This window comes from Picrophilus oshimae DSM 9789, from assembly GCF_900176435.1.
GTDB classification, from domain to species: Archaea; Thermoplasmatota; Thermoplasmata; order Thermoplasmatales; family Thermoplasmataceae; genus Picrophilus; species Picrophilus oshimae.
This window is the reverse complement of the sequence record NZ_FWYE01000001.1, coordinates 573495-630458: the sequence shown is the minus strand read 5'-3', so window position 1 is coordinate 630458 and position 56964 is coordinate 573495. Positions and strand designations below refer to the sequence as shown.

Here is a 56964-nt window from a genome sequence, read left to right as displayed (position 1 = left end):
TATGCAGTGATTATTACTGATATAAATAAATCTTCCATAGAACACTATAAAAAATTGAAATAAAAATATTTTTTATCTCTATGTGTCCCATTATTGATAGTTTTTATACAACTAACCGTCATAATTATCTAATATCCCATAATAGTATATTTTTCAGGTTTTAGAATCAATAATGTTAGGTTAACTAAATTTGTTTTCAATTTTTGATATTTTCTAATTTTGTATGCGTAAAAGACTATAATTGTAAATTATTGCTTCATATGAATAAAATAATAGCTTTAAATTTTTATGAGTTCTTTAAAATAATTATATTAGTTACAAACTCTTTATAACTTTTACTAGTATGGCAATGTAAAATGTCTCCTTGAGATCAGGCTGTGTAATGGATTTTTCACTAGTAATCATGACTTCTTTTTCAAGGTACTGGCGTTCAAGCTCACATGCATTCTGGACAAACTGCTTGAATGTCATTGAGTTCTTCCTTGCAATATACGAATACCTTATACGCAGTTCCTTAAGGAAATTTTCTTCCTCAAGGGCTTCCATGTAGTCTGTATATATTCTTTCTGTAATAGGCGGCTTTGCCATTTCTACAACCTCTAGTTTGTACTCATCATTCGCTTTATTACCATTGAAAATACTCTGCACAGGAACATTCTTCTGCACTGGAACTTTTTTGACTTCATGTATAGAGTTGTTTCTAACTATTGCTCCAGTTTTATATTCTGAAATAACTCTTTGAACTGTTGTTTTAGAAATATCAATGTCTTTTTCCTCTTTTAAATATTTCGCTATGTCTCTTACACTATAACCCTTACTGTAGACATTAATAATGTAGCTTTTGATGTCTTTACTAATTGATGGCTTCCTACCGGCCTTCGCCATGCTAATAATAATATTTTGGTGGTATAAAAATGTATGCATCAAATTTTATTGTGGTACAATTTCAGTACAATTTTGGGACATTTTATGAGAACCTTGGAAATACTGAGTTTTTGAATTTTGGTACGAATTATGGTACGGTATTTTGCACCGCAATTCAAAAAATTGAAAAATTCATTGGAAATAACGGCTTTTCGTTAGGAGATATCTCATAACATAGAGCTGATTTTTGATTTTTGAAACAATTTTGGTACATCTGTCCTATAATTGTCCCATAATTTGTGGGCATGTTGCTTTTCATATTCCCTAAATTTTGGTACAATTTTGGTACGGTCCATAATTACATAATAATAGAGGTTCAATTATCTGGAATATAAATTGGTTTAATATTTAATTCCAACTTTTATGTTTAATAATATATATTCAGACTACTCTTTAAACCACTAACTATTCCTTATTTTCATTATTCTTCAGCATATAATTATAGATTATGAATATATAGTTATTTTTATTTAAATTTAAACGATAATCACCTATAAATTTTTTTATAAACTAAGCGTAATATGTGATATCCTGAAATGAGTTCCTTTATAAATTTATTGTTTTTCATATAATTTACCTCCCTTTTCCACATATGCCATTGATGGTGTTACAACAGGTCTATCATCTATTGATAATGACATATGCCTTCTCTCATAATTATAATAATACACAACCTCATCCCATGTACTAAAATAAGGCCTTAATCTCTTTATTGTATAATTTAATCTCTCTAATTTACCATTTGTCTGTGGATGGTCTATTCTTGCCAGTATATGCTTTATTCCATTATCATCCAGATATTGCTGGAATTTATTCTTATCCCCAGGAATGCCATTCTTTCCATTTGAGAAGAATTGTGTCCCATGGTCTGTTATTATTTCATTAGGTTTACCATATAGTTCTATTGCTTTTACCAATGTTTCCATTGTATTGTCAATGTTTTCCTCCTCATATACTCCTAAACCTACTATGAACCTTGAAGCATCATCCTCTATGATTATTAATTTCTCCTTTTTATTATAATCAGTCCAGTCAATATGCCATAGTGAATTAGAATATTCTCTCTCATATTTTACATACTTTCTCTGATCCTTCTTATTTAAATCCTCATTTACCATATTGTATTTCAATAATATTTTGTATATAATGTTATGTGATACTTTAATTCCCATTTTAATTAGGTATTTCTCTATTGCTACAGGACCTGATAAAGGATGATTGTTCCTTATATTTATTATTAAATTCTCTGTATTTTTATCTATAATTTTGGGTTTCCTTCCTGTTTTATATAATGTAGTTTTTCCGTATTTTAAATAATTATAGTATATTTTATTGATATGCCTTACTGATACTTTGTAAATAAATGCCAGTTTAGTTGATGATTCACCTTTTTCCTTCTGTTTTATTATATATTTTAATTGATTATTGTTTAATTTCACCTTTTCTTTAACTCTCTTTTCTATATTATAATGTTTATATAGGAATTCAATTCGGGATATGATAAAACTAAGCGTAATAACATAATATTATATATTGAATGACTCACATTTTATTATTTTTAAGCTATAGATAAATTATTAAGGTTTAAAAATATCACAGATTAAATGAAAGCTGTAATTTTGCATGGTGGTTCAGGCACGAGGTTGAGGCCGTTGACATATACCGGATCAAAACAGTTAATAAAAATAGCCGGAAAACCGATATCGCAATATGGTATAGAGGATTTAAGGGATAATGGCATTAAGGATATGGCAATAATACTTGGCGATAACTCTCCAAGGGATGTTATAAATTACTATGGTGATGGTTCTGATCTTGGTATTAAAATAACTTATATATATCAGGGCAATCCAAGGGGCATAGCCGATGCAGTATTAAAGGCCAGGGATTTTATAGGTAACGATGATTTTATAGTATATTTGGGCGATAACATAGTTTTAAACGGAATTAAAGGCATGATTAATTTCAATGGAGATGCATCAATACTTCTCGCAAAGGTCGATAATCCAAACAGGTTCGGAGTTGCATTAATAGAGGATGATAATATAGTAAAATTAATTGAAAAGCCGAAGGAATTTGTTTCTGATCTTGCATTAGTTGGTGTTTATGCATTTACACCTGAAATATTTAAATATATAGAGGAATTAAAACCATCCCAGAGAGGAGAACTGGAAATTACAGAGGCAATTCAGGCCTTAATAGATGATAATAAAACCGTAAATTTTTCAATTATAAACGACTGGTGGAAGGACAGCGGAACTCCTAGAGATTTGCTTGAGGCAAATATAAAGCTTCTTGATAAGTTTACTCCGGAATCGGATAATTCAAATGATATGTATGGCAGGATTAATATGCCTAAAACATCAAATATTGTTAATTCAAAAATATATGGTCCAAGCTATATAGGAAACAATGTTACAATAAAAAATTCATATATAGGGCCATACACATCCATAGGCGATAACTGTATCATAGAAAATTCTGAATTATCCAACAGCATTATATTCGATAACTCCGTTATAAAGGAGGCAAAATTAATAGAATCTATTATAGGAGAGGATGCAAGCATAGGAAAAACTTATAATAGACCGATAAGCTCAAAATTTGTTGTTGGTAAGGGATCAATGATATCTTTGGAGTGATGAAATGAAGAAAATATTGATATTTGGATCATCCGGTCAGCTGGGATCGCAATTAATAAATTTATTAAAAGATGATTATGAATTAATTAAAATATCACACAAGGAGCTTGACTTCAATAAATTCTATTTAATAGAGGATATAATATTAAAAAGCAATCCTGATATTATAATAAACTGCGCAGCATTAACAGACGTTGATAGATGCGAAATATATAAGAATGAGGCATATAATGTAAATGCCGGGGCAGTAAGGCATATAATAAGACCGTTAAAAGTAACAGAGTCGTATTTTATAAATATTTCAACAGATTATGTTTTTAATGGCATAACAGGAAATTACAGGGAAGATGATCTACCTGATCCGGTTAATTATTATGGCCTTACAAAGCTCCTTGGTGATATATACGCAAATTCTTATGATAATACTTTAATAATAAGGACTTCCGGGGTATTTCTTAACAAGGGATTTCCGGTATTTGTTTACAAAAATTTAATGGAAAATAAAAGGGTAACCGCAATTCCTGGATATTATTCGCCAATATCGGCATTTAATCTGGCAATGGCAATAAAAGATATTATACCATTGAACAGAATAGGAATATTGAACATAGCAGGAAATAAAATATCAAGATATGATCTTGCTTTAAGAATATCAGAGATGTACAATTTAAATAAAAATATAGATGAGAATAATATTGAATTGAAAGCAAAAAGACCATTTGATTCATCTTTGAATATAGAAAGGGCAAAAAAATTGATTAATTTCAATTTTTATGATATAGATATAAATTTAAAACACATGGTAATAAAATGATTTTTGTAGGGCTTTAAAGCCTTTATATGATTGGCCTTTTTTAGAAGGATAGATATCATATAATATATAAATTGACATACTCAAAGAAAATATCAATTATGTTAAACAAATTTTTATAAATACTGGTTTTCATCTCTGGAATTCAATAAAAACAGGTCTGAAATAAACAGCAAAATTATAATGCAAAAACAAAAATTGGATATAAAAATTCTATAATTTGCTTTTGAATGATTTGAATTCATGCATATTACTTTATTTTAAATTCCATTATACCAATTCTCTTTAATTTTATTGAAATCCAGGTATTCAGATATTATAATATTTACCTTTTCCGTTATTGCAGTTGCTGCATGAATAGAATCTCTTGGGTCTATTTTATATCGTTTCATAATATCTATTGAAAGCGCCAGCAAACCCTGATTTACATCAATTAAATACAGTCCGGGCATATTCAAAAAAGCTCAGTAGCAGATATTGCATCCTCAAAATTTCTATTCTTTTTTATTATCCAGATGATCTCATCAAAGGTTAATGCACTGGTTATTGCATTAACATTTCTATTTTGTACCGCTTCAAGAATAAGCCTTGCATTATTACCTAATTCTTCATTGTTAAGCGATGCAAATATAAATACATTGGAATCTATATATCATAATTTATTCCTTTTAAAAATTTCGCCTGTATATTCATCATATTTTATTTCATTTACATTTCTTCCATTTTTGGCAATTTCTCTAAAGATATTTACGGAATCAGTTTTCGGTTTTTTCATTATTATTCTATCGCCATCAAGTTTAAAAATCACCTTTGAACCAGGTGTGATTTTTAATGCTTTTCTTAATGTAACTGGTATCACGACCTGCCCCTTTGGGCCCACACTCATTTCCTCTTCAAACATGTATAACTCACTATTATACTAGTGTATAACTTATATTTATACTTTCTTCCATAATGCAATAGCTTTGTTACCAGGATAAAGAATTATGGTTATTAAATAATCATAAAAATGGGCATCATGGAATATTGATTATAAAAAATCAATATTATGATTTATTTCAAAATTGATTAAATACTGGTTATTAAACAGCTTTGATACCAGAATAAAATAGAATTTTAAACAGGTATTTTAATTTCTATATCTTAATAATGCTAATAATGATGAATCTTATATATAATAGACCTTGATTTTAGAATAAAAATATAAAAAGTATGGATAAAAATATATTGTATTAAATTATAATGTTTCATGGATACGTTTCTTGTAACAGGTGGTGCCGGGTTTATAGGTTCAAATTTTATAAATTATTTAAATGATAATTACAATTGCAATATAATAAATATAGATAAATTATCATATGGCTCAAATCTGGAAAATTTAAAGAATTTAAAGGATAATTATAAATTCATTAAAAGGGATATAAACGATGATTTAAGCGATGTAATAAACGATGCTGATTATATAATAAACTTTGCGGCAGAATCACATGTTGACAGAAGCATAGCGAATCCAGACTCATTTATAAAAATCAAATATAAATGGCGTTGTAAACATACTTGAAAATATAAGGAAATCAAAAAAGGACCCTGTTATGATACAGATAGGAACAGATGAGGAGTATGGTGATATAATAAACGGTTCATTTGATGAAAAAAGCGTTTTAAAGCCATCATCACCATATTCAGCATCAAAGGCATCATCGTCTTTAATTGCATTGTCATATTACAGGACATATGGCATAAAGGTCATTGTAACAAGGACCTCAAACAATTTCGGCAGATACCAGTTCCCGGAGAAATTAATACCAAAAACAATTATCAGAAACATTTTGGACATGGATATACCATTGTATGGTAGCGGTGAAAATAAAAGGGACTGGATTTACGTCGAGGACAACATAAAGGCAATATTAAAGGTTTTATTTAACGGCAGGTACGGTGAAATTTATAATATATCATCAAACAATGAGCATTCAAACATTGAGATAGTCAATAAAATATTTGATATAATGAATAAAAAGGGAAGAATAAAATACGTTTCTGAAAGGCCTGGTCATGATTTAAGGTACTCAATAAACGCTGATAAAATAAAAAAGCTTGGCTGGAAACCTGAGCATAGCTTTGATGATGCACTGAAAATGACCGTTGAATGGTATTTAAATAACAGATCATGGTGGTCAGGACTAATAAACAATGATTTAATATCCGAGGAGCCATGGAAGATTAAATGGCATTAAAAATCTATATCCAATTCATTTAATTTTTTCAAAGATCTATCCTTTTCAGATATTGTTATATTATCAGGCAGTTTTATATTTAACTCATCATCATTGTATATTACACCTGAATCAAGTTTTATGTCAAATTCATTTGTTGCAAGGTATAAAACATATGAATCCTCAAGTGCAAGAAAACCATGGGCAAAGCCCTCCGGAATGAAAAGCATTCTGCCGTTTTCCAGTTCATAACAAACATGCTTTTTATAGTAAACAGATCTTCTTCTTAGATCTATTGCATAATCAATGATTCTACCGGATATAACCGTGACGAGCTTTCCCTGTGGCTTCGGATTTCTCTGGAAGTGAAATCCACGGAAAACGTTCTTTTTAGAGTATGAAAGATTTACCTGGTTAAAATTATTTTTTATGCCAAGCTCATGAAAAACATTGTTTCTGTATAATTCCTCAAAAAAACCGCGCTCATCGTCAAATTTTTTTATCTTTATTAATTTCACATCTTCTATTTCCGTATTTTGTATTTCAAATGGCATTGCCTTCAATTATTTTATTATTAAATAATCTTATTATTTATCATTTATAATGCAGTCCATAACCCTTTTTATACCGGTATCAAGTGATGTTGGGTCTTTAATTACTGTATTTTCTGCTATCAATGATTCAGCCTCATCGACAATATAATCTTTGTACTGAACTTTTATTTTTTTGCTTGTTATTGCCTCGATTTTCTTTATTAAATCATTTACAGATGTTCCAATACCAGAGCCTACTTCATATTCACCTGGTATTATATTATTATTTAAAATATCCTCTATTAATTTTACAACATCACCAACATAGAGATAGCCCCTGACATGAGAACCGTCTCCGTAAACTGTTGCTGTTTCATTTTTTAATGCAGCTTTAGTAAATAGATAAACAGCGCCCTTTTTGGCATGCTCACCATATATATATTGTAGAATTTTAATATATAATGATCAATATTATATAGATCTTTATATAATTTAATCCATTCAACACTGTTTTTCTTTGCAAGAGAGTATGGATTTGTTGGATTTTTGATGGAACCAGATGACGGAAATATAAACTTTGAGTTGTTTTTTCTGGCAATTTCAAGAAATTTCATTGTTAAATTTAAACCATCAGAAAAGTATTCATATGGATAATCCTTTGATAATCTTATTAAACCACGTGCGGCCATGTGTATAATATAATCATATTTAATATCCTTTAAGGAATCTCCAATATCATAGCCGTAAACATCATAGTTTTTTGATTTTAAATAATTGTATATATGTCCGCCAATAAAGCCTTTATGCCCTGTTACGAGAATTTTCATTGTTGTCTATTAAGAATTTTTATTAAAATTTTTTGCATTATTAATTATATATGTTGTTATAAATATTTATTAGCCTTGATAGGTGCCTCTCCGCGCTTAATAGTTCCATAACCTTTTTCCTGCCGTTTTTCCCGAATTCCTTTAAATCGTATTTATTTGATAGCATGTATTCGATCTTCTCCGCAAGATCGTTATAATCATAAGGTCTGGCAAGCAAACCATTTATTTCGTCATCTATAAGCTCAGGTATTCCGCCTATACTATTTGCAACTGCAGGCACTTCACGTACCATTGATTCAGCCACAGATAATGGAAGATCGTCAAACATTAATGATGCAAGCACAGAGAAATTAATCCTTGAAAAAAACCTTTCCTTTTCATTTCCTGATACACTGCCAAGAAAGTGAACATTATTAAATAAATCATATTTTTTGTTATTTCCATTAAATCGTTTTTATAATTGCCGTCGCCTGCTATATAAAAATTGAATTTAATGTTTTTATCCTTTAATATTTTACAAGCCCTTAGTACATCCTGTATTCCCTTTTCCTTAACAATCCTGCCTATATATCCAAAGGAATTTAGCTGTTTATTATTTAGACTTGGACCGGGTTAGACCAAGTTAATTGTTCTGGGATAAACGTTTAATAAAATTTGTGCGAACCGATATAATTCGATGCAAGTATTTTCATTCGAAGAATTTTATAAAAATAGGAAGAGTTTCCCACCAAAACGTGCCCAAAAACAACACAAATATTTTTTCCTTAAATATTTTCCTTTTGAAAGCAATATTTCAAATAACCTGTTGCCATGCATAATTGACATAATCATAATTAAAATGGATTTAAACTGATGGGCATTGTTTTATATTCATGCCGGAGAACTGTTCCACCCACAGAAAACAGGATTTTATTTTCATAATCCTTAATCAATGTGTGGCATCTTAAAGAGTAGGCACTTACATACTCAGGTATGATCCTGCCATGGCATATCTGAAGTATCCTTGGGTCTTTCATTTTGTATTATATATTTAGGTATTATAAATATCTGTTTTAAATCTTTAATAGATAGTTTTCAATCCTTTTATTGTATTTTACAGGCATGCCATACTGAATTATCTTAATAAACTTAAATGGATAATGCAATTTATTTGCCTTATAGCTTGGAACCGCAAGCCAGAATAATATATCATCATAATTCAATTCATATCTTTTTCCAGAATTTAATAAATCATGGAGCATATTTAGCTCTATTTTTAAGGAAATTATATAATCCCTGGCAAGAACCCTGGATTTTTTACTTTTTAAAAAACTGTACATTGATTCAAGCGAGTTAAGGTATTTCATATATATGGCCATCTTATTCTTCCATCGTTCGATTCCTTCTGATAAAGTATTGCTTGTACTTTCATGGAATCTATAGTACGTTAAAAATTTTCTTGTTAATTTAATTTCACCGGCTGAATCAAGTGATATATAATAAAAAAAGGTATCATACAATGCTGTAACCCTTGATAAATAATCAATATTTATTATATCCTTTTTAATCGATATTGATGAAAGATTAAAATCGGGGCTGTTGTATCCCTCATTCACAGGTTTATCATTATCATCTATAAATGTGCACCTATTATGCAGGTATACAAGATTTTTATTATTTTTAAATTCATTATAAATGTATTCAAGCTTTTCCGGATAAAAAAGGTCATCATAATCAAGGAAGCAAATTACATTGCCCATGGATATTTTAATAGCCTCAATGTATTTTGGAGATAATGATATTTGATCCACGTATAATACCTTTATTTTATTTTCCCTGGCCATGCTTGAAATTTTTTCATCAGTATAATTTAAAACAACAATTACCTCATAAAATTCTGCGCTTAAAGTTTGATTTAGGGCGCTTTTTATTGCCCTGTAGACAAAATCATTTGGCCTGTATGAAGGTATTATAACCGTAATAAAAATTGAAGGCATTAAAACCCCATATAAAATGTGTATAAATTATTTTTTATGGATTAGATCATCCATAATCTGCAGGTACTTTTCAAATGATTTATATGAGGAATATTCTAGGGCATTTTGTATTGCGTTTTCAGACATTTTTGATAATATTTCCGGATTGTTTTCAATTTTATTTATAATATTTATATATTCATCATCGCTGGATGCTATAAATGAATTAATATTATTTTTTAATCCCGGAGTGTACACATTTTTGCCGGTTACCGGGACAAGACCACATGCCATAGCCTCAATAACTGTAAGGCTGAACGCCTCAGAAACAGATGGAAGGAGTAAAAAATCGCAGGCCTGATAATATTTTAAAAGGACAGAATCATCAACATGCCCCATAATATGTATCCGATCATCATTCTCATATGTACCGGTATTGCCGATGCATATTAAATGCATATTCCTTGAATTTTTTATTAATTTTATTGAAAAATCAAGCCTTTTTCTTTGCGGAGACATGCCAACCCAGAGTGCATAAATAGCATCATTTTTTAGGTTTAATTGATTCCTTAATTCCATTTTGTTTCCTGGTTTATAATAATTTATATCTATACCAATGTTTATTGTAATTATATCATCTCTGTGGAAAATTTTTTTTAAAATTTCTGTGAGCCTAGATGAAACAGATATGACCACATCGCTTTTTGCTGCAGCATATTTCTCAAGATAATAAGATACCGTCAAATTTGGATGTTTTAAATACCATATTAATGACCCATGCATTATTTTATTTAAATCGAAACCAGCGGAAAATCTTGATGTGCCATGAAGTGTCATGATCTTTTTTATGCCCTTGATCTTTGATGCAAGACATCCATTATCCCCGTTGATGTGTATAATATCAAATTTGGTTTTATTCCTTTTTGCATAAAAATAAACCTTTATATTAAATAATAATTTCCTAAAAAATGGAGATTTTACCTTTAGTTGAACATAATTAACATTATTTTCATTAAAAATATTATTACATTTTCCGGAAATTATTACAGTAACATTATTACCTTTTTCCGCAGCATACAGTGAAAGGCCGTTGGAAAACCTCTCTACCCCGCCACCGGATTCTGGAGGTGCATATGCAATTTCAAGAATTCTCATTGATTATCATTATGCATATTATGTTTATTTAATTATTTAATGAATGGTCTGATCTCTCTGTCACTGCTTGTCGCTACTTTGTTAGCATTCAGATGTTTTATTGATGTGTGATGCACTTCTTTATAATGCCTGTACAGACTGCTCTTCCTTGTAAATGATCTGCCACAGATCAGATAATTGAATTAAATGCTTTTATACTTTAATATTTTACAAGCCCTTAGTACATCCTGTATTCCCTTTTCCTTAACAATCCTGCCTATATATCCAAAGGAATTTTCCTCATTGTTTTTATCTAAACGTTCTGGAAAATTTATAAATGAATAGAGGGTTTCCACGCTACTATCTATAAATGATTTTATATAATTTGTCAGTGCATTGCTTGGTGTAAGGTACATTTTTATAATTGAGTGGTTTTTTAGAAATGAGTGGTATCTTAATATTTCATACGGAACATTTAAACCTGTTTTGCATCCTGTGAACATGCATCTTGTTTTTATGCCACCATCGCATACTGTTCCGCCAGGCCTTACCAGGGTAGATATTGGACATATCAAATCTGCATCATGTGCCGTGAAAACAACAGGAATGTTCTTTTCCCTTATGAATTTAATTATCGTTTAATAATCGACCTTAAACCTGTGCAAATGTATAATATCGGGCTTAAAATTATTGTATATTTCATTCAGTTTTTTGTAAACATAATCATCATAATATGCATCATTTATTACCCTTTTAAATGGAGAATTATCCTTTTTTACGACATAATAGTTACCTCCATAATCAAAATCGTAATCTGTAACGTTTATCTCAAAGGTAAATGTTTGTATATTCTTTTTTAAAAGCATTGAATTGACATTTTTAATATATGATTCAACGCCGCCTGGAAAAGTAGTTCTTGCATTGATTCTAAGTATTTTCAACTGATCCATGATTTTTCAATGTAAATAACATTATTAAATGTTTATGCTTTAATAATTTTAAGGATTATTCAATTAATTGAATAAAGATATATATAACAATTGTATATAAATAATAAATGCTTGATGATATTATAATATCGGTATTCTCCGCAGGTCTGATTGTTTCAATAGCACCCATACTATACATGGCTATAAAGGTAAAAAGCATATATACAGTAAAGCTTCTTATATTAATATACATGTTTTTTAGTTTGGCCTTTTTATCAGGCATCTTTTCATTTGTATCAAGCGTTTCAATAGATTTCATAGCATTATTTGAGGCCCTGGCATTCTTTTTAATATACTATAACGACATGAAATCAGTATTTTTATCTGCATTTGCCTTTGGAGTTATCAGTGATGTTTTTCTTGTTCTAAGCCTTTATTTTGTTGCATATGACCTTTTTATATTCTATAGAAAAAGAAAGAATAGGTATTCAAAAGGCATATTTTTATCATTCCTGCTGTTCTTTCTATCTATACTTATAATGATTATCAACACTGTACTGCTCATAAAGATCATTTACGGAATATCCGCCATACTTCTCGTTTTAGGTGTTTTCACATTTTCCCTGCCTGTTTACCGTGTTTTAAAAAGTGATAAAAATGAGGAAGTATCGAACACAAACTGAGATCAAGATAGAAATACTATCCTACGTTGCAAAAGATGATGCAACGGTAAGTGATATCGTTCGTGATATCGAAGTACCTTACACCAGGGCGAAGGTTTACATGGACCAGCTTGAATCATCAGGGCTTTTAAAAAAGTTATCTGAAAAGGATTATAAGATCACAGAGGAAGGTTATAAATTTTTAAACGAGTATAAAAAGGTTCAAAGACTTCTCGATCTATACGGTTTATCAAGCAAAAAGAAGGACGATTAAATGTATTTTTTGTATATTGAATGCATCTTTCTCGCAACGTCTGCTGCCGTTGGCCTTAACCTTGGGTTCTTTGACGTCATTCTTGATAATACTGCCTGAAACTCCCTTGGTACTCCTGATACAGGAGGCTGTACAAGAAATGCCTTTCTTAATTCAACAAGCTTTGTGTTTAGTACATGCCTGTTAACCGTTGGATCCTTTCTTAGATATGCAAGGTAAACATCAACGACCTCATCGCTCTTCTTTAAAAATAATGGATTATTATAGGGCTTTCTTGTTAACATAGAATATGTTGCGGCACCAAGAGAATATATATCCATGGCAGGTGTTGTGGGGCTTTTATTTATTATTGCCGCTATCTGCTCGAATGATACATATGACCTTGTGTACTGTGTCGGCGGTCTGCCTATTTTTACGGCTGATCCAAGGTCTGATAGCTTTGGTGTCAATGATCCTGATTTTATGTTTGATATTAGATCGGATATTGTGTTTCCGGGTATTCTATCGAAGAGAAAATTCTCGGGCTTTAGGTCTAAATGAACATAGCCGTTTTCATGCATGACCGCAACAGCATAGGCCATCTTTTCTATTATATATGCAACGACGTATGGCCACTTGCTTGATAAATATATATTATCATTGTATATCAATTTTGAAGCGTCTCCGCCCCACATGGCCTCCATGATCATAACCGGCGGATTTGAAAAGTACATCTCTGAATTGCCTGAAACAATGCTCTTCATTATTAATTTATCCGCATGTATTGCATATAATTTTACCATGTACCTTGATTTTGACGATATTTCCCTTAATGTGTTGCTCTCATCCATGAGATCCTGGTATGTTGATACTGTCATGCTTGACGTGCTTCTTGTAAATATTGGGATCTTCATTGCATAGCTGCTGTTGAATAATTTTCCTAAAATTATATAGCTAGTGCCACCCTTGCCAAGAACCTTTGTTATGTTATATCCATATAAGTTCTCGCCTAGCCATACATTTGGGTCCCAGTTGTCTATTGGCGGCAAGTTTGTCTTATCAATAACCCTTGTCTGGGCAGTTGTATCGTATTTTAATGTTTTTGAAACGGTCTTTGTCTTCACATTTTTTGTATCGAATTCCAGCGGTACCGTTAATTCGCTTGCAAGGACCAGTGTGCCTGTAAGCTCAGTTGCCATTAACGGTGATGATAAAACAGATCCAAAGATTACAAGGAATGGTATCGATTTAAAATCAAACATTCTTGAAAGATGAATAAAAGGTATTAAATCAAAGATTGTTCCCAGAAAGAATATCAATGTTATTATAAACATGGCATATGATATGAATAATCTTGCCTTGTTTTTTCTGTTTAACTCAACGAATTTTAATATCTTTCCGCCCATCCTTATTGAGAAGAAGCCTATTAACATAATTGATATTGAAACGGCAATCGGTGCTATTAATTTTCCGTAAACTGGTATTATCAATGATAATTGCGAAGTGTAAAGGGATGCCTGTTTTAAAAATATTGATAGGGCCACAGAGAATGCTATAAATACCATTGACTTTCCTATGGTTATAACTCTATTAAAAACATTGTTTGTTATAAACAATATAAAGAATATATCTATAAACGTTATTATATAGAAGAATAGTGAATCTATCTTTATTTTTCCCATTATTATATCATATAACATGTAGAAAAGCATTAATATTACAATGATGCTGAGTGCAGATATTGAGCTTTTTAAAGCCTTTCTGGCCTTATTTAACGTTAAAGCACTATCCTTCTGATTTTTTGAAACATTCATCTCCCATACACCTTTGTGCAATACTAAACCATAATTCAAATATAAATTTTGTCATACAATATATGACATAATTTTTAATGCATTATTATAAAAATTTAATATTGTTTTTATAATTTTATTATTTGCAGAATTAATATAATTAAAAAATATACCGTATTATGAAATTCACTAAAGAATTCAGTGAAATACTCGGAATAAATGTAAGTTATTCCCATGCAGGCATAGGTGTTTATTCTGAAAAACTACAAAAGGCCATGGGCATAAACCTAATTTCAATCCCTTTGGACAAAAACAAATCAAAATTACAATATCCGGGAAGAATTATTTATCCAGAATATCCAAAAATTACATCTGGTTGGCTATTAAACAGGTTTAAAACTCGAAAATACATAAAAAATGAAAAATTTTCACTTTTGCATTATACTGCCCCAATACTTAAACCCATAAGGGATGATGACATAGTTACATTTCATGATTTATACATGTTTGAAAAAAAAGGATAATGAAACCATTGCAAGAAAACTTGATATATTATATCTAAAAAGAATAATAAATAAATATAAAAATTTGAATATATTATCAATCTCAAATGAAACAACAATGAATTTAATAGATGCAGGTTTCAATGAGGATAAAATAACAACGGTATACAATTACATAGATCCAATATTTTCAAAGAGAAATATCAAAAAGATTGAAAACTCAATTCTTACAGTAGGCGATGACTGGTGGAAGAATTCAGAGAAAATAGATAAAATTGTTCATGGGAAATACTATCATATACATGTTGGAAGAAATAGGGCTGATTTAAATTATGTCGATGTCACCCCGGAGGAAATGGTAAATATTTACAATCAGGCTGAGGTTCTTGTAAGAATGAATAAATTTGAGGGTTTTGGCTATCCACCCCTGGAGTCTTTATTCTGCGGTACACCGGTTGTGGCATCTGATCTAGGTATTTACCATGAGACATTAAATGATTCTGCCATTTTCTCAGGTTTTGATGATTTAATAAAAAATATAGAGATTGCAATGGATCAAAGAGATAAACTATTATCAAACTTTGAAAAGATAAAGGATAGATACACAATTGAAACATATAAAAAGAAGATGTCAGAATTCTATAGTAATTTATTATGAACCATCCAATTAAAAAGATTTATTAATCATATATAAATTATGAGCTATGTCGGTCAAAGTAGAGAAGAAGACGGACTCGTATCTAAAGGATACGATTCAAAAGCTTCTTGAAAGATCGAGAGAATCTGGCTCTGTGTTCTGGAGGGATATAGCCATAAGGCTCTCATCTTCAAGAAAGAATTATGCAACCGTTAATCTTGGAAAATTGCAGAGGATTACATCAGATGATGATATTATAGTAATACCTGGATATTTGTTATCATCCGGTGTCTTCAATAAAAAGATAAAGGTTTCAGCGTTTAAAATCTCTGAGAAGGCGTTGAAAAAGTTAAATGATGCAGGCTCCGAGTTTGTAAATCTTGTGGATCTTGCATCTGAGAATCCAAAGGGAACCAATATAAAGATAATAAGGTGATGCCAATGATATATATAGACGCTTCAAATCATATTTATGGAAGGTTATCATCATACGTTGCCAAAAAATTATTGAATGGTGAGTCAATAACAATTGTAAACGCATCGAAGGTTGTAATAACAGGCAGAAAAGAATTCATAATAGATAAATTCAATAATTTAAGAAACACAGGAAGTATCAGAAAGGGACCTTACTATCCAAAGACGGCAGACAGAATACTTAAAAGATCAATAGGAGACATGCTTCCTAAAAAGAAAACCCATGGAATGGAGGCATTAAAGCGCTGCATGGTTTATGCAAATGTACCAAAATCACTTGAAAACAAGAATTTTGAAAGAATTGAATCGGCAATGAATAAAAAGGTAACAGGCTTTATCACATTGGGAGAGATCTCAAAGATACTGGGTGAGACCTATGAGTGATTACATAATAAAGGTTGGAAAGAGAAAGACGGCCATTGCAAGGGCAATCATAAGAAAGGGCAGTGGCAAATTCCTTATAAATGGGTATCCAATTGAATTGTATCCAATAGAAATACTAAGGGAAAAGATGCTGGAGCCAATAAGGATACTTGGCGACAGATCAAAAGAAATAGACATTGATGTAAACGTCCATGGCGGTGGCAACACAGGACAGGCCGACGCAACAAGGACCGCAATGGCAAAGGCAATAATAGAATACTTTAAGGACAGCGATCTTGAGGCTGAGATAAGGGCGTATGATAGGTCAATGCTGGTAAATGATGTGAGAAGGAAGATGCCGAAAAAGCCAATGGGCTATGGTGCTAGGGCAAAGAGGCAGAAATCATACAGGTGATTATATGATAATACCGGTAAGGTGTTTTAGCTGTGGCCGTGTAATAGCGTCCGATTATGTACGATTCACGGAGGCCTGCACAAAGATAATAAATGAAACCGGTCGCGAGCCCAGGGGCGAGGAAAAGGCAAAGATTCTTGACGATCTTGGCGTTAAAAGATACTGCTGCAGGAGAATGATACTTTCACACAAGGATTTAATAGACGAGGTTTTACCATATTAAAAATATTTATATTATTTTGCAATACTTTTTTTAAGGGACCGTGGGGTAGCTTGGTATCCTACCAGCTTGGGGTGTTGGTGACTCCGATTCAAATTCGGACGGTCCCATTTTATTGAATGGGATATAGATAAGACTTTAAAACGTGCCGGTATTTTCATAATTATATATCAATATTAATCGCTGGATTTTGACTTAAAAACTTCGTAGAGTATCCTTGCTATCTTTGACCTGTTCTTCAGTCCTTTACCTTGCCTAATTTTCTGTTTGAAATTCCTGAGATCTCTTTCAGATATTCCCTTATCCTTAACATCCTTAGACTTCAATGACAAAATCCAATTGTATAATTCCTTGATATTTTCATACTCAAGGTATGAATCTTCGTCAATGCCTATTACCATAGATTCGTCAAGGTTGTTTGATTCCTTTCCAATGTATCTTATCCTATTGGCAATAATGTGTTTCCTATGGGTTATTCCTTCATCATCGTAATCGAACTTATGGTCATCATGCCTTATGTATTGTGTCATGGCGTCTTCTATGGTATACCAATAAGCTGTAGTGGGCAATGATATTTTGGGATGACGAATCAGTTTAATAATCTTACCCTGTTTGCACTGATATAACCTATTTTATCATTACCGGCCTTTACCTCAACATTAAAACCGTATGACTCAAGGAGCCCTTTTAAGAATTGTAAACCATTATGATATTCCATAACTATGCTTTTAATTTTCTTATATGACTCAGCATCTAAATTTCTTAAAACAGAGTATTTACATCCTTCACAATCCATCTTCAGTAGATCTATTTGCTCACCTTCAAACATACCGATTACGTCTTTTACCGTTATTGACTCAACGGTCTCCTCATGCATCGTATCTTTGAGATGTACCATGTTGCTTTTATCAACAGAATTAGCATTTGGATTCATATCATACACAAATAATTTAATCTCTCCATCTTTGTTACTTAGTGCCTTATTCAGGATAGTAACGCGATCTTCAACTTTTGATGCTTTTAAATTATTAACGGCTAGTTCAAAACTTCTCGTATCTGGCTCCAGACACACAACACGCTTTGCCCCTTTCTTAGCAAAATATATTGCTGAATCACCATTGCTTGCACCAATATCTATAATGTTCTTATTATTGAAATCAGATCCATAGGATTTTTCTAAAAAAATTTCTACTAAATGCCCAAAGTCATATCCAACGTTACATCTACACGTTATAATAACATCATCGGGAGAACGAAATGTAATCAGTTTTTCTGAAGTCTGAATAATTTTCCACTCATTTTCAAGTAGTCTGGCGATATTTGACAAATCTGAAAATCTCACATTGGCCGAATTATAATTTACGCTTACACTCTTTGAGCCTTCCCGCTTGCTAATGTAATAAATGGCAAGCTCTGGATATGATATTCCTAGATGCCTGTGAATTAGTTTTGCATTTGTGTAAGTTAATCTTATATTCATTCAATCCTTCTCCTTGTCTTGTTATAGAGCTTAATATTCCTTCACTCTTAAATCTTTTTCTATTGATACTATAGTGTAGACTTGTTTATTTTCAAGACTTTTGATGTTGAATAGTGATTGTTAAACAAAAATCTTTCCATTTTATGAGACATTTATCATCAACCTCCTATTATAATTGCTCTTTCCCCTTTTATAGCCATCTTTCAAATTCTTTAAAAATCCTCTATAATATTTCCCTGAAACTTTCATCATTATTCCATTTATCAAGGAACTGTACAGATGAATAATAATTCAGTGTGGAATGCGATCTTATATTGTTGTAATCATGGAATGCATTTTCTATGATTGCTTTTTCCATCCTTGAAATTGCTGATTTCATTGATCCAGATATAATCTGTCTTTATTGAACTATGGAATGATCCAGTATCAATATACCTCTTATCTTCCTTATTTTCATGCCTCTTCCCGTAATAGTACGTAATCTGTTTATACCGGAATAATAACATGCTTTTTTTACTTCTATTCCATTATCATTCATCTCATCCACTGAACTCATCTTTTCCTCCTCATATAATTTTTTTAAAATTTCATTTGCTATGATCATTTCACCTATTATTGATTTTAGACTTTCAACCTCCTTAACCAGGGACTTATCCAGATCCTTACCTTCCAAGTCCTTTCTTCCACCATCCAGGAACTGATCCTTCCATTTATAGAACAGTGATACTGCTATTCCACGCTCCCTGCATATTGCTGCTATTGTAATATTGGGATTCTGGAATGACTCCATTATAATTTTGTATTTCTCCTAGCTTGAGTATACTCTTCCCGGCATTTACATTACCTCCTTTATATATTTATATAAATTATTCGTTATATATATCTCTTTACATGTGTTTAAACTTAAACTATCCATAACCGAGATATAGATACTGATCACCTCCAATAGTGGTTCGTGAGAGTTAGGGTCGGAAACATGTTCGACCGTCTTCTATTCACCCTTCTTTCAGTTAGTTGAGAATCGAAGGGCAGCAAATCTATCTAGCGACCTCTCAGGTCAAGTTAATTATCTGCTGCCTATCCGACTCTCACGCTTGCACCGTCATACAAGTGTGGTCAAAAGAACTTTTTCATGGCATCTATAAAAGGATTTTATACAACTAATCACAGAAAAAAGTCATATGAAATGTTGAGTGGATTGAAGTTGAGCATGATCTTTTTGAAATTACAGCAATTTGAGTGCGCTGCTACTAGATCGGTGTTTTCCTTCGAAAGACTTTTTGAATTTTAAATTGAAATAAGCTTTATTAGCTATGTCTCTTAGGGATCTCAATTTTGATCTTCCTGCCGTGGCAGATTCCATGCTTCCAATATCATAATTTAAAAAAGAAGCGCTGTTGTAGATTCCTTCCTTTAGCAGACGCAAAGAAAGGTCAATATCTTCATAGCCATGTATATATGTATCATCCCAAGGCTTATAGTTAAGTTGTTTTAGAAGAGCTTTAGAAAATATAGAAAAGTCTCCTACATTTATGATTTGGTATTCTGATCTGATCCCATTGATAAATTTCATGATTGATGAGCTATCTCTTTTTTTCATTGATGCTCACATTTATGTTGTATTTCCTTTCTAACATTGCAAACTCATGATTCATTATAAAATACGTAAGTCTGTTTGGCAAGGTGTAATGTCCAATTACCCAAGTGTTAGAATGAGAACTTCTATCTGACATTCTAGCGAATAGTATTTTATTATCTGATTTCATATAAATTTCTTGTCTAAGTCTTTCCGGCGAATCCCTTTCAACCATATCATCGTTACTGAAAATAACCTAACTTGGATCAAAGCGTTTCAAAGCTTCTAGGCCATAATTATAGCTATAGGACAATCTAAAAAATTTAGAATTATCTTCAACAAAGCAAATTAGGAATCCCTTAAAGATTCTTTTTATATTGCCTGCTAACCTGCTTTCAGCATCAGCCGTGGGCACAAGACGGCTATATCAGAATTTTCACCTTCAATGATCTTTATATTCGGTTTAGACTTCGGAATTCCTTGCATCCATCCTATGAGATCTGATACGTTATCAAAATGCCGATAAAACTGCAATATATCGGAAATATTCTCTGATTTATATAAATTCATTAATTCATTCTCTACCATATTTATTAGGAGAGTGGGAAATCATAATTAATAATTTCGTCTGTCCTGTAATCTATATCTCCTATTCATTTTCATGAAGATCGATCTGTAATCATAATCCTGTGAGATTACTATGATCCCTATGGCAGATTAGTCTGTATAGATAATCATTTCACTGATTTGAAATATTCCGCATATGCTATGCAAATAATGAAGGTGCAGATACATTATAGAGTTTGAAAAATCGAAATTAGAGAATCGAACAAAAAAGTAAAGATGGACCAAGGGACATATTCACTGAGGTTTCTTCTTTAGCTTACATAAAGTCTAGGCACCATAGATTGTGATCCAACAATAATGAATGTGCAATATTAATTTTTCTCATACCGTTCATTTAAGGATTCAATCTGAATCATCAACAGCGCAAGAATTTAAACTACTAACTGATATAACTCAACGATGTCCTCAGAAAACGTAATAATTTTGGTGGCCAGTTTCTATCTTTCTTGATGTTCACTAGAAAAAAGGACCATAGCTCTATCCCTGCTAAGTTAAGCAACTTAGGATATATGGTCACCTTGGTAGTTGGGAGATTTAATTCAAGCCATACAATGAGCAATTTGAACATCATACAAACCTATGAGGAAGCAACTGAAAGCACAATATCCAAGCCTAGAAACAGGCTAATAGGTCTCCTAAATATGTTAAAGGTCATACATAAATACAGACCTAAAGCTCTGATCATCGAACACACAGAAATTGAGGCCATTTTATTCGCATTTCTTTTGAGGATATATACGAAACTTAGTCGTCAATCGTACATCAAATTGATCCTAAAACTGGATGCTGATCCTGACTCTCTAAGGATTACGAAAGATCACTTTATTCCTGTATTTTATCGCTATATGTTCACAAGACTATTTGACAAAATAGCATGCGAATCTGAATGCACTTATGTCGAACTGATAGAGCCAAAAATTATTAATCGATATAAAGACAAATATGTAATAGTGCCAAATGGGGTACTTTCTAATATCGATGGGGGCGAAGTAAATGCTTATGAAATGAGACGGAATGTTATTCTCAGTGTAGGTCGGATTCATCCTCAGAAGGGACATGATATATTGATAAAAGTATTCTCGAAACTAAAAGATAAATTCCAGGAGTGGAAGTTAAGGATAATCGGATCGTCAAGTGATGAATCCTACATGAATTCATTAAAGAAGCAGATAAGCGATCTAAATCTTGGCAACTCCGTTGAGCTGAAAACAGATGTGAGCTATGAGGAGCTGATCAAGGAATATCGGCAGGCATCGATATTCTGCCTTTTATCAAGATGGGGGAGCTTTGAAATAGCGAGGACCGAGGCAGTTCATTATGGTCTTTCGATGGTTATCACCGAGGCTGGCTGTGGAATTCATTACCAAAAATTCGGTTCTTTCGTCTGCGATGTTAATGATGAAAGGTGCATAGTGAAATCATTATCCACTCTTATGTCAAATGCAGATTTAAGAGTGGAGATATTGGAAAAGCAGAAAAGTGCAGTAGTAACATGGCATGATGTTGCTTTGGAATTCACAAAACTCATAGAAAATAGAGAATGAATCGTCTATGCAGAAAGACCTCAATGCGACTGAGGTTATAAACGAATACTGGAATAATTACATTTCAATCTTCATAGAGGGTTAGAAACTGATGCCTATAATTATTTTCAAATTACACTGAATTAATCTTCCATTCCTCGTCCTTCGTGAAATACGGATCATCTATCAGCGGTTTCCACCACCATTCATTCGATCTGTACCATTCAACGGTTTCCTTGATGCCCGATTCTAATGGTGTTCTTTCAAACGTTATCTTCGTGTTCTTCATCTTATATGCTATATAATGTCCAGGCCTATCGCCCACATGCTTCAGCTTCAGAGTTACATATTTCGATATGGCCCCGAGGATCTCTAGATTCGTTCTTACGTTATCACCTGAGATGTTGTCCTCGCCTTTCCTGCCTTCTTCGCTCAGACTTTTAGTTACGTTAACAAAATCTTTAACGTACAGCCAGTTCCTCTGCTGATCCCCGCTCCCGTATACTGGTACTTCCTTGCCAAGTAGACCACGGATTATAGCCTTCGGTATGAGCTCCTCTGGATACTGTTTTTCTCCATATGTGTTAGATGCGCGTATGATTATTGCGTCAGTTCCATAAGTCCTCACGTAAGATTTTAAGATCATATCGGCGAACGCCTTGGATGCGGATACGACGAAGATGGCATTAGCTTCGAATCATTAATGCTATATAATCCGCCTCGCTCTCGCCGTAGACCTCGTCCGTAGATATGTGTAAGTTACGGAAATCGTATCTCCTTGATAGCTCCAGCAAGTTGACCAGACCGAAAACATTCTTGCGTATGAATGAGTTTGGATCATTTATCGACCGACATGCGATTCCGCTGCAAAATTTACAACGACATCCTGTTTATATTTCTTCACGAGTTTATCAGGAAATGATGAAGCGATATTGCCCTTTATGAAATCACGCACTACGCCTTTCAGATTCTCCATCCTGCCTGCATAGGTCAAATTACATTAAGATACAGGTCTCTCGTGATAAAAAATAATAAACCCATAAAGAAAAAGAATGATCAGAAAATTATCTTAGGCTTCAGATTCAAATATTTTGCTATCGAGTCCTCAGCATTCAGCAACGTCTTATAATAATTGACGGTATGCATCTGAGGTAAATCATCTAATCCTTCTTTACATTTATCAATGATTTCATCAACCCCGTATTCCAGATCGAACTTTGTCTCGAACTTGAGTAGGTCTCGCGCCGCATCGAATTTTACCTGATAGGATCTATTATCTGGGTCGCCATATAATTCTAATTTTGTATCCTTTCCAAGTTTATGCATAATGATGGTAGCAATATCCTTTATCTGCATGTTAAGCCTCTCATTTCCTACATTGATTGGTCTGCCGCCAATATCATCGTTTGACTCAATAGCTTGAATTAAGGCTCTGGAAACATCCTTGACGTGTATGAAGGGCCTATACTGATTTCCGTCCCTCATCATCCTGACTACTCTGTTTTTATATCCATAGAACGTCATGGCATTCACGACCAGATCCAACCTGAACCTCTTTGAATAACCGAATACAGTTGCAAACCTCAGAGCGGTTGCCCTGAAAGAGCTGTCGTTTAAGGAGAGGTTATCCCTCTCGACGGCAACGTTTGCTTCTGCGTATGTTGTAAGAGGGTTCGTAGGCGTGCTTTCATCGGATAACCCATCCCTGAAGCCATATACGGAGCATGATGAGGCTACAACGTATCTCTTTGCACCAAGCTTCTTCGCAAGTCTTGCTATTCTAACCCTTCCTATGTAGTTTATATCCCATGTGGCTGTCTTGTCCAGATCGCCAGATGGATCATTCGAAAGGGCCGCCAGATCGATAACACCATCAAAACCACGTAGACGGGAGGGGTCACAGGTTCTGATATCATCTCTTATTAAGTGGGCACCTTCATAGTCCTTCGTGGGATCATCATAATCCAAGAATCCCCTATCTATCACTGTTACGTTATGCCCTCTACCGATCAGCTCTGGAACAAGTATTCTCCCTATATAACCGGTACCACCAGTTACAAGTATATTCATAACCTTTCATCCTCCTATTTTATATATTTATTTGCCCTGAATTCCCTCAGCGTTGGCCATGCCATATCCTTCTCTGATATTGTCTCGGGATCCATGGGCCACTCTATATTTATATCAGGATCGTTCCATATTATACCACCTTCGCTCGTCTTATTATATTCATGCGTGGCCTTGTAGTGAACTATGGAATCCTCCAACGCCAGAAAACCATGAGCAAAGCCCTCAGGAATCCAAAGCATTATCTTATTTTCGCCACTCAATATGGCAGAAACGTACCTACCGAATGTCTTGGAATCCTCCCTTATATCAACGGCCACATCAAATATCTTGCCCGTTATCGCCCGGACAAGTTTCCCTTGAGCATAGGGTTCTCTTTGAAAATGAAGTCCCCTCAACACACCCTTTTTTGAAAAACTCTGGTTGTCCTGATCCAAGTCTGCGCTTATTCCGTTCTTTGAGAACTCACTTCTTTTATATGTTTCATAAAAGTAGCCACGCTCGTCTCCAAATATCTTGGGTTCTACTATCATCACGCCTTCTATCTCCGTCTTTCTGAATAAGAATGGCATTTCAAATCACCTCATATTTATCTCGAAGCATCTCTATTCCATTATCAATATCCTCGAAACGATATTCGAGTATTCTCTTCGCACGCCCATTGTTCAGCGAAGAATCATATGGGCGATTAGCCAGAAGGATCTTCCTCTCGTTTTCCATTATTATCTTTCCGCTCTCTATATCCAGCCTCTCCTTGATTTTTATAGCAAAGTCAAAGCGTGATATCCTCGGCCCGGAAACATGGATAATTCCGTAAAGTCGTCTCGAGATTATCTCTTTTATCGCCATTGCAAGTTGGCTGGCGTGTATCGGTGAATAATAGGAGTCTATGCACTTGACAGTACCTCCAGCTCTGAGGGTCTTAGCAACATAGAGGGGGAAGTTTAGTTTCACGCCGTATACACCAGATGTTCTTACGACCAGGGCGTCGTCATACGAAAGTGCATAGGCCTCACCAAGGAGTTTACTTAGCCCATAGTAATTTACTGGATTTGGAACATCATCCTCACGGTAATTGCCCTTCGATCCATCAAACACATAGTCAGTTGAAATGTGAATTAAGTATGAGCCCACAACGGATGCTGCCCTTGCGATATGCCTCACGGCTATGGCGTTTATACGGTAGGCTTCATCAGGGCTGGTTTCACAGCCATCCACATCAGTCATAGCTGCGGTATTTACAATAACATCTGGCGATACCTTCATTATTATATCCTCGATCGAATTTGGATTTTTGATGTCGAGGTATATATCTGACTTTGACCGCCTTGAAGTCCCAACAGCACCGTCAATGATCCTCATCAACTCGGAACCAAGCTGACCATCTCTGCCAATTATTAATGTCTTCATATCATCCCCTCTTGACGCTGCAGTTTTCACCAATTACAATGCTATAGTGTGAATTTTTGCCATCTCCAGCTATCCTCGACTTGCTTCCAATGATGGATTCTGACATCCTTATATCGCTAATGGTGGCAGATTCAAGGATAAGTGAATATTCTATGTCTGCATCTCTTATCACTGAACCGTCTCCGATCGTTGTATACGGTCCAATCCTGGTGTTTTCGATTGAGACTTTATTGCCTATATGGGCTGGCCCTATGATCTTGGAATTGCGGACTATACTACCCTCTCCTATGAAAGATCTGCCGAGAATATCTGAATTTTCTGTAATTCCATAATTTCCCTCTCTTCCAAACTTATCAAGAAGCTTCATGTTTGCCTCTAGCAAGTCGTTTGGATTACCGGTATCCTTCCACCAGCTGTCTGCTACCTTGAAGCTTATACTACGATTATCGTCGATCATGTGCTGCAAGGCCTCCGTTATCTCCAGCTCGTTCCTCCAGCTGGGCTTTAGGTCTGCGATGTAGTCGAACATGAGGGGCTTGAAGTAGTATACACCGATCAGCGCCAGATCAGATATGATCTCCTTTGGTTTTTCAACGAGTTTTGTTATCCTGTCACCGTCTATGACCGCAACGCCGAAGGCACGTGGATCCTTCACATGCGCTAGGAGCAGCGATGCGTCGCTGCCGTCAGATGCTATCGGCGATATATCATCGAAGAGGACGTTATCGCCGAGATACACGATGAAGTCATCGCCTCCGATGAAATCCCTGCACCTGTATATCGCATCGGCTATGCCCCTGGCCCTACCTTGGTAAATGTATTCGATATCGACGCCGAATCTGCTACCATCACCATAGTATTCGATGACCTTCCTTGGACTGTTATCGCCGAGCACGATGGCTATATTCTCTATACCAGTGTCCTTTAATTTTTCCAAGGCCCACTGTGATATGGGTTTGCCTGCTATATTTATCAGTTGCTTCGGTCCTGTATGCGTCAGCGGCCTTAACCGCGTGCCCTGGCCTCCATGGAGAATGAGCCCTTTCATCCAATCGTACATAAAGCATCCGTTTATAAAATTTTGCTATTGTTATTAATCTGCTGCTGATTCTGAAAAATATAAGGCCGATTGTTGTATAGTATTAAAGCCATGGAACTGCCCCATCACGCATCGAGGCTAATATATGAAAGTGAACGGTCCATGCAATCGCTATGAATGCATCCGATCCTATCAACGCTTTACTGAACTATGGATATGCAATACTGGAATCAATGGTAAGGAAAGACATCAACACAATAGGTCTTGATGTATCTATTGGATTTTTACACGAATTAGCATCGTCCAAGCATCCTCTTGTATACGATTTACAGGAATTGTTTAGATATGTTGTGGATTATTCCGTTATCGAATTGCTGTAAACTAAAGAGATCAGACTTCATAACAACCGAGAACTACCATATCAGGTTGAAGCCAGATACAGCAAAGCTTTTGATTGAGAAAATAAAGGACAATTTCAACAAGCGTTATGAGTTCAGGAATAAACAGTATACATTAGAGAACATAATGTTTGAAAATATCAGGGAATTGAGCAGATACGTGTTAGGAAAGGCAAAATCATTGGAATTCAAGATACCTGATATTACGATGTCAAGGAATGATACCAGTGATCTCAGGGATAGAATTATGTCAATCGATCCGGGGGAAAGGAAAGTATTGAAGATAAACAAGTCAACGCTTTGGTATCAAAAGAAAAAGATTAAAGAGGGAAAAGCCATTAAACTTTATAATAAGACAATGGTGAGGGTTGAATGAATAATAACATCGGATGTATAATCGTAACGTACAACCCAGACGAAGAAAGATTCGAGGCGGTGTTAAAACAAGCCACAAGATATTGTGATAAAATATTGATTATAGATAACAAATCTTTGAATTCTAATTTTATCGAAAAAATTTCGGAAAATAACCCTACGATAAAATTAAAAAAACTTGACAAAAATTATGGCATTGGTAAAGCTCTTAACTTGGGCTTAGAGGAATTAATGTATAGTTATGACTATATACTGACGCTTGACCAAGATTCGATATTACTTGAGAATATATCTAATGTGATATATAATGCTAATTTAATGTTTAGTGGTTATAAGATTGGTATAATTAGTTTAAACATGCATAATATTCAATCTAAAAAAGATTATTTCATTGAAATAAATTACCCCATAATTAGTGGAAGCCTAATCAATAGCGAGCTATTCAAAAAAGGATTAAAGTACAGAGAGGAATTTTTCATGGATCAAATAGACTTTGATTTTGATTTCAACGTCTTACGTATGGGTTACAAAATCATAACAACTACGACCAAAATGCTAGATCATAGATTGGGTCTCATCGTTAATAATAGTAAAAAACCTATAGAACCTGATTGGAGATTATATCTTATGTGCAGAAATTCTTTCATTTTATTAAGAGAGAGAAAGATAAACCTCTCCATTTTTATTTGGCAACTAGTGGGATGGTTTATCAATGACTTATTAAATGGTAAACCGTTGACGAAACTTTATAAGTATTTTATTATATACTCATTTGGAATTAAAGATGCGATAAATTATTATATGGATTTTCCCATTGAAAATAAGTCATTGGAAAAAATTGAGTCTTTATTATCAAAAACCAAGGAACATTAAGAACAAGATGAAGGAAAGCAAACCAAACCTGAAAGAATAACATTCGTAAATATATTATTTTACATGGCAGCGTCATGTTTTGGTCTTATCTATATCTCCCCATTTTATTGAATAGTTTTTCTTCTTTTTTACAATTAAAGTTTATTATATAATTTTACATTTTATGTTTTATTTATTATAAATATCAGAACTCGCCATTTGCTTCATATTTACTAATATAATTAAAAAATCTTTTCTTTCTTTTGTTAGTCAATACACTCCTGGCGATATTGCCAAAGAGCAATAATGAAAAATATTCAAAGATTGCAAATCTTTTATTCCAGTATTTCTTGTAAAGTAAAAAATATATAAAATATCTAGGCCTTTTGTATTTTTTCCTTGAGAATATGGTGAGATCGTTCAAAAAGATGTTTGATTTTATATCATGAACGACATGTTTATTCTTAAAAATTGATATAAAAATTAGATAGCTATCATTAAATAGCATAGCTTTTTTTAAACGTTTTGATTCATAATCATCAAAAGATTTTGTAACGGCATTAGTAACACTGTTATTTATTCTATAAACTGTTAATACATCTTTTATGTCTATGGCCTGGCCATGATTTTCAAGGCATGAATAATACATAAATGTATCTTGATTTGTAAAAACATTATTTTTAAGATGATCTATATTTATAAAATCCTTTTTTATTGATATAGATGACATATTAAACGCAATACCGCCATAGACGTTGTCCATTTTATTTCCCATAATCTCTGCCTTGTTATGAACATAGTCATAGCCATTATTGAAATATTTTATAATGATTTCCAGTTTATTATTAAAAAATAGATCGTCATCGTCTAAAAACGATATTATATCACCTTTAGATTCATTTATACCCTTGTAAAGATATTCACCAATTGTGCCATCCATTATTATATTTTTTATATTATTTTTGTTTAAAAATTCATCTATGTTATCATCATTATAATTCTTAATTACTATTATCTCATATTTTCTTTAGATAGGGTTTGATTTAATGCACTTTTAACCGCATCCAGTAAATATTCACTGCGATTGTATGCTGTTACTATAACTGAGATGAAATGATCCATTTAAAAACAGTATTCTAATTTCCATATAAATATTGTTTCATGTTAATTCAAATAAATATAAATAGAAATAAATAATCTCAAAGAAATTATTGGTGGTTAACGATGAATAATGGAGATTTCATAGAGATAAGCTTTGAAATGCGTGCTGGTGCTGACAAAAAGTTAATATCAACAAGTAAAGAGGAGCTTGCAAAGGAAAATAACATATACGATGAAAAGAAAAAATACAGGGACATAGTAATGATAGTTGGCCAGGATGGCCTTTTCAAGGAGATAAACGAGTCCTTTTTAAATGCAGAGGTTGGAAAGGAGTACGAGGTGGTTGTTCCTGCAAAGGACGCCTATGGAGAGAGGGATCCAAAGAACATAAAGGTCGTTCCCATGAGGGAGTTCCAGAAAAACAACATAAATCCGGAGGTTGGACAGCAGGTAAACATCGGAAACAAGATAGGAAAGGTAATAACGGTCACACCAGGCAGGGTTTTAATAGATTACAATCACGAGCTGGCCGGCAAGGACATTTACTATAAATACGAGGTGAAAAAGGTTGTTACAGACCCAGTTGAAAAGGTAAAGGCATTAATAGACATGGATTACAATGATTCAAGCGAGTTTGATGTTAAAATAAATGAAAATATAGAGATAACAATACCGGAGAACGCAAAGTTCGATGCCTACTGGGTCGATGCAAAGTACCGTCTTGTAAATGATATAAGGAAATATTTGCCGGATTACGATGTTTACATAAAGGAGTTCTACAAAAAAGAGGAGAAGAAAGAGGAGAAACCAGAGGAACAGAAAAACAGTGAAAAAACAGAGAACAGTGAAAAGCCAGAGAACAATGAAAACAATGTAAAAGAAACGCAGTAAATGGAAGTAAATAAATTAATCTCTGTTGTCCTTGTCGAACCAAAGTACCAGGGGAACATCGGTGCGGTTGCCAGATCAATGGCGAACAGCGGTTTAACAGATTTAAGGATAGTAAAGACGCCTATCGATGAGGATGCCAGAAGGCGTGCAATGCACGGGTTGTACATACTTGATAATGCCAGAATATACAATAGCTTCGATGATGCTGTTTCCGGCTTTGATATAATAGCCGGCACATCGGATGTCTCAAAATCAGGAAATAAATTTTCAAGGGTTCCTGTATCGCCTGAATACTTCTGGGACAATTACGGTTTAAATGGAAAACGTGTTGCCCTGGTCTTTGGCAGGGAGGACAATGGATTGAATAACTATGAATTATCAAAATGCAATTTTTTCATAAAAATTATAGGTAATCCTGAGTACCCTGTTTATAATCTATCACATGCCGTTGCAATAATATTATACGAGATGATTAAAAGGGTTTACTCCGGAAATATAATAGAATCAAACAATTATATAAGCCCTGAGCATTTCAATATAATGATAAACCGCTTTGAGGAGCTTCTTAACCTTTTGGGCTATGAAAAGCCAAAGGTCGATAAACTCTCTGTTATGGCAAGGCGCATTGCCGCAAGATCAAATATAACAGATGCCGAGTACTTTAAGATTATGGGAATATTTAGAAGAATAATAAACAGGATAAGATAGATTATTTACGGAATGCTAAATAAAGATTTAAATACCAGATAAAGTTATTTTATTATGATATATCCGTCTTATTTGGAGCCATACCAGAATTATATAACCCTGGCCCTGGTCTTTGTAGATGGCCTGCTATTCGGCATGGTTGCAAAAAAGGCTATTGTTGCAATAGTACTTTTGGTCGTTGCACTGTTAATAGCATCATTTATAGATTTATCATTTATACCAAAGGTTAACTTCTCGAATATAATAACCGGTCTTTCTAATTATACATACAATTATACATCATCGCTTCATCTATCATCTATTAATGTAACATTCTTTTTGATTGTTTTTATCATAGGCCTTGGCATAGGCATATGGAAGGGATGATTTTATAAAAATAAGATATTTATAATATACTTTTTATCTTTATTTATAATACACATTTAAAATGTTTGAGAACAGAAGAATTGATAACATACCTGTAAGCCCAATGCTGTTAAAGATAACGGCATTATCATCAATGGGCGTCTTCATGGACGGCTATATTTTAACAATATATTCAATAGCCTATATTTACATGTCAGGTTATTTAAACCCATCCTCAAATGCGGTTATAACTGCATTCATGGGATCCTCGCTTTTTATAGGAATGCTGCTTGGCGGCTTCTCCATGGGGCATCTTGCAGATACCCTGGGAAGGAAAAGATTGTATGAATACGATTTATCATTGACTGCTGTCTTTCTTATACTTACTGCATTATCATTCAATGTCTATGAATTTATAATCTTTGAGATACTTGCAGGAATAGGCATAGGCGCGGATTATCCTATAAGCTCATCGATACAGGCAGAGTTCTCGCCGAAAAACACCAGGGGCAGGTTCCTGATCTTTAACATATTTGCATGGACAATAGGAAGCATCGTCTTTCTTTTATTATCGATACCAATCATACATTACACAGGGGCATATCAATGGCGTTTTATGTATGGAACCGCCGCGATAATACCTTTAATAGTTATATTAAGCAGGAGAACGCTGCCGGAGAGCCCCTTCTGGCTATCGCATATGAACATGAAGGATAAGGCCCTTGAGGTCTCGAACAGGGTCTCATCGTCCATTGGCATAGAATTAAACGAGATACCGAAAACAGAGAGTGGAAGAAGCAGTTTCAGGGATCTTTTTTCAAACAGGTATTTAAAGTACACAGTTTTTGTTTCACTGGCATGGTTTTCATATGATATTGCAAGCTACGGCGTCTGGGAGTACACGCCTTCGGTATTCTTTACTGGAAGCTCAAGCATCGTTGCATCGGTTTTTGCAACAATTCTCGAGGAGATACCTGTCTTTGCAGGCTTTTTAATATGCATATACTTCATTGAAAGGGCAGGCAGGCGTGACCTTGAATTAATAGGCTTCGGCGGTGCTGCCATTTCATTATTTATATTTGAAATGATCTACGGTTATGTAAGAATAGATATAGTATTTACATTTCTTGCATTTGCAACGATGCATTTGTTCCATAACCTTGGACCGACGAATATAACATACGATTATCCCGTTGAGATCTTTCCAACAAGGATAAGGTCAACTGCCATGGGGTTTGCAACATCGATCTCAAGGATAGGCGCAATACTTGGAACAATAGCATTTCCTTTAATATTATACACATTAAATCTAAGGTACGTTTTAATCTTTTTAATAATCTTCGAATTGATTGGATTTACAATAACTTTTCTCGTTGCACCTGAGACAAAGAACATGGAATTGAATTGAACCTTTGAAAATATATTTATAATATCTAAAAATAATTAACCATGAAAATTTACATAGATGGTGAGTGGAGGGATTCATCCAGCGGCGAGACCATAAAAAAGTACAATCCAAGCACAGGCGAGGTTCTTGATACGTTTCCAGCTGCAACAAGGAATGATGTTGATGCTGCAATTGACTCTGCAGAGGATGCATTCAAAAGATGGAGCGACATGACGTCAATGGAAAGGTCAAAAATACTTTACAAAGCCCTTGAACTAATATCAAAGGATAAAGATCAGCTAACGGATCTTTTAATTAAAGAGAACGGAAAGGTGAAAAGGGAGGCCATGGATGAAACCGAGGGCGTTATAGACCAGTTACAGTATTACACGGAATTCGAGAGAAAGCTAACCGGGGACATCGTTGAGGGCACAAGCAATAAAAGAAAGATCTTTCAATACAAGGTTCCATATGGAATAGTAATAGCAATAACGCCATGGAACTTCCCTGCAGCAATGGTGATAAGAAAGCTTGCGCCTGCACTTTTAACTGGAAACACAGTAATATTAAAGCCAAGCTCAGACACACCATTAACTGCGGAATGGCTCGTGAAAAAATTTGTTGATGCCGGAATACCAAAGGGCGTTTTAAATCTAATAACAGGCAAGGGCTCTGAAATAGGTGATTACATCGTTGAGCATAAAAAGGTATCATTGATAACAATGACTGGATCGACATCCACGGGCCAGAGGATCATGGAAAATGCATCAAAGAACATGGCCAAATTGATACTTGAGCTCGGCGGAAAGGCACCGTTCATGGTCTGGAAGGACGCAAACATTGAAAGGGCATTAAAGTCCCTGGTCTGGGCAAAGTATTTAAACGTTGGCCAGTCATGCATAGCCGCTGAAAGATTATACATACACGAGGATATATACGATGAATTTATGAAAAAGTTCATTGAGGTAAGCAAAAGAATAAAACTTGGAGACCCGGAGAGCTCTGACATGGGCCCATTGATAAATAAAAGCGCGGTTGAAACAACGGAAAAATACGTTGATATTGCAAGGAGCTCGGGATATAAAATACTCCTTGGCGGCAAAAAACCGGAGCTATCAGGAAAATACAAGAATGGATACTTCTATGAACCGACGATAATAGAAAACGTTCCACAGGATTCGCCATTATTCCAGGAGGAGATCTTTGGCCCGGTCATAGGCGCAGAGAGTGTATCCAGTGTCGATGAATTATACGAAAAGGCAAATGATTCAAAGTACGGACTTGCCTCTTATTTATTCACAGAGGATCCTGAGTTAATATTTGAGGCATCCGAGAAGATAAGGTTCGGTGAACTATACGTGAACATGCCAGGGCCTGAGGCATCACAGGGGTATCATACAGGATTCAGATTGACAGGGCAGGCCGGCGAGGGAAGCAAGTACGGAATCTCAGAATACCTAAAGCTAAAGAACGTCTACGTTGACTACTCAAGGGGGAATCTAAGCATAAGCACTGTAAACGACGATCTATTCAAAAATCTTTAAAAAATTATAAAATTTTAAATTTATTTCCGTTTTATTAAAACACTTATGGCAATTAATGATAATGCAATTATTGTTAATATAAATAAGTAAATTCCAGGATAATTTTGTTCATTGTTATCATTGATAATTTCGTTTCCTGAATGCCCTGATTTTAAGCCTGCCGGGAATCCTATATTAATATATACATTGTTTCCATTTATTGTGAAATTACCGGAAATGCTGTGGTTATCATAATATGCACTGTAATTGTAATTTCCGTATGGCAGGCATGCCATAATGTTACTTTTATTTGATGAGTAGTTCCTTCCGTTTATATTTACATGCCATGTCCCGGATGCGCCGGTTTCATTGAATAAAACCATGTAGTTTATCTCCTGAAAATGTATGTAAATGTTTGAATTGCCATTAACTGTTATCTCACCGTACTGGTTTGCCGCGATATATCTTGCATAATCCGGTGTGTATACAGCATAATTATAAACATTTCCTGAGGATACTTCCATTGATATAAAGTTCGATGAAGTACTGTATTTAATTCCATTAATCGTTATCGACCATGGAATTCCATATGGCAGTCCCCGTTCATAGACGTTTACATGTGCAATGCCTATATTATCAATGAAGTTTACAGAGTTTGATAGGTAATCAGTAACAAACATATCATGATTGCCAGGGTCACATGAAATACCAAGCGGGTAAGAGCCAATATTCAATGATCCAACAGTTTCATTGTTTTTTATCACTGATATATTATCTGATCCGGTGTTTGCCACGTAGATTGAATTATCGCCTGAATTGTATAATATTCCATTTGGCGAGGTCCCAACCTTAATACTATTTATGGTCTTATTATTTGATATTAAATATACCATACCGTTTGATTCACTGGCAAGGTATATATAACCATTTGCATAGACAACATGGTTTATAAGACCGCCATCATTAAAGCATGATACATTGTCGCTTGCATTTATAACATAAAGATGCGGACAGTATGATGCTGCGTATATTAGATTATTGACAGGATCGTATGCCATGCTGCATATATCATAAACATCACCATGGCATGAAACAGAATAGCTTGAATTTATAACATAAAAATCGTAGTAATCGGTTCCAACGTAGACATCATGGTTTGCCGGATCGTATAATAATGATTTTGCATGATATATACTTATGTTTTTAATAACAGTATTTGATGAACCGCTTATAATTGAGATGTAATCTGAGCATTCATTGGCAACATATATATTATTATTTGATGGATCGTATATTATATCCTCCGGTGTCTCCCCAACGTTTATTGTTTTTATAATATGGCCGGTTCCGGCATTTAAAACAGAAACAGTGTTAAGTATTGAGTTTGTTACATAAAGGTATCCGTTTAATACATCATACGCAGAGTCAAATGTTCCAAGGGACAGGTTCACAGATCCTGTAATATTGTTATTTGATCCTATAAATGATACATTGCCGGAACATGAATTTGGAACATAGATTTCATTTGTAAAATTATTATATGACATGAATTCAGGATCCCTTCCTGTGCTGATTGTTTTTATTATATTATACGAATTATTTATTGCATAGACCTGATCATAGTATGAATCTGCATATACCTCATTATTATATGAATTGTAAACGATGCTGTTTAAATCTTCCAAATCTTTTATGCAGTAAACAACACTGCTGCTGTTAAGCACCGCCATTTTACTATCATCGTATCCTGACATGTAAATATAATGATTTTCATGGTTATATATCATTGAATATGGATTGAATGAATAATCGTAGATATCAGTTTCTATGTATGAAACACTATTATTGTTTGATGTGTTCAGGGTTTCAACGTAGTATTCCCTGCAGTTTAAAATATACATATATTTATTGTATGGATTATATATCATGTATATCGGTGATGAATAATACATATTTATTTCATTTTTTAAAGATGTGCCGTTTATTATATAGATATAATTAGAATCATAGGCAGCCGCATAAACCTCGTGATTGTACTGATCGTATGCCATGGCATCGGGATATCCGGATATATTTACACTGGATATAACGTTATTATTTTCGGTATTTATAACAGATACATTTCCTGAATTATAATTAGCGACGTATAAATAATTATTGTACGGATCAAATACGGCAGAGTAGGGATTCTTTCCAACGTTTATTATCGCTGTGAGCCTGTTTGTTGATCCATTTATAACCGAGACCGTATTTGAATAATATCCAAGAACATAGACGTTGCCGTTATTTGAATTATAGGTTATTGCAGAGGTATCATTGCTGCCCGTATTTATTGTTGTCAAAATATGCCCTGTGGCATTTAGAACTGTTATATTATAGCAGTAAATGTAATGACCGTAATTATAATATATATCCTCGTATGGATATGATGATACATAGGTATCATGATTTACAGGATTATACATTGTTATGTATGGCTCCCGCACCGGTGCCATAACATTATAATTTCCTGGAAGAACGCTATTATTTAAAAGATCGGTTGTTGAGGCAATGTTACCATAATTGCTGTTTGTTGCATATTGATTAATATGATTAATGCTTACAGGCACTGCCCCGGGAGAGCTTAGGCTGAAACCGGAGAACAGAAAAAGTCCACCTATAAGTATAATCACTATCTTATAAAATGTTTTTAATAGCATTTAATTTGGATTGTGACATAATATATAATATTTTGGTAATATAAAAAAATAATAAAATAAAATTTTTTATTTATAGTTTTTATTAATAAAATTATATTTTTATTAGGAAAAAACTAAAAAATATTTTTATTTAATGCAAATATTTTTATTGTAATGTAACTATTATTAAATTTAATGACGTATTATGTATGAATAATATTATTAAATATATAAATAAAATTGATTTAGAAATATTTATTTAATAAAATTAAAAATTTTATGTATTTCATGGATAATAAAAAGTTTAAAAATAAAAATTGTTTATAGCCCTTTATGATAAGAACCGCGGGGATTGAGGACTGGCCATACATAAGTTATATATCATCGGTTGCGGGGTACGATGATTACATAAATAAGGCTGGCATTGATTATTTAAATACTGGAACGGTTCTTGTTTATTATGACGATAAGATAAAGGGCTTCATGAAAATCGAGGAGATGCCGGATAATACAATATGGCTCAGCGGCATACGCGTTGATCCCGACCACAGAAACCTTGGAATAGCATCATTGCTTATAGATTACGCAAGGAAATACAATAAAAAGATGAGGTTAATAGTCAAGGACGATAATTATAAATCACTTAACATGGTTAAAAAGAACAAATTTAAAGAGGTTAAACGTTTTCTCTTTGTAAATGGAATTCTAGATGTATCAGGAGATGAATATTTTATTGATGATGATACATTTTTAAATTACAACTGGAAGTTTGTTTTCTCCGGGGATTTAAAATACAGGGAGAAATACATAAAATATGGAGATTCAAGGATATTTAAGCATGAGAACGCATACCAGATCCTCGAATTAAATGATGATATTGATTTTATCGATGGCGGTTACACTGCCATGGATGATAACATTCATAATAATATTAAAATAGATTCAAGATTCATTTTGTTCGAAGGTTAAATATCTTTAAAATTAATCAGCATCAATGGATTATATAATAGATGGAAGCAACGTTGCCTTTGGCTCCGGAAGACCGCTCGCAGAAAATATATCCAACATGATAAGATATTTAAAAAACATGGTATAGAAAATATAATAGTCATATGCGACGCAAGCCTTAGATACAAGATAATTGATAAGGACCACTTTGAAAACCTTGTGAATTTAAATATAATAAAAATTGCGCCTGCTGATACAAGCGCAGACGAATTCATCATAGAGTATGCAAAAAAGAACGATGCAATGATAATAACAAACGACAGGTTCAATGATTACAGGGACGACCCATGGGTTAGAGAGAACATAGATAAACATCTGGTTCCGTTCATGTTCATAGGCAGGGATATTTTTATAAAGAAAAAATGATTTATGCTGTTATTATTCCTGTATCACCATCTATGTTTAGAAATGTTTTCTCATTTAATTCAACGTCGAATTCAGTGTTGTACAATAAAAGTATCTTATTTTCATAGAAGAGGTTTTTTATTGTATCGCTTACATTGCCTTTTATTATAACGCATTTGTATTTTTTGTAATCAAAGTTTTTTATATATTTATCAAGTATTATTATATCCCCAGAGCCATCGGGCTCATAGTAACCTGAGAAGCTGTTACCAACAGGATATCCACGGCCTATGAATTTTCCCATGGTTACAAGCCTTATCTCGTTTGTGCCGCCGAAGACAAAGTATGGAGAGCCTGAAACAACAAGCACCTTTTTGCCCGGTCTTATCTTATTGCTCCTGTTTATATCAACGAGTATATCGTATATTTCCTTTGACTTCATTGATTCATCGATTTTTACAGGAACAACGCTTTTTAAAAGGTTTAATGACCTTGCAAGGAAATCGCTTGAAACAACGGAGTATATCATCTTCCCTGGCCTCATTGATGATACCAGCCTTGCTGTGAATCCAGACCTTGTGAATGCAACAATAGAATCAACGTTTGTGTAGTCAGATATCATCTTTAATCCCTTGGATATGGCAAATGCCACCTTGTCAAAGGCAAAGCTTTCAGGTTCCTTGTATTTTATCTCCATGGAATCGACATAGTCTGATATGCTGCTTAAATAGCCTATGGCCTCGACAGGATACCTTCCTATGGCGGTTTCCTCGGATAGCATCAATGCGTCCGTTCCGTCAATTATTGCATTTGTTATATCAGAGACCTCGGCCCTTGTTGGTGAATCGTTGTTAACCATGGATTCAAGCATCTGCGTTGCAACTATTGTCGGTGTTGCATACTTTCTTGATTCATCTATAATTTTCTTCTGTGCTATTGTAACCTCCTTCAACGGCATCTCAACGCCAAGATCGCCCCGGGCAACCATTATAAAATCAGAGGCCCTTGCTATCTCATCGATGTTATCATAGCCACTCTTTGTCTCTATCTTTGATATTAACTGTGCATCGCAGTTCCTTTCAAAGAGATAATCCTGGAGCTCGTTTATATTCTCCCTTGATTGAACAAATGATAATGCATAGAAGTTTACATTGTTTTTTATGCCCTCCTCTATGAACATCCTGTCGCGGTCCGTCAGGCTTCCGAGCCTTAACAACTTCCCTGGAACATTGACCCTTGAGTTGTCCCTTAAAGAGCCTGAATCAAGGGATGTAACGTTTATTATATCACCGTTTACAGAATCAACGGAAAATCTTAACTTTCCATCGCTCATTGCTATTAATGTTTTATCGTCTATGAAATCCGATATATTATAATTTATTAATATGTCAGGGTTGTCATTTTTATTGTATGATATTTTATACTTTTTATTATAATCTATTTTAAATGAGCCGTCCTTAAATTTTCCAGTTCTTAACTCTGGCCCCTTTAAATCCACCATTAATCCTATGTATGTGCCCTCTGATTTATTAACATCATCAACCATTTTTGCTACTTTTGTTATGTATCCATTTTCAATATGTGCTGTATTTATCCTTATGCATGAAAGCCCAAGATTTGCCATTTTTTTTATAATTTCCATTGATTCACTTGCAGGGCCTATTGTTGCTATTAACTTTGTCCTTGACATGTTTAGGTAAATTTCTTTGAATTAATTATTTTTTTTATCAAGATAAATTATATTATAAAAATATCTTACAAAAAAATAAGAACATGGTATAAATTATTAATGCATGGAGAGACCGGTGAAATTCATAATAGCAAATATTACAATAGGCGTTATAACAGTTATATACGTTGTTTATGTCATATCAATAATAAAAAGATATGAATTGAATCCGGTACCTTACAATATTATAGCGGGCATCCTGGGCTTCTCATTCGCATTGACCATGGCATTATGGGTAATCACAATGAGGTCTCCTAATAATAGTCATAAATAATAATCATCAGGTACTGTTTTTGATCATTATTATATATAATATGGTAATTAACCATCATGCTTAAAAGCAATTCAATAGGCCTCTCTGGATTGATCTTCCAGGGCATGGGGCAGCTCTCGCCACTGTTTACTTTCGATGGAATAATCAGCGTTGCTGCATTTGCACTTGGTGCAAGCCCGCTTGCCTTTATAATCGGCATGATAGCATCGTTATTGACCGGAAACACATTATACCAGTTCTCAAAGAGAACGGCAAGTGCACGCGGCTACTATGGCTATGCAATGTACGGCGGAAGGCCATTATCATTCTATGTTGCATTTCTTTATATAATATATCAGATGGCAAACATGCTCTTTGTAATATCATTTCTTATAATGATATTCTCACCGGCATTATCATACCTAACAGGAATTAATGTTCCTGGTTACTATGGTTTATTAACAATTATTATAATAATACCTGCATTTTACGCCGTTTATAGTGGTATAAGGGCATCGTTCAAAACGCAGCTTATTATAAACTTGATTGAGATAGCATTTATAATAATCGTATCATTTTCGGTAATATTAACGTCAAAGGACAATTCATACATTGTTTTCACACCGGTTTCAGGCTATAAGAACCTCTTCCTTGGATTTATAACAGGAAGCTTCCTTGCATACACAGGCTATGGCTCCATAGTTTCACTTGGCGAGGAGGCAAGGGAGCCAAGGAAGAACATAGGCCTTGCCGTAATGTTAATGATATTAATCATAGGATTAATAGATGTTTTAATATCATATTCACTTGTAATAGGCTTTGGAATAGGTAAGATGTATGATTTTTCAAACACAATAATACCTGCATTTATTGTAATAAGAAACCATCTTGGCATCTATGCATCTGTGCTCTTCTTTGCCCTGAACTTTGTTATTATATACACGCTTTTTAATACAGTATTAACATCATTAACAAGGAACATCTATGCAATGGCCAGGGATAATATAATAAATAAAATGTTCTTAAAGTTAAATAAGAACGGGACTCCTGTGAATGCCCTTTATTTATCAATTTTAATATTCGCTGTTTCTTTAATAATATCATTGATGGTATTTTATAAATATTACGGCTACAACGGCTTTCTTGATGCATTTATATTCTTTGCAACGCTTAGCACCATGGCAACATTAATAATACATATAATTGTAAACACAAGCCTTTCAGTGAATAAAAGGTCATTTGTTTACGATGTTCTTATGCCTGGAATCTCAAGCATAATAATACTAATTGCAATGTACTATGCATTAATAGACGCGGCGTTTCCATTTAATTATTCAATAATTGCAATAGTTTTATACTCATTAATGGTAATGATCCTTTATCCGTTTAAAATGCACAAACATAATTTAAATTACAGTATTAAATAACATTTTTATTCATTACCCTTGAGATCTCCTTTATCTTTGAGTAGAGCCTTGAGAACTGATCCAGATTTAATTGCTGGGCTGCATCACTGAGCGCCCTTGATGGATCTGGATGTACCTCGACTATGATTCCATCGGCACCTGCTGCTATTCCGGCAAGCGCCAGCGGTTCAACGTACCTTGAATTCCCGGCCGGATGGCTTGGATCTATAATAACAGGGTAATTTACTTTTTCATGAAGAACGGGCACAGCGGAAACATCAAGCGTGAACCTTGTTGAGTTTTCAAAGGTTCTTATGCCACGCTCAACCAGCATTATATTATTGTTCCCGGACATTGATATGTACCTTGATGATCCTATTAACTCGTCAATTGTATTTCCAAAGCCACGTTTTAACAGCACTGGCTTCATTGTTTTGCCAGCTGCCTTTAACAATGGAAAGTTCTGTGAGTTCCTTGAGCCTATCTGTATTATATCAGCGTATTTTTCCACGAGCCTTAACGATTCAAGGTCCATGGCCTCGGTTACTATGGACATACCCGTTTCCTCCCTGGCCATTGCAAGTATCTTTAAGCCATCCTCCCCAAGACCCTGGAACGATTCCGGGTAGGTCCTTGGCTTGAACGCACCGCCCCTTAAAACATTAACACCGAGCCTCTTCAGGGCGCGTGCCGTCTCAAGAACCTGGCTCTCGCTCTCAACAGAGCACGGGCCTGCCATGACTATTAGTGATTCCTTTAAATTAAGAATATCCGAAACCATCATATTTTATCATCCCTGCGGATTTTAATACACTATCATTTGACAATATTGATGAGCCTATCAGCATGGCATTGTACCTCGGCATCTTTAATATATTTTCAGATGTGATCCCGCTTTCAAGAACTGATAAAAGGCCTGTTGATCTTATTAAATCGTGTGCATCAAAGGATTCATCCTCTATTTTCAGTGTTTTAAGGTTTCTCCTGTTGTACCCTATTATTACGTTTTCATCGGTTGTTATCCTTTCAAAGGCCTTTAAATCGTGGAATTCTATCAATGCCTCCATGCCAAGACTTTTTATTTTCCTGTTCAACATTTCTATTTTATCCCTTTCCAGGAAGTCCGCTATTAACAATATTACATCGCCGCCTATCATGTATGACGATTCTATCATTTCATCATTTGATACGAAGTCCTTTATTAGTATTGGAATATTGTATCTTTGCACCGAGACCACATCCATTTGATTTCCATTAAAGTATCTTTCCTCTGTTAATATGCTCATCCCTGCTATGCTATTGTGTATCACGTCATAGTATTTAAAAATATCAGTATTTTCATTATTAACAAAGCCGGATGGTGACCTTCTCTTAAATTCTGCTATTATGCCTATTTTTTTATTTGAATTAAAATTCATTATTGATGATCTCATGCTTAAAATGCCCCTTGAGCGCATGTTCCTTTTTATCAGGATTTTTTTATCGTTGTTTTTGTAAATATCATCAACAATCATTTTTATGCCTCCATAAAATTTTTTAATATCTTTATGCCATAGGATGAGAAATAGCTCTCCGGATGGAACTGAACACCGAAGATGGACATATCATTATTATGAAAGCCCATGATCTCTCCGGTGCTGTTTGAAATGGCATCGACTATTATATTTTTTGGTTTATTAACAACAATTGAATGGTACCTTATAACGCTGAAATTCTCAGGTATATTTTTGTATAAAATTGAATCATAATGTTTTATCTCATCGATCTCACCGTGCATGATCCTCTTTGATATGCCAAGACCAGAGCCAAGGTAGTATGCAAGGAACTGGTGCCCAAAGCATATGCCAAGGTATTTCTTTTCAGGATGCCTTTCAATAAAGTATAATAGATTGCCTGTATCACCGGGATTCTCCGGGCTTCCAGGCCCTGGCGATATTATAATCTTATCGTAATCATCATTTTTTATATCATCGTTTTTAAAAACGTCTGCCTTATAGCCAAGCATCGAGATGTACTGGTATATATTATATGTAAATGAATCATAATTATCTATTATCAACACTTTCCTCATAGTAATCACCCATGACGGTCATGGCCTTTGAAAACATCTCATTTACCTCATCTTCTGGTATTGAATCCTTGACTATACCTGCACCCGCCCTTGCTGTTACCACGTTATCATGTGAGAATATTGTTCTTATAACAAGCGCCATGTCCGTATAATCCTTTGATATTATTCCAATGGCACCGGCATACTCTTTTCTAATATTATCCTCGTATTTATTTATCAGCTCCATGGCACGTTTTTTTGGGGCTCCTGAAACTGTACCGGCCGGAAAAACTGATGCGAATATATCCCTTAATGATGCGTTCGTTTTGCCCGTGACGCTGCTTACCATGTGCTGCACTGTTAAAAATTTCTCTATTTTCATTGAGTAATCAACGTTTACGGTACCAGGTTCGCAGATCCTTCCAAGGTCGTTTCTTGCAAGATCCAAAAGCATCCTGTGCTCAAGTTTTTCCTTCTCATTGTTTAACAGTTCATTCTCAAGGATCTTATCATCATATTCATCTGAGCCGCGCCTTCTCGTGCCTGCAATTGGCCTAACATTTATTATATTATTATTTATCGTAAAAACGTTCTCCGGTGAGCTGCCTATAATTCTTGTATCCCCAAATTTATAATAATAAACATAAAGCGATGAATCATTATTTATAAATGACGATAATAACCTCTTAAAATCTATATTTTTAAGATAGAATTCCCTTGATATAACAACCTGAAGCAGCTCACCTGCCCTTATTCTTTCTATTAATTCTTTTATCTTCAATGATATTGATATATCATTATAATTTGATTTTAATGAAACAGTTTTAAACGATTTTCTCTCTATATTAGATTTATATGATCTTTCAGGTATCATATAATAAAAGTATGGATACTTCTCCTTTTCATATATATTATTAAAATAGTTTGCAAGCGAGTAAGTCGCGCATGCAGGTATGAATTCATTTTTATTAATAAGATCGTAGACCTCGCTCTCAAGGAATCCTTCAGAGTCCTTGTAAAGAGTGTTGTAATCATCTGATACAAAGAGACGTTCCTGTCCAGTGTTTCCATTGAATTTGCAGAAGTATGCAAAGTTTTTATCCTCAAATTTTTCTATATTATTATATATCATTTTAACGCCTCGAAGAACATTTTTAACCTTTCCGGGGACTTCTTTCCTGTATATAATTCAAGCCCGCTGCTTGCATCTATCAGTTCAGGATTAAATGATGATGCAATGGAAACGTTCTCAGGAGAGATCTTGCCGGCAATGCCAATTTTTTTGTAATTTAACAGTTCAGGCAGCCTTTTTATTATACCGGATCTGTCCTCAAACAATATGAAATCCGAGCCTGCATTAATATACTCATGGTATTTTTTATCGTATTGCTCACTGTTCATATCTATTACAGATATAACGGATGCACCCGTTGATTTAACGTCAAGGATCTCCTTATAGCCATGCGGGAAGTGAAGCTGCACGAAATCATCCTCTATTGATTCCGGCATCGATGTGTAAACACCAACGACGTTTAAATTATAAGATTTCATTTCGTCTATTAATTCCCTTGTGCCGTGCCTCTTAACGTTATTATCAAGGATAACACCAAGCAAGTCCGCACCAAGTTTATGTGCAAGAAGTGCATCCTCAATGTTTGTTATGCCGCATATCTTAATCTTCATTTGATATCCTCCTTAACCTTTCATATGCGGTGCCGGACTCGATGTCATTGATGCATAGATCATATGCACTGGTTATATCCCTTGAGATTCCATTTAAAACAAGGGCCGGTGCAGCGTTAAGTGCTATGAAGCTCGCGGCGTCCTTATTTTTGTTTTTAAAGGCGTCAATAATGATGTTAAAGCTTTTTACAGGGTCCTTTTCAATAATGTTTGATTCATTTATTCTCTTGCCTGTGATGCTCAAGGGATCAAGGTCGAATTTTCTTATGGCATTATTAACATAATATACATGCGATTCTGCCTCCGGTGATATCTCATCCATTGTCGATGAGACTATAAATGCCCTTTTGTTCTGCTTCAGCATAACCGATGCATAGGTCTCCGCGGTCTCATCATCGTATGCACCAATAACAAGATTCTCAGGATTCAATGGATTTGTCAACGGTCCAAGAATATTAAAAACGGTCTTTATGCCGAGCTTCTTCCTTACATTTGAGAATTTTGCAAATGTTTTATTGTATACTGGCGCCAATATATAAACATAGTTCTTTTCATTTAAATTCTTTATTATATCATACTCAGTCATCTCAAATTTATAGCCAATGAACTTCATAAAATCTGCACTGCCATGGGATCCTGTTATGCCAAAGTTGCCATGCTTTGCTATTTTTATTCTCAATGATAATAATATCGATGCGGCCGTGCTAACATTTATGGTGTTTTTGTGATCCCCGCCGGTGCCCACTATATCTGTTAATTTATCGATATTAATTGATATTGATGATAGCTTCCTGAGTGCCCTGGAGAATCCTGAGAGCTCGTCCGGTGTTATGCCCTTAACATAAAGTGCTGTGAGAAATGCTGCCTTTACAGTATCGGGAGCATCTATTATATTTGTCATGCATAACTCTGCCTCGGATTCACTCATGTTCCTGTTTTCATATATAAAATCAAGATTCAACATCGAGAGCACCCCTTATCCTTTTTAAATAATCAAGAAAACCATTCAGGTCATTGCCGTCAAGCATGTTTACAAGATATGAACCTATGGCAACGCCCGAGGCACCGCGTCTTATTAAACCTGAAACGTCCTCAATGGTCTTTATGCCGAAGCCAAAGTTGATTTCCCTGGATTTAACAAGTGAAAATATCCTGTTGCATGTATAATCAAGATCATAAGGTATGTCTATGCCTGTTGATGGCTGCAGGCCATAGTATATCCATGAGTATGTTTTTTCTGATACCTTTTTTATTACATTATCAGGAGTTGAGGGCGTGAAGAACGGTATGTATTCAAAATGCATCTCATTTAATTTGTTTATAACATCAAAGGCCTTATCATAGTAATCTATTAACAAATCAGGTATTATTGATCCTGAAAAGCCCAGGTTTGATAGAACGGCAGCGAACCTTTCTATATCCTTTATGTCTGAATAGTATGAAAGCGAGTACATCTTTATATTATGATCATTAAAGTAGTTGAATATATCAATGTAAAATGATTCGTCATAGTTATCATTGCCTATTCTATGGGTTTTTCTTATTGTCGGGCCATCATACCTTGGGTCATTTGATGGAAATCCGAATTCAATGTAATTTATCATATTAATGGGCATTGCCATTAAAAACCTTTTCAGGGTTTCATTGTCCGGATAGCCAAGTGTAAAATATGGTATTAAATTTCTCATATCAATCACTGAATATTGATAGATCAAGCAGTCCATGGCCGCTAACGTTTATAAGCAGTGTTTTTTTCTCATCCTTATGCTCCCTTGCGTACTTTATTGCGGTTGCAACTGCATGACCTGATTCAGGTGCTATTATAAATCCCTGGGTGTTTGCAAAGGTTTTTATAGCATTTTTTACCTGTTCCTCTGTAACCTCATCGCTTTTTATCCTTCCATGGTTTATAAGCAATGACAGGGATGGTGCCGCGCCATGGTATCTTAAACCACCGGCATAGATCTTTGGGGGCACAAAATCTGCACCCAAACTGTACATTCTAACAGCAGGAAGCACACCTGCAGTATCCATTAGATCATACTTGTACTCACCCTGTGAGAACTTTGGCACCTCCTGTGCGGTTGTTGCGTATATCTCTATATCATCATTTATTGGAATAAACGGAAATGCAAAGCCGCCAAAGTTGCTGCCGCCGCCAACGCATCCAAACAGGACATCAGGAAACTCGCCTAGAAGCTCCATCTGCTTTATCGATTCCTGGCCTATGACGCTCTGGTGCGTTAATGCTGCGTTCATAACGCTTGCAACCATGTACCTGTAATTATGATCCAGTGCGTACTCGACAGCCTCGCTTATGCCTATTCCAAGCGTTCCTGGGTGGTCCGGGTTCTCGCTTAATATCTTTCTGCCAAATTCCGTTAAATTTGACGGGCTTGGCACAACGCTGCTATTATAAAGAGACATTACAACCTTTCTCAATGGCTTCTGCTCATAGCTTACCCTGACCATGAATATCTGTGATTTTAAATTGTAAAGTGATGCTGCAAGGGCAGTGGCAGATCCCCACTGGCCGGCACCGGTTTCTGTTGTCACACCGTTTGCATTCTCATTCATTGCATAGTATGCCTGTGCTATCGCGGTGTTTATTTTATGCGAACCTGTTGCTGTTGCACCCTCAAATTTAAAAAAGATCTTGCCGCCGTAATCAAGGTATTTCTCAAGATTTTTTGCCCTTATTAATGGCGTTGGCCTTCCTATCTGAATATATTTATCAATGATCTCATCCGGTATCTTTTCATACCTTTTAAATGTAAATTCCTGCTTTAAAACCTCCTTTGGGAGTATCTTATTTAAAAGGTTTATTGAAGAAAAATCGCTCTTTGTATCCCTTGGAGGTGGCAACGGCTCCGGAAGATCCGGTGTAACATTATACCAGTTCTCGGGTATTATATCGCTGCTTAACAGTGATTTAAATTCCTCTGACATGATATTGTAATTTAAACATAATATATAAGCATTATTGATTATAATAAATGTTTAATTATTAATATATCATATTATAAATGTCAAAATATTAATATATATATTAAACATCAATCACCATGGATGACGTTATTGTCGTTACATCAGATTATGTACCCGGACACAGAATTGTAAAGATACTTGGCGTTACCTGGGGGCTCACAGTAAGGAGCAGGGGCCTTGGAGGAAACCTTGTTGCAGGACTGAGAACAATAGCCGGTGGTGAGATAAAGGAATACGTAACATTATTAAATGATGCCAGGGAAACAGCGCTTCAAAGGCTTATTTCATCTGCAAAGGCCATGGGTGCCACCGCAGTTATAAACATGAGATTTGATACATCAGATATGGCCCAGGCCATGACCGAGATCGTTGCCTATGGAACAGCTGTTGTTACAGAGCCTGTTGAAAACTCACAGAATGTAACGCTAAGTTGAAATCAATAAATAAATAAATTATAAATTTATTATAAATTATGAAGCCATTGATTTTTATAAATTTTAAGCACTATGAAAATGCAACGGGCAGGAACGCCGAGCTTCTTTTAAATGAATTTAGAAAGATAAAGGATCAAAAAAACATATATTATTGCCTTGGTCCTGGAGATCTAAGGCTGTCCCTTGAGTTCCCTGATCTAAATATATATTCACAGCACGTTGATTACAATGGCTATGGCCCTTATACAGGATCAATATCAATGAACTTTCTAAAGAGCATAAATGTAAACGGATCGCTTTTAAACCATTCCGAGAAGAGGCTTGAGATAGATGACATAAGGAAAACGATAGAATACTCAAAAAGCCATGATTTCAAGCTTGTTGTCTGTGCCGAGAACATTGATGAGATAAAAAGCATATCAAAATTAAGGCCAGATTACATAGCCTATGAGCCAAGGGAGCTTATAGGCGGTGATATCTCGGTATCAAATGCAAAACCTGATATTATAAGATCTGCATCAGTGATCTGCTCCGGGAATGATGTGAAGCTGCTGGTTGGTGCCGGCATAAAAACGGAGAATGACATAAAGGCATCGATAAACCTTGGTGCCTCCGGTGTTTTAATAGCCTCTGGTGTCATAAAGGACCCGAAACCAATAAATAAGTTAATTTCATTAACTGGTAACATAACAGGGTAATGAGATGACAAAGGAAAAAAAGGATGAACCAGTATTCCAGGAACCGGAATTCGATGAAAAGGATTACCTAAACTATGAAAGGGAAAGGGCCAAGGCCATAGTCTTTGTTTTCATCCTCGGTGCCTTAATAGGAATACTAACAGGATACCTTGAAGTTACAGGGTTATGGTACATAGGTCTGCTTTTAATGATAGTTATTCTTTACTTCCTTAAAAGACTTTTAATACTAATAAAAATGAGCATGCCAAGAACGACCTGGCACAAGGTGATTTTATACGGTGAGCTGATACTGACATGGTTTCTATTCTGGATAATAGCACTGAATCCACCGTTCCACGTTGTTGCCGGGCCGCAGATATCAAACCTTGAGGTTTATACAAATGGTCACTGGCAATCGGTCTCAGAGGTAAGCGGATTATATGACATACCAACAGGCCATGATGAGCTAAGGGCATACGTTTATTACAAATACCATATAACGAACGTTACAGTTTCCTGTGATTCTAGTATAATAAGCTCGCACTACCAGAACGATTACGTTTACTTCAATGTGACAGGTGCCTATGGAAACAGGGATTTAATATCAATAACAGCCGACAGCGTCAGGGATCATACAGGAACATTTAATATATACTTTACATAAATAGAAAAGTACATATTTTTCATTTATATACAGAATTGAGCAGGTGTGGTGTAGCCTGGTAGCACAAAAGCCTTCCAAGCTTTTGACCCGGGTCCAAATCCCGGCACCTGCATGAACCAGTTTAATTTGCCAAATCATTGGGGAATACTAACCATGGATATCTAATTTGCATGCGTGGACATATAGACTTTTGATTAATTTAAATGGAACAGCGAAGACCAGAATTTTATATTAAAATGATAAAAATTCTTTAACAAGATCTTTTGTATATTCTTCTATTGACTGCACGTTCTCATCCCACCAGATAAGGTAGCATAAAAGAGAGCCAAAGAACGATCTTTTTTTTGCAATAGATAGCCTTCTGTTAATCATTTTTTCAACCTTATCGAATACACTATCAAAGCTTGTAAAACAGAGATATTTTAGCCTATCCTTAAGGATATCATATCTATTCTTATTGCTTATTGTATATAGAAATAAATTCCTTAAATCCTGATTTTTGTAGTAATATAGAAATTTTATTCCAAGGTCATATAGAACATTATTGGCATCAAAATATGATCCGTTATTGACTGAATTAATGATATAAATTGGTAGCGATTTAAGGGCAGATTCTATTATTAGATTTTCCTTGCTTTCGTAGTAAAAGAATAAAAGACCCTTGCTTACACCGGCCTCAGATGCAATTTCATCCATGGTTGCCTCGTAGCCTTTTCTGGAAAACACCATAATTGCCGCATTCAGGATTTTTTCTTTTTTGTCCATAATCTTATATTAAGTTTGTATATATTAATTATTTGACTATAAAGTCAAAATATTTATATATATACTGACTATTCAGTCATACAGTGAGGATATATGAAAGATAGATTAATAAATTTCTTTGGCTCTGAATGGTTTGGCATGGCCATTGCCACACTTGCCGTTGCACAGACGTTCTTTCTGGCATCAAGGTATATGGAAAACATTACATTGAAATATACAGGTGAAATCTTCTTCTACCTTGGGATAATAATATTCCTGGTTATATTTATATTATGGACCATACGTGGCTTAACAATACATGATAAAAAATGGAGCCACTGGAACAACCTTACAAGATTGAGTTTTATTGCCCTGGTGCCGATAATATTATTTGTTATAAATCATATAACCATCGAGCTTTATGGAATAAACGAACTCATGGCAAGATTGTCTCTTTATAACTATTTCTTTAGCTACTTTCTTGCACTTATACTTGGAGTACTGCTTGGCTACAGACTTTACACCAAGGAGATAAATAGAAATGAGATAAATTATGCAATAATAATACCACCATTATCAATAGGCACAAGCATATTTCTTGCAACACCATTAATTGGATATTACCATGGAACCATTGCAGAATCCATATATTTCCTTGTTTTAATGGGCCTCGGGATATTCTTCTTTCTGTACATATTCATTGGATCTGTTGCACTTTCAGGTCATGTGTCCAACAAATCCGGTTCGTCTCTTCCAACAGCCATGCTTCCTGTGGGCGTATCAAGTCTGATAATAATAAATCTGATTTCAATTAATTCTTTTGGAGCGGTTATAGATCACTTGCCATTCAGTATTTATACAGTTGAATTTGTTTCAATACTTCTATGGGGCTTTGAGGTCTGGAATTTCCTTGTTATGATGATAATTGTTTTCAGGAAGGAAACGTTTGGATATCTATCAGTATGGGCCTACGGCTTCCCGCTGGGTTTATTTGCCACATCAACAATAAAGCTTGAAGAGGTTACAAAAATTGTAATTCTGGGCAACATATTTATATTTATATGGGTGGCGTTGTTTCTTCTATGGTTCTATGGAATATTAAACACATATGTGTTTATCCGCCGGGGGATCTTAGGTTCACATCCTGATAAATAGATGTTGTTTTATATCATGAATGCCATAAGCATACATTATTTTTTTATTTTAATATAATTCAGAATTTACCTGGATCAAAGCCTGTCATTTATTGTGTGCGGGTTTTGATTTAATAATATACAGAAATTATAAAAATAATTTAAAAATTATGGTGGCCCAGGCGGCAATGGTGCTGGAGGCATTGCTCTATAATTTAAGGAAACGATTATGTACATTGCAGATGACCATGTTAATGGCGACGTGGATGCTATTACACTGCCAAAGTTTGGATCAACAGCCTCCGGAAGTAGCCAGCTCTGTGAATGACTGTATGACCATTTCATCAAATTCAATGCGCCGGTCATGTTGCCTGTTTTTTCATCGTAAAGCGCCAGGAAGAGCGTTGTTATGATCCATGGTGGTGACGGCCCAGAGCTTTCATGATAGCCACCGTACTCTGTGTAATGATAAAGATCGTTATAATACCTTGGCAGCCCGCCAACGCGGTAATTCCATAGTATCATGTATATATTATGCACTATCGATGTGGCCATTGGTGATGATGGATTTATGAATCCCATTGCTATTGGCAGTATCTGTGATGAATCCGGGGTATTATTTGCCATGAAATATGTGTAATTATTATTTCCATACTGGTTTGTCACAGGTACAAGGTACTGTGCAAATATGTTATCCATGTAAAAGTATTTAATTATATTGGATTTTAATTTATGCGCAATCATTGCAATATTCATGTTTCCTGGTGGAACCGGCCCAGGAGGTACCGGCACAGCATTATGATTTTGAATCATGGGCATTCTTGAGATGTCCCTGATACCCAGATAGTTTATTGCCTGTGTCCAGAACCAGTAACCGTATTCCATTTCCCATATGCTGTGATCCTCTGCTATGAAACCGTATTTTTTTATTGATTTCTCCTGGAATTCCAGTGATGCAAGTATGTTTGGCATGAATTTCTGTATTACAGAGATGTTGTGTGTTACCTGGAATAGATTGTATATACCAATTTCGAAAAGGCCCACGCTGTCAAATTCAGGATACACAAAGCCGGCAACGCTGCCATTCCAGAAATTAAACCTGGTCTGCCAGGTCCCATTGTATGTATCAACTCCCTGAACGCCTGCCATGAAATCCCAGTATTTCATCGCCGATCTTATATGGCCGGAATCCTGAAGGCTTATTGCCGAGAAGGATGCATCCCTGACCCAGTTATAAAAATAAACAGGTGATGGTGATGCAACTATCTCCCCGGTGAATGGATTCTGATCATCCTTAACAAGCAGCTGTGACATATTGTATTCAATTAAATATCTTCCTGAAATTGATACTTTCGATTTTGAAAGCCATTTCATGACGTTTGCATGATTAACATCTTTTATGTAATCAGGATTCATGTATGTTGAGTTTGTGCTAAGGCCAATTATGCTTGTCCCGGGTCCTGATACTATGCTTATATTTAGCATTCCGCTGTCATTATTTATATTATACGAGGAATTAACAAAGAATAATGTAAGGTTATATTTATAAAGACTTATTTTGTTCCCGGAGGCATTATATTTAATATATGGCATTGATATATAGCTATAAATTGTTGATTTTGACTTTTGAATTACATCGGTCTGGTTCATGTATGGCGGATCTATTAATTCAAATTCAGAGTTGTTTGTCCTTACATTTATTGTATTGTTAGGTGTTAGCCGTGCACTTATGCTGTGGCCAAATATATCAAAGTAAAACTTTAATGGCAGGATTTTATTCTCTATGTTAACGGTCTGCATTGACAGATGCACATAAGAATAATTTCCAAGGTAACTGTCCGGTATTCCTGTTGCAATCCAGAAATCGTTATTTTTCCAGTTGCTCATGAGCAGGTACGATGGATAATCAACATAGGACGGAAGCGGACTTACATGTATTCCTGGTATATTTATTTCTATTGTATCATTTATCAAAAAGCTTGCCTGGTTTCCATCATTGTAGATTCCCTTTTGATGGTATGGTATTCCGGAGCCAACCCATGGACCGCTGCCGCCGACAACAAATGCTGATATGCCAAAGCTTAAATTGCCGTTAAACCCATGCTGGAACATCTGTGAAAATGGTATTGCTATCTCTGTTGTGTTATTCCCTGGAAAGAATGCGAACGTGCTGTTTATCGGTTTTGCCAGAGGCGTTGAATTTTTTCCTGACATGATTGCATATGTGCCATAGCCTGCTGGATTTATATTATTGCCATCGAAGTAAACAGCACTGAAATAGTTCATTGTTCCTTCAAACGTTATGTCCCTGTTCCATGTATTCATATTTGAAATATTTGATGTTCCATAGATATCGTTTGTAACATTTGTAATAAAGATCATGAGACTATTATATGATATATTCTCATATACACCAATGAAAAGATCTGTTTCATTGTATGCAAGATAAAGTTTTTTAATTACGTTATTTGCCCCCCATGGAGATGCATGATTATTTATTCCTATAATATTTCCATCAAAGTCCCTTGATAGATTTCCTGTAAAGTATATGTTCTTTTTTACAGGAACAACGCTGCTTTTATAGCTGTTTTCATGGTCATGGGAAAACAATGTTACAGAAGAGACCATGATTAAAACGGCCAGGATGGCAATAATTTTTAAAATAATGCCCTTCCTCATGGAATTTAATTATGATAATGATATTTTAACATTTCTATTAAAACTAATAAATAGTCCGGATTAATATAAATATTCTTTATGTAAAATTCTATTTAAATATTTCATATATTGATAATATTGATTTAATAGATATCTGTAAATATTGATCCATAAATAACATATAACAGGTATTTTATATTTTTTTCATTTACCGCCATTGTTTTATTTAATTATAACCCAGGTTCTATATTAATATCATGGCCGCCTGAAATATTTATTATCTGGCCTGTTATCATTTTTGATTTCATTAGGTTTTCAATGGCCAGTGCAATATCGTTCGCCGGGAATCTTCCATGGTATAAAAGGTTCCTTTCATTGCTTTTCACACCCTTTTCTATAAAGCCCGGTGCTATGCCATTGACCCTTACATTGTAAGGTAAAAGAGATCTTGCAAAATATTTTATCATGTATGAAACAGAACCCTTACCGGCGGCATAGCCAGGATTTGAATTCAGATAGACATTGCCGGCAGCGGAGAACCCTATTATTAGTCCATCCCTGTTTTTCGCCATGCATCTTGATGATTCAATGGCAACATTGTAAAATGTTAATGCATTATTTAATAATGCATCAGCAAATTCCTCTGGATTGTAATCCCATGGTGCCTTTGAAGAAAAATAATTTCCTGCAACATTTATTGCTACATCCAGGCCATCCATTGCTGAAGATGCTCTTGATACAAGTGTTCTGACGTCCTTTAATGACCTTAAATCACATTGCATGTACCCTATTTTAAGCCGATCTGCAAGTTCCCTTGCAAAAGCACCTCTGGACGATATAAATACATAATTGCTTTTTGAAAAATATTCAGTTATATAGCCGCCTATTCCATTACCAACACCACATATTAATATCTTCATGCTGTAAAATGATGATATAATTTAATATTTTTTCTAAAATATTGATTTACCTTACAAGATTAATTTGCATAATTTTAATATAATCAATGGATATGAAATTTTGCTTTCTTTGTTATTTGTAAGTAAACCTTATTATAATAAATCCCGGCTTTAATATTTAAATTTGTTATTTAATGCATTTTAATATAAATATTTATAAATTATATTATTATAATTTCATTAAAATTAACTATTATATATTATTTGTATAAATGAACATATTAAAAATGCCTCATATAAATGGATTTAAATAATATAATTATGCATAAAAATAAGGTGGCGATCGTTTTAATTGCAATTATAGTTATATTATCAGCGTGCCTTATAGCAGTAAATGAAAATAAACAATTAAACTACAGCCCTGATGCAATAGGTTCATCAAGAATAATAGTTTCGGAAAGTGTTTTGAATGTTACAGCAGGCTCCAGTATTTATGATAATTACACGGTAAGGCTCGTTTCCGGTACAACCTGGGGTACTTATATAAACTATAAAACGGTTAATGGCATATCTGTATCGTTTTCAAACAGCGGCGGCGACCCAACATACACAGGCACAATGAATATACATGTATCAGGTAACGTATCTCCGGGGAGTTATATAATATCACTGTATGCAACAGGGGATGATCCGAGTCCTTATACAAATGTAACGGTTAATGTAATTGCCCATGAGGATTACATTAAAATAGTTTCTGAAAAAACATTGCAAATTAAAGATGCAGCAGGTGGAAACCTATCATTAACCTATGATAATGTAACGTTGCTGGTTAATGTAAGGCCAGGGACCTATGCATTTATAAATGGCACATACCATAAAAATTATAATTTCACCCTTGTGATATTCAATGATAACGGTTTAATAAAAACACCTGCAGGCTACAATAATTACACCATAAATTTTATATTTGCATTTGAGGTAAATGGAATTATCTCACAAAACATATCACTTGTTAATAGCAC

At 34.6% G+C, this 56964-nt stretch carries 69 protein-coding genes, 2 tRNA genes and 3 pseudogenes (2 of these 74 running past the window's edge); 32 read left to right on the top strand and 42 right to left on the bottom strand.

Features of this window, described 5'->3' with window-relative positions; translation table 11 throughout:
• Both B8780_RS08280 and B8780_RS03495 read right to left on the bottom strand, forming a co-directional pair.
• A protein-coding gene (locus tag B8780_RS08280; protein WP_236719363.1) for a glycosyltransferase family 2 protein crosses the window boundary here: on the bottom strand, positions 1–38 show its beginning. The gene continues 694 nt to the left of window position 1, outside the view; the window shows 38 of its 732 coding nt (coding positions 1–38); its start codon is at positions 36–38; its stop codon lies off the left edge, out of view.
• Positions 39–315: 277 nt separating this feature from the next.
• The gene (locus B8780_RS03495) at positions 316–885 is read right to left on the bottom strand and encodes a helix-turn-helix domain-containing protein (RefSeq protein WP_084272663.1); all 570 of its coding nucleotides are present in this window, start codon (positions 883–885) and stop codon (positions 316–318) included.
• 29 nt (positions 886–914) lie between these two features.
• Between B8780_RS03495 and B8780_RS03490 the strand changes: the two genes are divergently transcribed.
• Positions 915–1097: a hypothetical protein gene (locus B8780_RS03490; protein ID WP_084272662.1), complete on the top strand. Its 183-nt coding sequence runs from the start codon at positions 915–917 to the stop codon at positions 1095–1097.
• A 381-nt stretch (positions 1098–1478) separates the two neighbouring features.
• Here the strand turns inward: B8780_RS03490 and B8780_RS03485 are convergent, their stop codons facing one another.
• Entirely contained in the window at positions 1479–2363 is an 885-nt protein-coding gene (locus B8780_RS03485) for a DDE-type integrase/transposase/recombinase (protein WP_084272661.1), read from the bottom strand.
• 165 nt (positions 2364–2528) lie between these two features.
• Between B8780_RS03485 and B8780_RS03480 the strand changes: the two genes are divergently transcribed.
• Both B8780_RS03480 and B8780_RS03475 read left to right on the top strand, forming a co-directional pair.
• A complete protein-coding gene (locus tag B8780_RS03480; protein WP_084272660.1) occupies positions 2529–3566 on the top strand; it encodes a glucose-1-phosphate thymidylyltransferase in 1038 nt (345 codons plus the stop codon).
• 4 nt (positions 3567–3570) lie between these two features.
• Entirely contained in the window at positions 3571–4380 is an 810-nt protein-coding gene (locus B8780_RS03475; RefSeq protein WP_084272659.1) for a dTDP-4-dehydrorhamnose reductase family protein, read from the top strand.
• A 257-nt stretch (positions 4381–4637) separates the two neighbouring features.
• Here B8780_RS03475 and B8780_RS03470 read toward each other — a convergent pair whose 3' ends face one another.
• The 3 genes from B8780_RS03470 to B8780_RS03465 are packed head-to-tail and all read right to left on the bottom strand — an operon-like array spanning position 4638 to position 5278.
• Positions 4638–4829, bottom strand: a complete 192-nt coding sequence (locus B8780_RS03470; RefSeq protein WP_084272658.1) for a PIN domain-containing protein — start codon at positions 4827–4829, stop codon at positions 4638–4640.
• A 2-nt stretch (positions 4830–4831) separates the two neighbouring features.
• Positions 4832–5026, bottom strand: a complete 195-nt coding sequence (locus B8780_RS08400) for a hypothetical protein (protein WP_394335501.1) — start codon at positions 5024–5026, stop codon at positions 4832–4834.
• Between the two features lie 3 nt (positions 5027–5029).
• A complete protein-coding gene (locus B8780_RS03465) occupies positions 5030–5278 on the bottom strand; it encodes an AbrB/MazE/SpoVT family DNA-binding domain-containing protein (RefSeq protein ID WP_084272657.1) in 249 nt (82 codons plus the stop codon).
• A 348-nt stretch (positions 5279–5626) separates the two neighbouring features.
• Here B8780_RS03465 and rfbB point away from each other — a divergent pair.
• A pseudogene (gene rfbB / locus B8780_RS03460) lies at positions 5627–6614 on the top strand (dTDP-glucose 4,6-dehydratase).
• Here rfbB and rfbC (B8780_RS03455) read toward each other — a convergent pair.
• The 9 genes and pseudogenes from rfbC (B8780_RS03455) to B8780_RS03410 all read right to left on the bottom strand — a co-directional run bounded on the left by rfbC (B8780_RS03455) (position 6611) and on the right by B8780_RS03410 (position 11992).
• Positions 6611–7147 (bottom strand): dTDP-4-dehydrorhamnose 3,5-epimerase, encoded by a 537-nt coding sequence (gene rfbC, locus B8780_RS03455; protein ID WP_084272686.1) that lies wholly within the window; start codon positions 7145–7147, stop codon positions 6611–6613. The pseudogene rfbB and the gene rfbC (B8780_RS03455) sit on opposite strands and share 4 nt — an antisense overlap.
• A gap of 291 nt (positions 7148–7438) precedes the next feature.
• A pseudogene (locus tag B8780_RS08385) lies at positions 7439–7564 on the bottom strand (NAD-dependent epimerase/dehydratase family protein); the annotation flags it as partial.
• Complete coding sequence (locus B8780_RS03450; protein ID WP_269087907.1) at positions 7507–7953, bottom strand: SDR family oxidoreductase; 447 nt, start codon at positions 7951–7953, stop codon at positions 7507–7509. The gene B8780_RS03450 and the pseudogene B8780_RS08385, both read right to left, overlap by 58 nt.
• A 40-nt stretch (positions 7954–7993) precedes the next feature.
• A pseudogene (locus B8780_RS03445) lies at positions 7994–8493 on the bottom strand (glycosyltransferase family 4 protein).
• A gap of 293 nt (positions 8494–8786) precedes the next feature.
• The gene (locus B8780_RS03435; protein WP_084272654.1) at positions 8787–8969 is read right to left on the bottom strand and encodes a hypothetical protein; all 183 of its coding nucleotides are present in this window, start codon (positions 8967–8969) and stop codon (positions 8787–8789) included.
• A gap of 36 nt (positions 8970–9005) precedes the next feature.
• A complete protein-coding gene (locus tag B8780_RS03430; RefSeq protein WP_084272653.1) occupies positions 9006–9929 on the bottom strand; it encodes a glycosyltransferase family 2 protein in 924 nt (307 codons plus the stop codon).
• 27 nt (positions 9930–9956) lie between these two features.
• On the bottom strand, positions 9957–11063 hold the full coding sequence (locus tag B8780_RS03425) for a glycosyltransferase family 4 protein (RefSeq protein ID WP_011177116.1): 1107 nt from the start codon (positions 11061–11063) through the stop codon (positions 9957–9959).
• Between the two features lie 182 nt (positions 11064–11245).
• A complete protein-coding gene (locus B8780_RS08095; RefSeq protein WP_153274206.1) occupies positions 11246–11617 on the bottom strand; it encodes a glycosyltransferase family protein in 372 nt (123 codons plus the stop codon).
• 63 nt (positions 11618–11680) lie between these two features.
• Positions 11681–11992, bottom strand: a complete 312-nt coding sequence (locus B8780_RS03410) for a glycosyltransferase family protein (RefSeq protein WP_084272650.1) — start codon at positions 11990–11992, stop codon at positions 11681–11683.
• Between the two features lie 107 nt (positions 11993–12099).
• On the opposite strand from B8780_RS03410, the gene B8780_RS03405 reads away from it, so the two are divergent.
• Both B8780_RS03405 and B8780_RS03400 read left to right on the top strand, forming a co-directional pair.
• Positions 12100–12654 (top strand): hypothetical protein, encoded by a 555-nt coding sequence (locus B8780_RS03405; RefSeq protein ID WP_084272649.1) that lies wholly within the window; start codon positions 12100–12102, stop codon positions 12652–12654.
• Entirely contained in the window at positions 12629–12907 is a 279-nt protein-coding gene (locus B8780_RS03400; RefSeq protein ID WP_084272648.1) for a winged helix-turn-helix domain-containing protein, read from the top strand. Before B8780_RS03405 ends, B8780_RS03400 begins: the two co-directional genes overlap by 26 nt.
• Here the strand turns inward: B8780_RS03400 and B8780_RS03395 are convergent.
• Positions 12904–14700 (bottom strand): protein kinase domain-containing protein, encoded by a 1797-nt coding sequence (locus tag B8780_RS03395; protein WP_153274205.1) that lies wholly within the window; start codon positions 14698–14700, stop codon positions 12904–12906. The genes B8780_RS03400 and B8780_RS03395 overlap by 4 nt on opposite strands.
• Before the next feature lie 158 nt (positions 14701–14858).
• Here B8780_RS03395 and B8780_RS03390 point away from each other — a divergent pair, with 158 nt between their 5' ends.
• The 7 genes from B8780_RS03390 to B8780_RS03360 all read left to right on the top strand — a co-directional run bounded on the left by B8780_RS03390 (position 14859) and on the right by B8780_RS03360 (position 17401).
• Positions 14859–15203, top strand: coding sequence for a hypothetical protein (locus tag B8780_RS03390; protein WP_084272646.1), 345 nt, complete (start codon positions 14859–14861; stop codon positions 15201–15203).
• On the top strand, positions 15172–15840 hold the full coding sequence (locus tag B8780_RS03385; RefSeq protein ID WP_084272645.1) for a glycosyltransferase: 669 nt from the start codon (positions 15172–15174) through the stop codon (positions 15838–15840). Before B8780_RS03390 ends, B8780_RS03385 begins: the two co-directional genes overlap by 32 nt.
• A gap of 46 nt (positions 15841–15886) precedes the next feature.
• On the top strand, positions 15887–16255 hold the full coding sequence (locus B8780_RS03380; RefSeq protein WP_084272644.1) for a 50S ribosomal protein L18e: 369 nt from the start codon (positions 15887–15889) through the stop codon (positions 16253–16255).
• Positions 16256–16260: 5 nt separating this feature from the next.
• A complete protein-coding gene (locus B8780_RS03375; RefSeq protein WP_011177124.1) occupies positions 16261–16677 on the top strand; it encodes a 50S ribosomal protein L13 in 417 nt (138 codons plus the stop codon).
• The gene (locus tag B8780_RS03370; RefSeq protein WP_011177125.1) at positions 16670–17071 is read left to right on the top strand and encodes a 30S ribosomal protein S9; all 402 of its coding nucleotides are present in this window, start codon (positions 16670–16672) and stop codon (positions 17069–17071) included. The genes B8780_RS03375 and B8780_RS03370 overlap by 8 nt, the downstream gene beginning before the upstream one ends.
• Positions 17072–17075: 4 nt before the next feature.
• On the top strand, positions 17076–17294 hold the full coding sequence (locus B8780_RS03365; RefSeq protein ID WP_011177126.1) for a DNA-directed RNA polymerase subunit N: 219 nt from the start codon (positions 17076–17078) through the stop codon (positions 17292–17294).
• A 34-nt stretch (positions 17295–17328) separates the two neighbouring features.
• A tRNA-Pro gene (locus tag B8780_RS03360) sits at positions 17329–17401 on the top strand.
• A gap of 66 nt (positions 17402–17467) precedes the next feature.
• On the opposite strand, the gene B8780_RS03355 is transcribed toward B8780_RS03360, so the two are convergent.
• The 5 genes from B8780_RS03355 to B8780_RS03340 all read right to left on the bottom strand — a co-directional run bounded on the left by B8780_RS03355 (position 17468) and on the right by B8780_RS03340 (position 20371).
• Positions 17468–17821: a hypothetical protein gene (locus B8780_RS03355; RefSeq protein ID WP_084272643.1), complete on the bottom strand. Its 354-nt coding sequence runs from the start codon at positions 17819–17821 to the stop codon at positions 17468–17470.
• 59 nt (positions 17822–17880) lie between these two features.
• Positions 17881–18771, bottom strand: a complete 891-nt coding sequence (locus B8780_RS03350) for an FkbM family methyltransferase (RefSeq protein ID WP_084272642.1) — start codon at positions 18769–18771, stop codon at positions 17881–17883.
• Between the two features lie 223 nt (positions 18772–18994).
• Positions 18995–19150: a hypothetical protein gene (locus tag B8780_RS08090; protein WP_153274204.1), complete on the bottom strand. Its 156-nt coding sequence runs from the start codon at positions 19148–19150 to the stop codon at positions 18995–18997.
• Between the two features lie 21 nt (positions 19151–19171).
• Positions 19172–19564: a transposase gene (locus B8780_RS03345; RefSeq protein WP_330831687.1), complete on the bottom strand. Its 393-nt coding sequence runs from the start codon at positions 19562–19564 to the stop codon at positions 19172–19174.
• 432 nt (positions 19565–19996) lie between these two features.
• Complete coding sequence (locus B8780_RS03340) at positions 19997–20371, bottom strand: glycosyltransferase family 2 protein (protein ID WP_084272640.1); 375 nt, start codon at positions 20369–20371, stop codon at positions 19997–19999.
• Positions 20372–21492: 1121 nt separating this feature from the next.
• Between B8780_RS03340 and B8780_RS03330 the strand changes: the two genes are divergently transcribed.
• Positions 21493–22518, top strand: coding sequence for a glycosyltransferase (locus tag B8780_RS03330; protein WP_161939670.1), 1026 nt, complete (start codon positions 21493–21495; stop codon positions 22516–22518).
• A gap of 112 nt (positions 22519–22630) precedes the next feature.
• Here the strand turns inward: B8780_RS03330 and B8780_RS08085 are convergent, their stop codons facing one another.
• The 6 genes from B8780_RS08085 to B8780_RS03305 all read right to left on the bottom strand — a co-directional run bounded on the left by B8780_RS08085 (position 22631) and on the right by B8780_RS03305 (position 27022).
• Positions 22631–23179: an NAD-dependent epimerase/dehydratase family protein gene (locus B8780_RS08085; RefSeq protein WP_269087910.1), complete on the bottom strand. Its 549-nt coding sequence runs from the start codon at positions 23177–23179 to the stop codon at positions 22631–22633.
• A gap of 4 nt (positions 23180–23183) precedes the next feature.
• Positions 23184–23342: a GDP-mannose 4,6-dehydratase gene (locus tag B8780_RS08395; RefSeq protein WP_394335500.1), complete on the bottom strand. Its 159-nt coding sequence runs from the start codon at positions 23340–23342 to the stop codon at positions 23184–23186.
• Positions 23343–23553: 211 nt separating this feature from the next.
• Positions 23554–24567 (bottom strand): NAD-dependent epimerase/dehydratase family protein, encoded by a 1014-nt coding sequence (locus tag B8780_RS03320; RefSeq protein ID WP_084272637.1) that lies wholly within the window; start codon positions 24565–24567, stop codon positions 23554–23556.
• 14 nt (positions 24568–24581) lie between these two features.
• Positions 24582–25136: a dTDP-4-dehydrorhamnose 3,5-epimerase gene (gene rfbC / locus B8780_RS03315; protein WP_084272636.1), complete on the bottom strand. Its 555-nt coding sequence runs from the start codon at positions 25134–25136 to the stop codon at positions 24582–24584.
• A 1-nt stretch (position 25137) separates the two neighbouring features.
• On the bottom strand, positions 25138–25974 hold the full coding sequence (locus B8780_RS03310) for an SDR family oxidoreductase (protein ID WP_084272635.1): 837 nt from the start codon (positions 25972–25974) through the stop codon (positions 25138–25140).
• A 1-nt stretch (position 25975) separates the two neighbouring features.
• A complete protein-coding gene (locus tag B8780_RS03305; protein ID WP_084272634.1) occupies positions 25976–27022 on the bottom strand; it encodes a glucose-1-phosphate thymidylyltransferase in 1047 nt (348 codons plus the stop codon).
• A gap of 164 nt (positions 27023–27186) precedes the next feature.
• On the opposite strand from B8780_RS03305, the gene cas1 reads away from it, so the two are divergent.
• The 3 genes from cas1 to B8780_RS03295 are packed head-to-tail and all read left to right on the top strand — an operon-like array spanning position 27187 to position 28659.
• Positions 27187–27393, top strand: coding sequence for a CRISPR-associated endonuclease Cas1 (gene cas1 / locus B8780_RS08275; protein ID WP_330831680.1), 207 nt, complete (start codon positions 27187–27189; stop codon positions 27391–27393).
• 46 nt (positions 27394–27439) lie between these two features.
• Positions 27440–27787: a hypothetical protein gene (locus tag B8780_RS08270; protein ID WP_236719362.1), complete on the top strand. Its 348-nt coding sequence runs from the start codon at positions 27440–27442 to the stop codon at positions 27785–27787.
• Positions 27784–28659, top strand: a complete 876-nt coding sequence (locus B8780_RS03295) for a glycosyltransferase (protein ID WP_084272633.1) — start codon at positions 27784–27786, stop codon at positions 28657–28659. Before B8780_RS08270 ends, B8780_RS03295 begins: the two co-directional genes overlap by 4 nt.
• 184 nt (positions 28660–28843) lie before the next feature.
• Here the strand turns inward: B8780_RS03295 and B8780_RS08265 are convergent, their stop codons facing one another.
• Positions 28844–29620 (bottom strand): glycosyltransferase, encoded by a 777-nt coding sequence (locus tag B8780_RS08265; RefSeq protein ID WP_269087909.1) that lies wholly within the window; start codon positions 29618–29620, stop codon positions 28844–28846.
• A gap of 29 nt (positions 29621–29649) precedes the next feature.
• On the bottom strand, positions 29650–29760 hold the full coding sequence (locus B8780_RS08330; RefSeq protein WP_269087906.1) for a glycosyltransferase: 111 nt from the start codon (positions 29758–29760) through the stop codon (positions 29650–29652).
• Between the two features lie 102 nt (positions 29761–29862).
• Here B8780_RS08330 and B8780_RS03285 point away from each other — a divergent pair, with 102 nt between their 5' ends.
• The 5 genes from B8780_RS03285 (at position 29863) to B8780_RS03265 (ending at position 34614) form a co-directional block, all read left to right on the top strand.
• Positions 29863–30630 (top strand): FKBP-type peptidyl-prolyl cis-trans isomerase, encoded by a 768-nt coding sequence (locus B8780_RS03285; protein ID WP_084272632.1) that lies wholly within the window; start codon positions 29863–29865, stop codon positions 30628–30630.
• Positions 30631–31338: an RNA methyltransferase gene (locus B8780_RS03280; RefSeq protein WP_011177130.1), complete on the top strand. Its 708-nt coding sequence runs from the start codon at positions 30631–30633 to the stop codon at positions 31336–31338.
• Between the two features lie 54 nt (positions 31339–31392).
• Positions 31393–31704, top strand: coding sequence for a hypothetical protein (locus tag B8780_RS03275; protein WP_084272631.1), 312 nt, complete (start codon positions 31393–31395; stop codon positions 31702–31704).
• 61 nt (positions 31705–31765) lie between these two features.
• Positions 31766–33091 carry an MFS transporter gene (locus B8780_RS03270; protein WP_084272630.1) on the top strand — a complete coding sequence of 442 codons (1326 nt, stop codon included), beginning with the start codon at positions 31766–31768 and terminating at the stop codon, positions 33089–33091.
• A 41-nt stretch (positions 33092–33132) separates the two neighbouring features.
• Positions 33133–34614, top strand: a complete 1482-nt coding sequence (locus B8780_RS03265) for a D-glyceraldehyde dehydrogenase (protein WP_084272629.1) — start codon at positions 33133–33135, stop codon at positions 34612–34614.
• Between the two features lie 20 nt (positions 34615–34634).
• On the opposite strand, the gene B8780_RS03260 is transcribed toward B8780_RS03265, so the two are convergent.
• On the bottom strand, positions 34635–37292 hold the full coding sequence (locus B8780_RS03260) for a YncE family protein (protein WP_084272628.1): 2658 nt from the start codon (positions 37290–37292) through the stop codon (positions 34635–34637).
• A gap of 312 nt (positions 37293–37604) precedes the next feature.
• Between B8780_RS03260 and B8780_RS03255 the strand changes: the two genes are divergently transcribed.
• Together B8780_RS03255 and B8780_RS03250 are read left to right on the top strand one after the other, a co-directional pair.
• The gene (locus B8780_RS03255; RefSeq protein WP_084272627.1) at positions 37605–38240 is read left to right on the top strand and encodes a GNAT family N-acetyltransferase; all 636 of its coding nucleotides are present in this window, start codon (positions 37605–37607) and stop codon (positions 38238–38240) included.
• Between the two features lie 90 nt (positions 38241–38330).
• Positions 38331–38645 (top strand): NYN domain-containing protein, encoded by a 315-nt coding sequence (locus B8780_RS03250; protein ID WP_330831685.1) that lies wholly within the window; start codon positions 38331–38333, stop codon positions 38643–38645.
• Between the two features lies 1 nt (position 38646).
• Here B8780_RS03250 and pyk read toward each other — a convergent pair whose 3' ends face one another.
• Complete coding sequence (gene pyk, locus B8780_RS03245) at positions 38647–40314, bottom strand: pyruvate kinase (RefSeq protein ID WP_084272625.1); 1668 nt, start codon at positions 40312–40314, stop codon at positions 38647–38649.
• Between the two features lie 103 nt (positions 40315–40417).
• On the opposite strand from pyk, the gene B8780_RS03240 reads away from it, so the two are divergent.
• Both B8780_RS03240 and B8780_RS03235 read left to right on the top strand, forming a co-directional pair.
• Complete coding sequence (locus B8780_RS03240) at positions 40418–40627, top strand: hypothetical protein (protein ID WP_011177138.1); 210 nt, start codon at positions 40418–40420, stop codon at positions 40625–40627.
• 56 nt (positions 40628–40683) lie between these two features.
• Positions 40684–42033 (top strand): APC family permease, encoded by a 1350-nt coding sequence (locus tag B8780_RS03235; protein ID WP_084272624.1) that lies wholly within the window; start codon positions 40684–40686, stop codon positions 42031–42033.
• Here B8780_RS03235 and aroF read toward each other — a convergent pair.
• From aroF to B8780_RS03195, 8 genes are read right to left on the bottom strand one after another with little or no spacing between them, the layout of a single operon-like run.
• The gene (aroF, locus tag B8780_RS03230; RefSeq protein WP_084272623.1) at positions 42026–42796 is read right to left on the bottom strand and encodes a 3-deoxy-7-phosphoheptulonate synthase; all 771 of its coding nucleotides are present in this window, start codon (positions 42794–42796) and stop codon (positions 42026–42028) included. The genes B8780_RS03235 and aroF overlap by 8 nt on opposite strands.
• A complete protein-coding gene (trpC, locus tag B8780_RS03225; RefSeq protein ID WP_084272622.1) occupies positions 42774–43526 on the bottom strand; it encodes an indole-3-glycerol phosphate synthase TrpC in 753 nt (250 codons plus the stop codon). Before trpC ends, aroF begins: the two co-directional genes overlap by 23 nt.
• Before the next feature lie 2 nt (positions 43527–43528).
• Positions 43529–44083, bottom strand: coding sequence for an aminodeoxychorismate/anthranilate synthase component II (locus tag B8780_RS03220; protein WP_084272621.1), 555 nt, complete (start codon positions 44081–44083; stop codon positions 43529–43531).
• Positions 44058–45194, bottom strand: a complete 1137-nt coding sequence (locus B8780_RS03215; protein ID WP_084272620.1) for an anthranilate synthase component I — start codon at positions 45192–45194, stop codon at positions 44058–44060. Before B8780_RS03215 ends, B8780_RS03220 begins: the two co-directional genes overlap by 26 nt.
• Positions 45191–45745, bottom strand: coding sequence for a phosphoribosylanthranilate isomerase (locus B8780_RS03210; protein WP_084272619.1), 555 nt, complete (start codon positions 45743–45745; stop codon positions 45191–45193). Before B8780_RS03210 ends, B8780_RS03215 begins: the two co-directional genes overlap by 4 nt.
• A complete protein-coding gene (gene trpD / locus B8780_RS03205; RefSeq protein WP_084272618.1) occupies positions 45735–46709 on the bottom strand; it encodes an anthranilate phosphoribosyltransferase in 975 nt (324 codons plus the stop codon). The genes B8780_RS03210 and trpD overlap by 11 nt, the downstream gene beginning before the upstream one ends.
• Complete coding sequence (locus tag B8780_RS03200; protein ID WP_084272617.1) at positions 46696–47433, bottom strand: tryptophan synthase subunit alpha; 738 nt, start codon at positions 47431–47433, stop codon at positions 46696–46698. Before B8780_RS03200 ends, trpD begins: the two co-directional genes overlap by 14 nt.
• Before the next feature lies 1 nt (position 47434).
• Positions 47435–48694, bottom strand: a complete 1260-nt coding sequence (locus B8780_RS03195) for a TrpB-like pyridoxal phosphate-dependent enzyme (RefSeq protein WP_084272616.1) — start codon at positions 48692–48694, stop codon at positions 47435–47437.
• A 116-nt stretch (positions 48695–48810) separates the two neighbouring features.
• Between B8780_RS03195 and B8780_RS03190 the strand changes: the two genes are divergently transcribed.
• The 4 genes from B8780_RS03190 (at position 48811) to B8780_RS03175 (ending at position 50620) form a co-directional block, all read left to right on the top strand.
• Positions 48811–49167, top strand: a complete 357-nt coding sequence (locus B8780_RS03190) for a YbjQ family protein (protein WP_011177148.1) — start codon at positions 48811–48813, stop codon at positions 49165–49167.
• Between the two features lie 38 nt (positions 49168–49205).
• Positions 49206–49865: a triose-phosphate isomerase gene (locus B8780_RS03185; RefSeq protein WP_084272615.1), complete on the top strand. Its 660-nt coding sequence runs from the start codon at positions 49206–49208 to the stop codon at positions 49863–49865.
• A 4-nt stretch (positions 49866–49869) separates the two neighbouring features.
• Entirely contained in the window at positions 49870–50508 is a 639-nt protein-coding gene (locus B8780_RS03180; protein WP_084272614.1) for a hypothetical protein, read from the top strand.
• Positions 50509–50547: 39 nt separating this feature from the next.
• A tRNA-Gly gene (locus tag B8780_RS03175) sits at positions 50548–50620 on the top strand.
• 119 nt (positions 50621–50739) lie between these two features.
• Here the strand turns inward: B8780_RS03175 and B8780_RS03170 are convergent.
• A complete protein-coding gene (locus tag B8780_RS03170; RefSeq protein WP_084272613.1) occupies positions 50740–51273 on the bottom strand; it encodes a TetR/AcrR family transcriptional regulator in 534 nt (177 codons plus the stop codon).
• Positions 51274–51366: 93 nt separating this feature from the next.
• Between B8780_RS03170 and B8780_RS03165 the strand changes: the two genes are divergently transcribed.
• The gene (locus B8780_RS03165) at positions 51367–52407 is read left to right on the top strand and encodes an SLAC1 family transporter (RefSeq protein ID WP_084272612.1); all 1041 of its coding nucleotides are present in this window, start codon (positions 51367–51369) and stop codon (positions 52405–52407) included.
• A 146-nt stretch (positions 52408–52553) separates the two neighbouring features.
• Here the strand turns inward: B8780_RS03165 and B8780_RS03160 are convergent, their stop codons facing one another.
• Positions 52554–55064: a glycoside hydrolase family 15 protein gene (locus B8780_RS03160; RefSeq protein WP_084272611.1), complete on the bottom strand. Its 2511-nt coding sequence runs from the start codon at positions 55062–55064 to the stop codon at positions 52554–52556.
• Positions 55065–55273: 209 nt separating this feature from the next.
• On the bottom strand, positions 55274–55963 hold the full coding sequence (locus tag B8780_RS03155; RefSeq protein WP_084272610.1) for an SDR family NAD(P)-dependent oxidoreductase: 690 nt from the start codon (positions 55961–55963) through the stop codon (positions 55274–55276).
• Positions 55964–56263: 300 nt separating this feature from the next.
• Here B8780_RS03155 and B8780_RS03150 point away from each other — a divergent pair, with 300 nt between their 5' ends.
• On the top strand, positions 56264–56964 hold the start of the coding sequence (locus B8780_RS03150) for a hypothetical protein (protein ID WP_161939669.1). 772 nt of this gene lie beyond the right edge of the window; only the first 701 of its 1473 coding nucleotides appear in the window; its start codon is at positions 56264–56266; its stop codon lies off the right edge, out of view.

Excerpts from the sequence above, each read along its gene's own strand:
- B8780_RS08330 (WP_269087906.1), bottom strand. The coding sequence starts at position 29,760 with ATGGATCATTTCATCTCAGTTATAGTAACAGCATACAATCGCAGTGAA.
- B8780_RS03465 (WP_084272657.1), bottom strand. The coding sequence starts at position 5,278 with ATGTTTGAAGAGGAAATGAGTGTGGGCCCAAAGGGGCAGGTCGTGATA.
- B8780_RS03480 (WP_084272660.1), top strand. The coding sequence starts at position 2,529 with ATGAAAGCTGTAATTTTGCATGGTGGTTCAGGCACGAGGTTGAGGCCG.
- B8780_RS03405 (WP_084272649.1), top strand. The coding sequence starts at position 12,100 with ATGCTTGATGATATTATAATATCGGTATTCTCCGCAGGTCTGATTGTT.
- B8780_RS03265 (WP_084272629.1), top strand. The coding sequence starts at position 33,133 with ATGAAAATTTACATAGATGGTGAGTGGAGGGATTCATCCAGCGGCGAG.
- B8780_RS03235 (WP_084272624.1), top strand. The coding sequence starts at position 40,684 with ATGCTTAAAAGCAATTCAATAGGCCTCTCTGGATTGATCTTCCAGGGC.
- trpC (WP_084272622.1), bottom strand. The coding sequence starts at position 43,526 with ATGATTGTTGATGATATTTACAAAAACAACGATAAAAAAATCCTGATA.
- B8780_RS03470 (WP_084272658.1), bottom strand. The coding sequence starts at position 4,829 with ATGCCCGGACTGTATTTAATTGATGTAAATCAGGGTTTGCTGGCGCTT.
- rfbC (WP_084272636.1), bottom strand. The coding sequence starts at position 25,136 with ATGCCATTCTTATTCAGAAAGACGGAGATAGAAGGCGTGATGATAGTA.
- B8780_RS03430 (WP_084272653.1), bottom strand. The coding sequence starts at position 9,929 with ATGCCTTCAATTTTTATTACGGTTATAATACCTTCATACAGGCCAAAT.
- pyk (WP_084272625.1), bottom strand. The coding sequence starts at position 40,314 with ATGTCAAGGACAAAGTTAATAGCAACAATAGGCCCTGCAAGTGAATCA.
- B8780_RS03375 (WP_011177124.1), top strand. The coding sequence starts at position 16,261 with ATGATATATATAGACGCTTCAAATCATATTTATGGAAGGTTATCATCA.
- aroF (WP_084272623.1), bottom strand. The coding sequence starts at position 42,796 with ATGATGGTTTCGGATATTCTTAATTTAAAGGAATCACTAATAGTCATG.
- B8780_RS03450 (WP_269087907.1), bottom strand. The coding sequence starts at position 7,953 with ATGAAAATTCTCGTAACAGGGCATAAAGGCTTTATTGGCGGACATATA.
- cas1 (WP_330831680.1), top strand. The coding sequence starts at position 27,187 with ATGAATGCATCCGATCCTATCAACGCTTTACTGAACTATGGATATGCA.
- B8780_RS03280 (WP_011177130.1), top strand. The coding sequence starts at position 30,631 with ATGGAAGTAAATAAATTAATCTCTGTTGTCCTTGTCGAACCAAAGTAC.
- B8780_RS03180 (WP_084272614.1), top strand. The coding sequence starts at position 49,870 with ATGACAAAGGAAAAAAAGGATGAACCAGTATTCCAGGAACCGGAATTC.
- B8780_RS03220 (WP_084272621.1), bottom strand. The coding sequence starts at position 44,083 with ATGAGGAAAGTGTTGATAATAGATAATTATGATTCATTTACATATAAT.
- B8780_RS03380 (WP_084272644.1), top strand. The coding sequence starts at position 15,887 with ATGTCGGTCAAAGTAGAGAAGAAGACGGACTCGTATCTAAAGGATACG.
- B8780_RS03310 (WP_084272635.1), bottom strand. The coding sequence starts at position 25,974 with ATGAAGACATTAATAATTGGCAGAGATGGTCAGCTTGGTTCCGAGTTG.
- B8780_RS03400 (WP_084272648.1), top strand. The coding sequence starts at position 12,629 with ATGAGGAAGTATCGAACACAAACTGAGATCAAGATAGAAATACTATCC.
- trpD (WP_084272618.1), bottom strand. The coding sequence starts at position 46,709 with ATGTTGAATCTTGATTTTATATATGAAAACAGGAACATGAGTGAATCC.
- B8780_RS03295 (WP_084272633.1), top strand. The coding sequence starts at position 27,784 with ATGAATAATAACATCGGATGTATAATCGTAACGTACAACCCAGACGAA.
- B8780_RS03410 (WP_084272650.1), bottom strand. The coding sequence starts at position 11,992 with ATGGATCAGTTGAAAATACTTAGAATCAATGCAAGAACTACTTTTCCA.
- B8780_RS03365 (WP_011177126.1), top strand. The coding sequence starts at position 17,076 with ATGATAATACCGGTAAGGTGTTTTAGCTGTGGCCGTGTAATAGCGTCC.
- B8780_RS03160 (WP_084272611.1), bottom strand. The coding sequence starts at position 55,064 with ATGAGGAAGGGCATTATTTTAAAAATTATTGCCATCCTGGCCGTTTTA.
- B8780_RS03340 (WP_084272640.1), bottom strand. The coding sequence starts at position 20,371 with ATGAAAAAAAGAGATAGCTCATCAATCATGAAATTTATCAATGGGATC.
- B8780_RS03495 (WP_084272663.1), bottom strand. The coding sequence starts at position 885 with ATGGCGAAGGCCGGTAGGAAGCCATCAATTAGTAAAGACATCAAAAGC.
- B8780_RS03425 (WP_011177116.1), bottom strand. The coding sequence starts at position 11,063 with ATGAGAATTCTTGAAATTGCATATGCACCTCCAGAATCCGGTGGCGGG.
- B8780_RS03240 (WP_011177138.1), top strand. The coding sequence starts at position 40,418 with ATGGAGAGACCGGTGAAATTCATAATAGCAAATATTACAATAGGCGTT.
- B8780_RS03285 (WP_084272632.1), top strand. The coding sequence starts at position 29,863 with ATGAATAATGGAGATTTCATAGAGATAAGCTTTGAAATGCGTGCTGGT.
- B8780_RS03355 (WP_084272643.1), bottom strand. The coding sequence starts at position 17,821 with ATGACACAATACATAAGGCATGATGACCATAAGTTCGATTACGATGAT.
- B8780_RS03350 (WP_084272642.1), bottom strand. The coding sequence starts at position 18,771 with ATGAATATAAGATTAACTTACACAAATGCAAAACTAATTCACAGGCAT.
- B8780_RS03255 (WP_084272627.1), top strand. The coding sequence starts at position 37,605 with ATGATAAGAACCGCGGGGATTGAGGACTGGCCATACATAAGTTATATA.
- B8780_RS03305 (WP_084272634.1), bottom strand. The coding sequence starts at position 27,022 with ATGAAAGGGCTCATTCTCCATGGAGGCCAGGGCACGCGGTTAAGGCCG.
- B8780_RS03210 (WP_084272619.1), bottom strand. The coding sequence starts at position 45,745 with ATGAAGATTAAGATATGCGGCATAACAAACATTGAGGATGCACTTCTT.
- B8780_RS03370 (WP_011177125.1), top strand. The coding sequence starts at position 16,670 with ATGAGTGATTACATAATAAAGGTTGGAAAGAGAAAGACGGCCATTGCA.
- B8780_RS03185 (WP_084272615.1), top strand. The coding sequence starts at position 49,206 with ATGAAGCCATTGATTTTTATAAATTTTAAGCACTATGAAAATGCAACG.
- B8780_RS03435 (WP_084272654.1), bottom strand. The coding sequence starts at position 8,969 with ATGAAAGACCCAAGGATACTTCAGATATGCCATGGCAGGATCATACCT.
- B8780_RS03200 (WP_084272617.1), bottom strand. The coding sequence starts at position 47,433 with ATGAGAAATTTAATACCATATTTTACACTTGGCTATCCGGACAATGAA.
- B8780_RS03390 (WP_084272646.1), top strand. The coding sequence starts at position 14,859 with ATGAAATTCACTAAAGAATTCAGTGAAATACTCGGAATAAATGTAAGT.
- B8780_RS08090 (WP_153274204.1), bottom strand. The coding sequence starts at position 19,150 with ATGAAATCAGCAATTTCAAGGATGGAAAAAGCAATCATAGAAAATGCA.
- B8780_RS03155 (WP_084272610.1), bottom strand. The coding sequence starts at position 55,963 with ATGAAGATATTAATATGTGGTGTTGGTAATGGAATAGGCGGCTATATA.
- B8780_RS03215 (WP_084272620.1), bottom strand. The coding sequence starts at position 45,194 with ATGATATATAATAATATAGAAAAATTTGAGGATAAAAACTTTGCATAC.
- rfbC (WP_084272686.1), bottom strand. The coding sequence starts at position 7,147 with ATGCCATTTGAAATACAAAATACGGAAATAGAAGATGTGAAATTAATA.
- B8780_RS03260 (WP_084272628.1), bottom strand. The coding sequence starts at position 37,292 with ATGCTATTAAAAACATTTTATAAGATAGTGATTATACTTATAGGTGGA.
- B8780_RS03195 (WP_084272616.1), bottom strand. The coding sequence starts at position 48,694 with ATGTCAGAGGAATTTAAATCACTGTTAAGCAGCGATATAATACCCGAG.
- B8780_RS03165 (WP_084272612.1), top strand. The coding sequence starts at position 51,367 with ATGAAAGATAGATTAATAAATTTCTTTGGCTCTGAATGGTTTGGCATG.
- B8780_RS03475 (WP_084272659.1), top strand. The coding sequence starts at position 3,571 with ATGAAGAAAATATTGATATTTGGATCATCCGGTCAGCTGGGATCGCAA.
- B8780_RS03270 (WP_084272630.1), top strand. The coding sequence starts at position 31,766 with ATGTTTGAGAACAGAAGAATTGATAACATACCTGTAAGCCCAATGCTG.
- B8780_RS03275 (WP_084272631.1), top strand. The coding sequence starts at position 31,393 with ATGATATATCCGTCTTATTTGGAGCCATACCAGAATTATATAACCCTG.
- B8780_RS03395 (WP_153274205.1), bottom strand. The coding sequence starts at position 14,700 with ATGAATGTTTCAAAAAATCAGAAGGATAGTGCTTTAACGTTAAATAAG.
- B8780_RS03320 (WP_084272637.1), bottom strand. The coding sequence starts at position 24,567 with ATGAATATACTTGTAACTGGTGGTACCGGTTATATAGGGAGAATACTT.
- B8780_RS03490 (WP_084272662.1), top strand. The coding sequence starts at position 915 with ATGTATGCATCAAATTTTATTGTGGTACAATTTCAGTACAATTTTGGG.
- B8780_RS03190 (WP_011177148.1), top strand. The coding sequence starts at position 48,811 with ATGGATGACGTTATTGTCGTTACATCAGATTATGTACCCGGACACAGA.
- B8780_RS03170 (WP_084272613.1), bottom strand. The coding sequence starts at position 51,273 with ATGGACAAAAAAGAAAAAATCCTGAATGCGGCAATTATGGTGTTTTCC.
- B8780_RS03385 (WP_084272645.1), top strand. The coding sequence starts at position 15,172 with ATGATTTATACATGTTTGAAAAAAAAGGATAATGAAACCATTGCAAGA.